General features: G+C 71.4%; 44 protein-coding genes, 2 rRNA genes, 4 pseudogenes and 1 riboswitch (1 of these 51 running past the window's edge). Of the genes and pseudogenes, 20 read left to right on the top strand and 30 right to left on the bottom strand.

Annotated elements, in window-relative coordinates; genetic code table 11:
- Positions 1-805, top strand: the 3' end of a protein-coding gene (locus BT364_RS31600) for a BTAD domain-containing putative transcriptional regulator (RefSeq protein WP_305729121.1). It extends 1,889 nt beyond the left edge of the window; 805 of the gene's 2,694 nt are visible here — the last part of the coding sequence; its start codon lies off the left edge, out of view; it ends in the stop codon at positions 803-805.
- A gap of 123 nt (positions 806-928) precedes the next feature.
- Here BT364_RS31600 and BT364_RS31595 read toward each other — a convergent pair whose 3' ends face one another.
- Positions 929-1,246: a hypothetical protein gene (locus BT364_RS31595; RefSeq protein WP_072488651.1), complete on the bottom strand. Its 318-nt coding sequence runs from the start codon at positions 1,244-1,246 to the stop codon at positions 929-931.
- Between the two features lie 139 nt (positions 1,247-1,385).
- Positions 1,386-1,772: an ATP-grasp domain-containing protein gene (locus tag BT364_RS31590; RefSeq protein ID WP_072488650.1), complete on the bottom strand. Its 387-nt coding sequence runs from the start codon at positions 1,770-1,772 to the stop codon at positions 1,386-1,388.
- 323 nt (positions 1,773-2,095) lie between these two features.
- On the opposite strand from BT364_RS31590, the gene BT364_RS31585 reads away from it, so the two are divergent.
- The 7 genes and pseudogenes from BT364_RS31585 (at position 2,096) to BT364_RS43465 (ending at position 21,953) form a co-directional block, all read left to right on the top strand.
- Positions 2,096-3,442: an MFS transporter gene (locus BT364_RS31585; protein WP_072488649.1), complete on the top strand. Its 1,347-nt coding sequence runs from the start codon at positions 2,096-2,098 to the stop codon at positions 3,440-3,442.
- Positions 3,426-6,950 carry a non-ribosomal peptide synthetase gene (locus BT364_RS31580; protein WP_079179716.1) on the top strand — a complete coding sequence of 1,175 codons (3,525 nt, stop codon included), beginning with the start codon at positions 3,426-3,428 and terminating at the stop codon, positions 6,948-6,950. Before BT364_RS31585 ends, BT364_RS31580 begins: the two co-directional genes overlap by 17 nt.
- Positions 6,935-7,987: a MupA/Atu3671 family FMN-dependent luciferase-like monooxygenase gene (locus tag BT364_RS31575; RefSeq protein WP_072488647.1), complete on the top strand. Its 1,053-nt coding sequence runs from the start codon at positions 6,935-6,937 to the stop codon at positions 7,985-7,987. Before BT364_RS31580 ends, BT364_RS31575 begins: the two co-directional genes overlap by 16 nt.
- 53 nt (positions 7,988-8,040) lie before the next feature.
- The gene (locus BT364_RS31570; RefSeq protein ID WP_072488646.1) at positions 8,041-12,675 is read left to right on the top strand and encodes a non-ribosomal peptide synthetase; all 4,635 of its coding nucleotides are present in this window, start codon (positions 8,041-8,043) and stop codon (positions 12,673-12,675) included.
- The gene (locus BT364_RS31565; RefSeq protein WP_072488645.1) at positions 12,672-16,631 is read left to right on the top strand and encodes a non-ribosomal peptide synthetase; all 3,960 of its coding nucleotides are present in this window, start codon (positions 12,672-12,674) and stop codon (positions 16,629-16,631) included. Before BT364_RS31570 ends, BT364_RS31565 begins: the two co-directional genes overlap by 4 nt.
- Positions 16,632-16,636: 5 nt before the next feature.
- Positions 16,637-19,699: pseudogene (locus tag BT364_RS31560) on the top strand (non-ribosomal peptide synthetase); the annotation flags it as partial.
- A gap of 214 nt (positions 19,700-19,913) precedes the next feature.
- Positions 19,914-21,953, top strand: coding sequence for a beta-ketoacyl synthase N-terminal-like domain-containing protein (locus BT364_RS43465; RefSeq protein ID WP_079179714.1), 2,040 nt, complete (start codon positions 19,914-19,916; stop codon positions 21,951-21,953).
- Positions 21,954-22,027: 74 nt separating this feature from the next.
- Here the strand turns inward: BT364_RS43465 and BT364_RS31550 are convergent, their stop codons facing one another.
- The 3 genes from BT364_RS31550 to BT364_RS31540 are packed head-to-tail and all read right to left on the bottom strand — an operon-like array spanning position 22,028 to position 23,581.
- A complete protein-coding gene (locus BT364_RS31550; protein ID WP_072488642.1) occupies positions 22,028-22,780 on the bottom strand; it encodes a thioesterase II family protein in 753 nt (250 codons plus the stop codon).
- A 59-nt stretch (positions 22,781-22,839) separates the two neighbouring features.
- Positions 22,840-23,328 (bottom strand): hypothetical protein, encoded by a 489-nt coding sequence (locus tag BT364_RS31545; protein ID WP_072488668.1) that lies wholly within the window; start codon positions 23,326-23,328, stop codon positions 22,840-22,842.
- A gap of 19 nt (positions 23,329-23,347) precedes the next feature.
- Complete coding sequence (locus BT364_RS31540; protein WP_072488641.1) at positions 23,348-23,581, bottom strand: hypothetical protein; 234 nt, start codon at positions 23,579-23,581, stop codon at positions 23,348-23,350.
- A gap of 52 nt (positions 23,582-23,633) precedes the next feature.
- Here BT364_RS31540 and BT364_RS31535 point away from each other — a divergent pair, with 52 nt between their 5' ends.
- Positions 23,634-24,146, top strand: coding sequence for a TetR family transcriptional regulator C-terminal domain-containing protein (locus BT364_RS31535; protein ID WP_371268670.1), 513 nt, complete (start codon positions 23,634-23,636; stop codon positions 24,144-24,146).
- A gap of 237 nt (positions 24,147-24,383) precedes the next feature.
- On the opposite strand, the gene BT364_RS31530 is transcribed toward BT364_RS31535, so the two are convergent.
- A complete protein-coding gene (locus BT364_RS31530) occupies positions 24,384-24,764 on the bottom strand; it encodes a YunG family protein (RefSeq protein ID WP_072488640.1) in 381 nt (126 codons plus the stop codon).
- A gap of 212 nt (positions 24,765-24,976) precedes the next feature.
- Here BT364_RS31530 and BT364_RS31525 point away from each other — a divergent pair, with 212 nt between their 5' ends.
- Positions 24,977-25,429 (top strand): Rieske (2Fe-2S) protein, encoded by a 453-nt coding sequence (locus BT364_RS31525; RefSeq protein ID WP_072488639.1) that lies wholly within the window; start codon positions 24,977-24,979, stop codon positions 25,427-25,429.
- A gap of 186 nt (positions 25,430-25,615) precedes the next feature.
- On the opposite strand, the gene BT364_RS31520 is transcribed toward BT364_RS31525, so the two are convergent.
- Positions 25,616-26,269: a cysteine hydrolase family protein gene (locus tag BT364_RS31520; protein ID WP_072488638.1), complete on the bottom strand. Its 654-nt coding sequence runs from the start codon at positions 26,267-26,269 to the stop codon at positions 25,616-25,618.
- 112 nt (positions 26,270-26,381) lie between these two features.
- On the opposite strand from BT364_RS31520, the gene BT364_RS31515 reads away from it, so the two are divergent.
- On the top strand, positions 26,382-26,858 hold the full coding sequence (locus BT364_RS31515; protein WP_072488637.1) for a pyridoxamine 5'-phosphate oxidase family protein: 477 nt from the start codon (positions 26,382-26,384) through the stop codon (positions 26,856-26,858).
- 79 nt (positions 26,859-26,937) lie between these two features.
- On the opposite strand, the pseudogene BT364_RS31510 reads toward BT364_RS31515, so the two are convergent.
- The 3 pseudogenes from BT364_RS31510 to BT364_RS31500 all read right to left on the bottom strand — a co-directional run.
- Positions 26,938-27,641 (bottom strand): annotated as a pseudogene (locus tag BT364_RS31510) (histidine kinase); the annotation flags it as partial.
- Between the two features lie 5 nt (positions 27,642-27,646).
- Positions 27,647-28,093, bottom strand: a pseudogene (locus BT364_RS31505) (MMPL family transporter); the annotation flags it as partial.
- Between the two features lie 194 nt (positions 28,094-28,287).
- Positions 28,288-29,194, bottom strand: a pseudogene (locus tag BT364_RS31500) (LysR family transcriptional regulator).
- A gap of 74 nt (positions 29,195-29,268) precedes the next feature.
- Here BT364_RS31500 and BT364_RS31495 point away from each other — a divergent pair.
- Positions 29,269-30,294 carry a DMT family transporter gene (locus BT364_RS31495; protein WP_072488667.1) on the top strand — a complete coding sequence of 342 codons (1,026 nt, stop codon included), beginning with the start codon at positions 29,269-29,271 and terminating at the stop codon, positions 30,292-30,294.
- Here BT364_RS31495 and BT364_RS31490 read toward each other — a convergent pair.
- Positions 30,285-31,616 (bottom strand): aminotransferase class I/II-fold pyridoxal phosphate-dependent enzyme, encoded by a 1,332-nt coding sequence (locus tag BT364_RS31490; RefSeq protein WP_072488636.1) that lies wholly within the window; start codon positions 31,614-31,616, stop codon positions 30,285-30,287. The two genes, BT364_RS31495 and BT364_RS31490, sit on opposite strands and share 10 nt — an antisense overlap.
- Positions 31,617-31,651: 35 nt before the next feature.
- Here BT364_RS31490 and BT364_RS31485 point away from each other — a divergent pair, with 35 nt between their 5' ends.
- Entirely contained in the window at positions 31,652-32,347 is a 696-nt protein-coding gene (locus BT364_RS31485) for a pyridoxamine 5'-phosphate oxidase family protein (RefSeq protein ID WP_072488635.1), read from the top strand.
- A gap of 166 nt (positions 32,348-32,513) precedes the next feature.
- On the opposite strand, the gene BT364_RS31480 is transcribed toward BT364_RS31485, so the two are convergent.
- On the bottom strand, positions 32,514-33,542 hold the full coding sequence (locus BT364_RS31480) for an EamA family transporter (protein WP_072488634.1): 1,029 nt from the start codon (positions 33,540-33,542) through the stop codon (positions 32,514-32,516).
- A gap of 134 nt (positions 33,543-33,676) precedes the next feature.
- Positions 33,677-34,240, bottom strand: coding sequence for a Clp protease N-terminal domain-containing protein (locus BT364_RS31475; protein WP_079179712.1), 564 nt, complete (start codon positions 34,238-34,240; stop codon positions 33,677-33,679).
- 243 nt (positions 34,241-34,483) lie between these two features.
- Between BT364_RS31475 and BT364_RS31470 the strand changes: the two genes are divergently transcribed.
- Positions 34,484-34,705, top strand: a complete 222-nt coding sequence (locus BT364_RS31470; RefSeq protein WP_072488633.1) for a hypothetical protein — start codon at positions 34,484-34,486, stop codon at positions 34,703-34,705.
- A 61-nt stretch (positions 34,706-34,766) separates the two neighbouring features.
- Positions 34,767-35,198, top strand: a complete 432-nt coding sequence (locus tag BT364_RS31465; protein ID WP_072488632.1) for a type II toxin-antitoxin system Rv0910 family toxin — start codon at positions 34,767-34,769, stop codon at positions 35,196-35,198.
- Positions 35,199-35,280: 82 nt separating this feature from the next.
- Here BT364_RS31465 and BT364_RS31460 read toward each other — a convergent pair whose 3' ends face one another.
- A complete protein-coding gene (locus BT364_RS31460; RefSeq protein WP_072488631.1) occupies positions 35,281-35,886 on the bottom strand; it encodes a PadR family transcriptional regulator in 606 nt (201 codons plus the stop codon).
- 198 nt (positions 35,887-36,084) lie between these two features.
- Positions 36,085-36,741, bottom strand: a complete 657-nt coding sequence (locus BT364_RS31455) for a maleylpyruvate isomerase N-terminal domain-containing protein (RefSeq protein WP_072488665.1) — start codon at positions 36,739-36,741, stop codon at positions 36,085-36,087.
- 146 nt (positions 36,742-36,887) lie between these two features.
- Here BT364_RS31455 and BT364_RS31450 point away from each other — a divergent pair, with 146 nt between their 5' ends.
- On the top strand, positions 36,888-37,709 hold the full coding sequence (locus BT364_RS31450) for a PhzF family phenazine biosynthesis protein (RefSeq protein ID WP_072488630.1): 822 nt from the start codon (positions 36,888-36,890) through the stop codon (positions 37,707-37,709).
- A 37-nt stretch (positions 37,710-37,746) separates the two neighbouring features.
- Here the strand turns inward: BT364_RS31450 and BT364_RS31445 are convergent, their stop codons facing one another.
- Positions 37,747-38,526 (bottom strand): CPBP family intramembrane glutamic endopeptidase, encoded by a 780-nt coding sequence (locus tag BT364_RS31445; protein ID WP_072488629.1) that lies wholly within the window; start codon positions 38,524-38,526, stop codon positions 37,747-37,749.
- 184 nt (positions 38,527-38,710) lie between these two features.
- Between BT364_RS31445 and BT364_RS31440 the strand changes: the two genes are divergently transcribed.
- A complete protein-coding gene (locus BT364_RS31440; RefSeq protein WP_107408348.1) occupies positions 38,711-40,501 on the top strand; it encodes a substrate-binding and VWA domain-containing protein in 1,791 nt (596 codons plus the stop codon).
- An 18-nt stretch (positions 40,502-40,519) separates the two neighbouring features.
- Here the strand turns inward: BT364_RS31440 and BT364_RS31435 are convergent, their stop codons facing one another.
- Positions 40,520-42,025, bottom strand: a complete 1,506-nt coding sequence (locus BT364_RS31435; protein WP_072488627.1) for a glutamate-cysteine ligase family protein — start codon at positions 42,023-42,025, stop codon at positions 40,520-40,522.
- Between the two features lie 481 nt (positions 42,026-42,506).
- Between BT364_RS31435 and BT364_RS31430 the strand changes: the two genes are divergently transcribed.
- Both BT364_RS31430 and BT364_RS31425 read left to right on the top strand, forming a co-directional pair.
- The gene (locus tag BT364_RS31430; RefSeq protein ID WP_072488626.1) at positions 42,507-43,100 is read left to right on the top strand and encodes a hypothetical protein; all 594 of its coding nucleotides are present in this window, start codon (positions 42,507-42,509) and stop codon (positions 43,098-43,100) included.
- Between the two features lie 316 nt (positions 43,101-43,416).
- Positions 43,417-43,623, top strand: a complete 207-nt coding sequence (locus BT364_RS31425; RefSeq protein WP_072488625.1) for a DUF5999 family protein — start codon at positions 43,417-43,419, stop codon at positions 43,621-43,623.
- Positions 43,624-43,710: 87 nt separating this feature from the next.
- On the opposite strand, the gene gcvP is transcribed toward BT364_RS31425, so the two are convergent.
- Positions 43,711-46,596 carry an aminomethyl-transferring glycine dehydrogenase gene (gene gcvP, locus BT364_RS31420; protein ID WP_072488624.1) on the bottom strand — a complete coding sequence of 962 codons (2,886 nt, stop codon included), beginning with the start codon at positions 46,594-46,596 and terminating at the stop codon, positions 43,711-43,713.
- A 194-nt stretch (positions 46,597-46,790) separates the two neighbouring features.
- A riboswitch (glycine riboswitch) is annotated at positions 46,791-46,887 on the bottom strand.
- 113 nt (positions 46,888-47,000) lie between these two features.
- On the opposite strand from gcvP, the gene BT364_RS31415 reads away from it, so the two are divergent.
- Entirely contained in the window at positions 47,001-47,369 is a 369-nt protein-coding gene (locus BT364_RS31415) for a PRC-barrel domain-containing protein (protein ID WP_072488623.1), read from the top strand.
- On the opposite strand, the gene BT364_RS31410 is transcribed toward BT364_RS31415, so the two are convergent.
- The 12 genes from BT364_RS31410 to BT364_RS31355 form a co-directional block, all read right to left on the bottom strand.
- Positions 47,294-48,754 carry a DNA polymerase IV gene (locus tag BT364_RS31410; RefSeq protein WP_072488622.1) on the bottom strand — a complete coding sequence of 487 codons (1,461 nt, stop codon included), beginning with the start codon at positions 48,752-48,754 and terminating at the stop codon, positions 47,294-47,296. The genes BT364_RS31415 and BT364_RS31410 overlap by 76 nt on opposite strands.
- A gap of 66 nt (positions 48,755-48,820) precedes the next feature.
- Complete coding sequence (locus tag BT364_RS31405; protein ID WP_371268671.1) at positions 48,821-49,366, bottom strand: MerR family transcriptional regulator; 546 nt, start codon at positions 49,364-49,366, stop codon at positions 48,821-48,823.
- Positions 49,367-49,606: 240 nt separating this feature from the next.
- Positions 49,607-50,080, bottom strand: a complete 474-nt coding sequence (locus tag BT364_RS31400) for a bifunctional nuclease family protein (RefSeq protein WP_006123076.1) — start codon at positions 50,078-50,080, stop codon at positions 49,607-49,609.
- A 53-nt stretch (positions 50,081-50,133) separates the two neighbouring features.
- Positions 50,134-50,877 (bottom strand): transcriptional regulator FtsR, encoded by a 744-nt coding sequence (gene ftsR, locus BT364_RS31395; RefSeq protein WP_072488620.1) that lies wholly within the window; start codon positions 50,875-50,877, stop codon positions 50,134-50,136.
- Positions 50,878-50,894: 17 nt separating this feature from the next.
- Positions 50,895-51,683 (bottom strand): FHA domain-containing protein, encoded by a 789-nt coding sequence (locus BT364_RS31390; RefSeq protein ID WP_072488619.1) that lies wholly within the window; start codon positions 51,681-51,683, stop codon positions 50,895-50,897.
- Positions 51,684-51,873: 190 nt separating this feature from the next.
- On the bottom strand, positions 51,874-52,662 hold the full coding sequence (locus BT364_RS31385) for a DUF881 domain-containing protein (protein ID WP_072488618.1): 789 nt from the start codon (positions 52,660-52,662) through the stop codon (positions 51,874-51,876).
- A 5-nt stretch (positions 52,663-52,667) separates the two neighbouring features.
- Positions 52,668-53,000, bottom strand: coding sequence for a small basic family protein (locus BT364_RS31380; protein WP_003970459.1), 333 nt, complete (start codon positions 52,998-53,000; stop codon positions 52,668-52,670).
- Entirely contained in the window at positions 52,997-53,920 is a 924-nt protein-coding gene (locus BT364_RS31375) for a DUF881 domain-containing protein (RefSeq protein WP_079179711.1), read from the bottom strand. Before BT364_RS31375 ends, BT364_RS31380 begins: the two co-directional genes overlap by 4 nt.
- A gap of 98 nt (positions 53,921-54,018) precedes the next feature.
- Positions 54,019-56,514: a mannose-1-phosphate guanyltransferase gene (locus tag BT364_RS31370; RefSeq protein WP_072488616.1), complete on the bottom strand. Its 2,496-nt coding sequence runs from the start codon at positions 56,512-56,514 to the stop codon at positions 54,019-54,021.
- 113 nt (positions 56,515-56,627) lie between these two features.
- On the bottom strand, positions 56,628-57,236 hold the full coding sequence (locus BT364_RS31365) for a cardiolipin synthase ClsA (protein WP_072488615.1): 609 nt from the start codon (positions 57,234-57,236) through the stop codon (positions 56,628-56,630).
- A gap of 148 nt (positions 57,237-57,384) precedes the next feature.
- Positions 57,385-57,501 (bottom strand): 5S ribosomal RNA (rrf, locus tag BT364_RS31360).
- A gap of 76 nt (positions 57,502-57,577) precedes the next feature.
- Positions 57,578-57,671: ribosomal RNA gene (locus BT364_RS31355) — 23S ribosomal RNA — on the bottom strand; the annotation flags it as partial.

The raw sequence follows: 57,671 nt of genomic DNA, 5'->3' as shown, positions 1-57,671 counted from the left end.
ACTCGGCCGCCTCTCCGAGGGCCTCGAAGCCGCCCGCAAGAGCCGGGACGTCGCGGTCCGGCTCGGCGACCTGCACACCCAGGCGCACAGCGAGAGCATCCTCGGCCAGTTCAACAGTCTGCTCGGCGACTTCTCCGCGGCCCTGGGCCACATGGAGACGGCGATCGCGCACGAGCGCGACCTGGACATGCCCCGCGCGGAGGCCGAGAGCCTCACCATCCTCAGTACGCTCTACGAACAGTGGGGGCGGTACGAGGAGGCACGGGACGCGGCCGAGAGGTCGGCCGAACTGAGCCGAAAGCTGGGGCAGCACGAGGGACTGCCCGGCGCCATCACCGATCTCGCCTTCGCCCACGTGGGCCTGGGAGCGTACGAAGAGGCAGACCGCTGCCTGGCGGAGGCCCGCGCACTGTACGGGGACGCCGGCAACGAGGTGAACCTCGCCCTGACCCTGGCGCTGTCCGCCGATGTGGAGAACCGGCTGGGGAAGCCACCCCGCGTACCGGACCCGGCGGAGCTCGCCCTCGACATGATGCGGACCAACTCCTCGCCACTGCGCCGGGCCAAGGTGGAGAACGTGGTGGGCCGGCTGCGCCGCCGGCAGGGTGACATGGCGGCGGCACTCGCGCTGCACACCCATGCCCACGAACTCGCCTCGTCCCTCAGCTACCGCATCGAGCAGGCCTACGCGCTCGCGGGCATGGCCGACGCCCTCGGGAACACGCCGGACGCGACCCGTTACCGGGCGGAGGCCGAGCAGCTCTTCACCGACATGGGCGTGCCGGCGGATCACCGGCGCAGCTGACGGCAGCCCGCCCTCGCCGTACGCCGGGACAGTGCGTGTGCACCTCAGCCACCGCATCGATGGACAGCAACGGGCCCCGCACCGTGACTCCGGTGCGGGGCTCGCGTGTCGAGGCGGTGGGGATCACATGACGGGGGACGTCGGGCCCTTGTCGTCGTCGGTGCCCTGCGTGCCGATCACCGTCGGACCCTTGCCGTCGGTGATCGTCCGGGCGACGACCGTCGGGCCCTTGTCGTCGGCGAGCACGTGGGTGCCGATCAACGTCGGGCCCTTGTCGTCGTCGGTGCCCTGCGTGCCGACGATCGTGGGGCCCTTGTCGTCGGCGACAACCTGCTGAATGCTCCGGAAGTCGTTCGACTGCCCCGCCTCGACCGCCGTGCCGATCCCGAAGGCCAGCGTCGCGGCGACGATCCCGAAGATTCCAGCAAGCTTGCGTCCCATGTCCCGCCCCTAAGTGGTGTTTGTGAGGTTCTGCGGTGTTCCGCTTCCCGACACCACTGATGTTGCTGATCGGCGTTCCCGGTCCGTTCCTGCCCCGATACCGCCGCCGGGAACTGCCGCGGGAACGGACCGGCACCGGCTATTCCACGTCGAACTGACAGGCGGCGACCCGCGGCCCGAGGGGGGTGAGCACCACGCGTGTACGGGCCGTTCCCGACTCATGACCGGCCAGGTCGAGGAGCGATCTCACGAGGGAACGGAGCACCGCGCGCTCCGTCTCGTCCAGGACCGCCAGGCCGGTGTCGGCACCGGGCGGCCACTCCACGATCCCGGCCACCGTGTGCATGCCGTTCTCGGTTCTGGTCTCGACGCTCAGCTGGGGCCCCTCCAAGGACTCCGGCGCGGTGTACGGATGGGACTGGACACCGGACGCCACACGCTCGGCCCACCGTTCCACGGTGGACAGGTCCTGGAAGGCCTGGCGGAGTTCCGTCCCGTCGGGCGAACGATCCCTGGGGTCCTTCACGTGAGTACTCCTTACTGCAGACAACTACGGAACGACCCTTGCCTCTCCGGCTCCCGGTTCCCTCCCGAATCGTTCCCGCTTTCTTCCCGTTCCCTCGTTCGCTATGGGAACGCAGCGGTAATCAATGGCCGCATGATGACCCCCGTTCGACTCAGACAGGGATCCGTGGTGATCCGCAGAGGATGCGACATCCTGGGGGATTGAGGCGTGGCAACGAATCGATTCGACGGCTCGGGCACGATGTGCCGGATGCCCGTGCACAAGGGATCCGGATCCTGATGGGCACCCGGATATCAACGGACATTCCCGGTCGCTTTTCGGGAATGGGGCCCTTCCTCCTCGTCTGGTCCGGCCAGGCGGTGTCCCTGGCGGGTAGCGCGGCGGTCCGGTTCGCCTTCATCGTCGAGGTGTGGGCGTCCGGGGGGAAGGCGACCGCCGTCACCGTCCTCTCGCTGTGCGCCATGCTGCCGCAGGCCGTGTTCAGTCCCATTGCGGGCGCAATCGTCGACCGGGTGCCCAAGCGCACCGCACTCCAGATAGCCGACGCCGGCGGGCTCCTCGTGGTGGGCACGCTGGCCCTGCTCCACTACCTCGGCGCATTCCACGCCTGGCAGGTCTACCCGGCCGCCGTACTGCTCGGCGTCTGTGCCGCCTTCCAGTTCCCGGCCCTGTCCTCGGCCGTTCCCCTCCTGGTCCGCAAGGACCAACTGGACCGCACCAACGGCCTGTTGGCAGGTGCGAAGAGTGCCGCCGGGATCGGCGGCCCCGCACTGGGCGGTCTGCTCGTCGCCCTCTTCGGGATCGGCCCGACGCTCCTGGTCGACGTGGCGAGCTACGCGTTCGCCCTCATCGGCATCCGGATCGTGCGCTTCAACGGCGACCGGGTGACGAAGGAAGCCGGCGCACCGCGCAAACGGATCACCGCCGATGCCGTCGAGGGGCTGCGCTATCTGTTCCGGGTGCCCGGCCTGCGCGACCTGATCGTCAACTTCTGCATCGTCAACCTCGTCATGGTCTTCGGTTTCGCCCTCATCTCGCCGATGGTGCTGATCCGGGCCGGCAACGGCGCGCTCGCCGCGGTCAACACCTCGGTCGGTATCGGCGGAGTGGCCGGCGCCCTGCTCATGGCGGCCTGGGGCGGGCCCGCGAACCGGGGCCGGGGCATGATGCTCGGCGTGGTCGGCATGTGCCTGTCCGCCCTGGTGGTGATGAGCCTGGTGGACGGGGTGACCGGCTGGTGCCTGGCCATCCTGGTCGGCGCCCTGCTCATGACGGTGGTCAACGCCTCGATGCAGACGATCGTGCAGACCAAGGTCCCCCACGAATGGCAGGGCCGGGTCTTCGGCGCGGTGATGTTCCTGTCGCAGATCTCCGTGCCCGTGGCCATGGCGGTCTCCGGACCGCTCGCCGACCACGTCTTCGAACCGCCGGCCTCCCGGGGCACCGGACTGTTCACCGTGCTCGGCCCCCTCGTCGGCGACGCTCCGGGCAGCGGCATGGCGGCCATGTTGTTGCTCGCCGGCATCGGCGGGACCGGGGTCGCCGTCTGGGGCCTCGCCAGCCGCTCCATCAGGAACATCGACGACCTGCTGCCCGACCTCGACGCCCCGCAGGAGCCGGCCGGGCAGAACGAGTGCCAAGGAGGTGAGCGCGATGAGGTGCGTGCATGAGCTGTTCGAGGAGCAGGTGGCAAGGACGCCCGGCGCGACGGCGCTGGTGCACGAGGACGAGCGGATCGACTACGCCGGACTCGACGAGCGGGCGGCCCGGCTGGCGGGTCTGCTGGCCGCGCGGGGCATCCGGGCCGGTGACACGGTCGGGGTGTACCTGGAGCGCTCCACCGCACTCGTCGTGACGGTGCTCGGCATCCTCAAGGCCGGAGCCGGATACGTGATCCTGAACCCCGGATTCCCCGCCGAACGACTGCGCGCGATGGCCGAGGACGCGCGGACGGCCGTGGTCGTCTCGGCCCGCGACGCCGCGCCCGGCATGCTCGACGTGGCGCGGGTGCACATCGAGGACGTCCACGGGGCGCAGCCGCTGCCGCGCGGCGCCGTCCGGGTCCGGCCAGACGACATCGCCTGCGTGATGTTCACCTCCGGGTCGACCGGGCGGCCGAAGGGCATCGCCTCGTCGCACCACGCGATCACGTCCACCCTCACCGGGCAGACCTTCGCCTCTTTCGGCCCCGGCGCGATCTGGCTCCAGTGCGCGCCGCTGTCCTGGGACGCGTTCGCCATGGAGCTGTGGGGGCCGCTCATGAACGGCGGGACCTGTGTCCTGCACCCCGGCGGGCGGCCCGACCCCTTCGTGATGGCGCGGCTCGTCGCCGAGCACGGCATCACCTCCATGTACCTTTCGGCGTCCCTGTTCAACGTCGTCGTGGACGAGTACCCGCAGGTGATGGACGGACTGCGGGAACTCGTGGTGGGCGGTGAGGCCCTGTCCGCGCCGCACGCGGCCCGCGCCCTGGAGCGCCGGCCGGAGCTGCGGCTGAGCAACGGCTACGGGCCCGTCGAGTGCATGGTCTTCCTGACCGTCCACCCGGTGAGCCTCGCCGAGCTCGGCGGGGGCCCGGTGCCGATCGGCCGTCCGCTGGCGGGCAAGCGGCTGTACGTCCTCGACGAGGAACTCCGTCCGGTACCGGATGGCCGCACCGGTGAGATCTACGCCGCCGGGGCGGGCCTCGCCCGCGAATACCGGGGACGGCCGGCGCTGACCGCGGAACGTTTCGTCGCCGCCCCGTCCGGTGAGCGTCTCTACCGCACCGGCGACCTCGGGCGGCGGCGTGCCGACGGGGTCCTCGAATACGCGGGCCGGGCCGACAGCCAGGTGAAGATCCGGGGCTTCAGGGTGGAGCCGGGCGAGGTCGAGAGCGTACTGGCCCGGCACCCCGGCATCGACCGGGCGGCGGTCGTCGCCCATGAGCACCCGGCGGGCGACCGGCAGCTGACCGCGTACGTCGTGCCGCGCGGCGGTGCCCGGGAGAACTTCCCCGAAGCGGAGTTGCGCTCCTACGCCCGCGGCGTGCTGGCCGACTACCTGGTCCCGGCGGTCTTCGTACCGCTGGACGAGCTGCCGCTCACTCCCAGCGGAAAGCTGGACCGGGCCGCCCTGCCGGAGCCCGGACCCATGACGGCCCTCCCCGGCAGGGCGGCGGCGAGCGGCACCGCGGCCGCGTTGTGCGAGCTCTTCTCGCAGGTGCTGAGCACCGGCCCGGTCGGCCCGGACGACGACTTCTTCTCCCTCGGCGGCCACTCCCTGCTGGCCGCCCGGCTGCTGGGCCGGATCCACACCGTACTCGGCGCCGAGATCGACATCCGCACGCTCTTCGAGGCGCCCACCCCGGCGCTCCTGGCCCCGCTCGTCGACACCGCTCCCCCGGCACTGCCCGCGGCCCCCGCCGCGCCCGGCACCGCCGCCGGCGCGCTCCCGGTCTCGCACGCGCAGCACCGGCTGTGGTTCCTGGACCGGATCGGGGCAGGCGCCGCGTACAACCTGCCGATGCTGGTCCGGCTGCGCGGCACGGTCGACGCGGCCGCGCTGGACGAGGCGCTGGCCGCGGTCGCCGGCCGCCACGAAGTGCTCCGCACCGTCTTCGAGGAGTCCGACGGCGCCCCCGTACGAAGGGTGCTGAGCGGGGCGGCCGCGCGGCCGCCCTTGCGCCACCTGCGGGTCGCCGGGGATTCGATGGAGCGGGAGATCGAGCGGGAGGCCCGGCGCCGCTTCGATCTGCGTGCCGAACTCCCGGTACGGGCAACACTGTTCACCCGCCGGGAGCGGCCGGACGAGCATGCGCTGCTGGTACTGGTCCATCACATCGCCGGGGACGGGTGGTCCCTGCGGCCGCTCTTCCGCGATCTGTCGCGCGCCTACGAAGCACAGGTCCGGGGAACGGACACGCCGGGGCTCGCCCCGCTCGCCGTCCCGTACGGGGAGCACGCCCGCCACCAGCTCGACCGGCTCGGCTCCGCGTCCGATCCGCACGCTCTCGCCGCCCGCCAGCTCAGGTACTGGCGCAAGGAGCTGGACGGACTGCCGCCCGGCGGTCCGCTGCTGCCCCGCCGCGCCGGGCGTCCCGCCGTACCCGGTCCGGCCGCGCAGGTCGTGGTCCGCCGGCTCGACGCGGCGGCCCACGCCCGGGTGGTCGACGCGGCCCGCGCCCAGGGCGCCACGCTCTTCATGGCCCTGCACGCCGCGCTGGCCACCGTGCTGGTACGGGCCGGGGCGGACGAGGACCTGGCGATCGGCGCCCCGGTGGCCGGGCGCGCCGGGGACGGCAGCGTCGAGGACGTCGTCGGGTTCTTCGTCAACATGCTGGTGCTGCGCACCGATCTGTCCGGCGACCCCACCGCGGCCGAAGTGCTCGCCCGGGTACGGGAGACGGACCTCGCCGCGTTCAGCCACCAGGACGTGCCGTTCGAGGACGTGGTCAGCAGCCTCAACCCTCCCCGCTCCCCCGGCCGTCAGCCGTTCACCGACGTGGTCCTGGCGCTCCAGAACAACGCACGGGCCGAGGTGACGCTGCCCGGTGCCGAGCACGGCGTCGAGATCGTGCGCACCGGCGCCGCCCGGTTCGAACTCCTGGTGGATGTCACGGACTCCACCTCCGAGCAGGGCGCACCGGACGGGCTGACGCTGACATTCGAGTACCGCGGGGAGGCGCTGGAGGCGGACTTCGTCCAGTGGCTCGCACACGCCCTCCCCGAGGCCCTGGGGGCGGCCGCGGCCGCCCCCGGCACGCCCCTGTCGCGGCTGGGCCTCACCGCGCCGCCCCGGCGGGCCCAAGAGAGCGACCGGATCGCGGCACCCATCCGGCACCGGGGCACCGCCGAGCGCCCGATGACCGCCCTGGAGCAGGAGATCGCCGCCATATGGGGCGAGGTCCTCGGCGTGCCGGTCGCCCGCCCGGACGACGACTTCTTCGCACTCGGCGGCAACTCCCTGCGCGCGGTGCGCGCCGTGGCCCGGCTCGGCGCGGGCCGGCCGGTGACGGTGGCCCAGCTGTTCGCCGCGCCCACGGTGGCCGCCTTCGCCGCCGAGCTCGAACGGGCGGTCGCCAGACCCGCGCCGCCCGCCGTGTCCCCCATCCCGCGCCGCCCCAGAGTGCCGCGCCGTCCGCATCCCCAGACCCAGACCGGCAGAAAGCAGGAGGAGTGGCAGTGGACCTCAGTGTGATGTTCTTCGGTGCGGACAGCACCACCGCCGGCGGGGCCCGGCACACCGAGACGTACGAGGACATCCTCGCCGTGGCCAGGACCGCCGACCGGCTCGGGTTCCACGCCGTCTGGACTCCCGAGCGCCACTTCCAGCAGGTGGGTCAGGTCTTCCCCAGCCCGCCGGTGCTCAGCGCGGCACTCGCCGTCGCCACCGAGCGGATCGGGATCCGCGCGGGCAGCGTCGTCCTGCCGCTCCACCACCCGCTGCGGGTGGCGGAGGACTGGGCCGTCGTGGACAACCTCTCGCACGGGCGGGTGGGCCTCTCCGTCGCCACCGGCTGGCACTCCAAGGACTTCACGCTGGCCCCCGAGCAGTACGAGGACCGCCGGCGGTCCGCCCTGGAGACGATCCCGCGGCTGCGGTCGCTGTGGGCGGGCGAGGCCGCCGAGTACCCCGACGGCACGGGCACCCCGGTCTCCGTGACGCCCCAGCCCCGGCCCGTGCAGGACACCCTGCCGCTGTGGATCACCACGTCCGGCAACCCGGAGACCTGGGAGGCGGCCGGACGGCTGCGCGCCGGGGTGCTCGGCGCGACCGTCGGGCAGAGCCGGGACGAGCTGGCCGAGAAGATCGCCCGCTACCGCACCGCCTGCGCCGCGGCCCCCGACCAGCGGGGCACCGACGCCCACGGCCGGGTCACGCTGATGGCCCACACCTACGTCGGCACCGACGACGCGGAGGTCCGCCGGATGGCGGGCGCGCCGCTCAAGACCTATCTCGCCTCGTACGTCCGCCAGACCGCGGCGAACCGGTCCGCGGACGCCACGACGGCGGCTCTCACCGAGGAACAGACCGCGATGCTCGCCGACTTCGCGTTCGAGCGCTATCTCAGCTGGGGCAGCCTGCTCGGCTCCCCCGGCCACTGCGCCAAGATGCTCGCCGATCTGGCCGAGCTGGGTGTCGACGAGGTCGCCTGCTTCATCGACTTCGGCATCGGACGCGACGACGTACTGGCCGGGCTGCACCGGTTGGCCGAACTGAAAGAGAACCTGTGATGAGCGCCCCCACCGTTTCGCGCCCCGTCCCGGGTGCCGCGTCCCCTTCTTCCATGGCCGACCGGTTCGGCGCACTCGGCAGGGAGCAGCGCATCCGTCTGATGCGCCGTCTGCTGGAGGCCGGGCGGGCCCGTGAGATACCCGCCGTCATACCGCCGCGCGACCCCGCCCGCCGGGTGCCGCTGAGCCCCGCGCAGCACGACCTGTGGGTGTACGACTCGCTGTATCCCGGCACCCCCGCGCTCAACCTGTGCGCCGCGTACCACTTCGAGCAGCCCGTCGACCCGGCGCATCTGGAGGCTGCGCTGACGCTGATCCAGCGTCACCACGACATCCTGCGGACCCGGATCGTGACGGACCCGTCGGGCGAACTGCACGTCGAGTTCCACGACGACGCGAGCTTCGATCTGGAGCGCGAGGATCTGCGGGGCACCACCAGGACGATCGACGAGGCCTTCGAGACCTTCCGCAGCCGCCCCTTCGACCTCGGCCGGGACAAGCTGATCCGGGCCCGGTTCGTCCGGGTCGGCGAACAGCGCTCCACCCTGATGCTGAGCCTGCACCACACCATCAGCGACTGGTGGTCGTTCGACGTACTGCAGAACGAGTTCGCGCAGGCGTACGGCGCCCTGCGCGACGGCCTGGAGCCGCCCCTCACCCGGCCCGCCGTCCAGTACGCCGACTTCTCGTCCTGGCAGAGCGAGCTGGAGGAGTCCGGGGTCTTCGCGAGCCGGCTCGACTTCTGGCGGCGCTATCTCGCCGACCCGCCCGGTCCGCTCACCGTGCCGGGCGGCGCCGCCGCCGTCACCGAGGGCGACGGCATCGCGCAGGTCCCCTTCCGCATCGACGGGCCGACCACCGCTGCCGTGCGGGCCCTGGCCCGGGAGCGCGGTGCCTCCGTCTACGTCGTCCTGATGGCCGCCTTCGCCGTCCTGGCGCACCGGGTCAGCGGCGCCGACGACCTGGTGCTCGGCACTCCCATCGCCAACCGCGCGGCCAAGGGCCTGGACCAGGTCATCGGGTACGTCATGAACGCCGTGCCGACCCGCTGGAAGGTGACGCCGGAGCGGTCCTTCGCCGATGTGCTCGCCGGGTTCGCCGTCGACTTCCCTGATCTGATGGCCAACTCGGACGTGCCCGTCGGCCGGATAGTGTCGGCCGCCGCGCCCGAGCGCAGCGCGGGCCGGGCCCCGCTGTACCAGTGGGTGTTCATGCACCTGACGCAGCAGCCGAGCGTCTCGGTGATGAAGGAGTTCGCGGAGCCGGAGCGCATCCACACCGGCGGCGAGCACGACCTCGTCGGCGTGGTGAAGGACAGCGGTGACGGCATGGAGGGCAGCTTCGGGCTGCGCACCGATGTCTTCAGCCCCGAGACGGTGGCCCGCTGGGCGCAGTGCTACGTCGAGCTCCTGCGGCAGATCACCGCCGACCCCACCGCGCTGACCGGGGACATCGATCTGGTGCCCCGCGCCATGCGCGGTGAGCTGCTCGCCGGATCCGCCGGGCCCGCCGCCCCCGCCCCCCTCTCGCTGCCCGAGCTGGTGGCACGGCAGGCGGCCCGCACACCGGACGCACCGGCCGTCGAGTCCCCGGGGCACACCCTGAGCTACGCCCGGCTGGACGACCGGGTGGCCCGGCTGGCGGGCAGGCTGGTCCGTCTCGGGGCCGGCCCGGGGCGGGTCGTGGCCCTCGCCCTCGCCCGCGGCAGCGACTGGCCGGTGGCGGCGCTGGCCGTCCAGCGGGCCGGCGCCGCCTATCTGCCCCTCGATCCCGCCCACCCGGCCGAGCGGCTCCGCCGGGTCCTGGCCGAGGCCGCGCCCGTGCTCCTCGTCACCGAACCCGGCGCCACGTCCCTGGAGACCGGGCTGCCGGCCCTGGTGCTCGACGAGGACGCCTGGTCCGGGGAGCCGCTGCCGCCCGGCGGCCCGGCGCCGCACGATGTCGCCCACGTCATCCACACCTCCGGCTCCACCGGCACCCCCAAGGGCGTCCTGGTCACCCACGCCGGTGTGGCCGCGCTCACCCGGAGCCTGGTGGACGGCATCGGACTGGACGCCGACAGCCGGGTGCTCCAGCTCGGGCCGCCCTCCTTCGACATCTCCGTCGGCGAGCTGTGCCTGGCCTTCGGCTCGGGCGGGACCCTGGTGCTGCCGCCCACGGGCCCGCTCGTGGGCGAGGCCCTCGGGACGGTGCTGACCGAGCGGCGGATCTCCTGCGCGTTCGTCCCGCCGTCCGTGCTCGCGACCGTACCGGCCGCAGCGCACCCGGATCTGCGTGCCCTGGTGGTCGGCGCGGAGGCCTGCCCGCCGGAGCTGGTGGCCCGGTGGGCCACCGCGGGGCGGCGCTTCCACAACGCCTACGGGCCCACCGAGTCGACCGTCGTCTCCACCGTCTCCGGACCGCTGGACGCCGACGGCACGGTGCCGTCCATCGGCACACCGTTGGCGGGCACCACCGCCTATGTCCTCGACGAGCGGCTCCGTCCGGTGCCGGCCGGGGCGGGCGGTGAGCTCTACCTGGCGGGTGCCGCGCTCGCCCGTGGCTACCTGGGCCGCGCCGCGCTCACTGCCGAGCGGTTCGTCGCCGACCCTTACGGTCCGCCCGGCAGCCGCATGTACCGCACCGGTGACCTCGCCCACCGCGACGACAACGGCCGCACGTACTTCCTCGGGCGCGGCGACGAGCAGGTGAAGCTGCGCGGCCTGCGGATCGAGCCGGGCGAGATCGCCGCCGCGCTCGCGGAACACCCCACCGTGGAGAGGGCGGTGGCCGTCGTACGCCACGACCGGGCCGGCAGCGACCGGCTCGTCGCGTACGCGGTGCCCGCGCCGGGAGCGGAGATCGACGAGGACGCGCTGCTGCTGCACGCCTCCGGGCGCCTGCCCGCGGCCATGGTCCCGGCCGCCGTGGTGGCTCTTGACGCGCTGCCGCTGTCGTCCCACGGCAAGCTCGACCGGGACGCCCTGCCCGCGCCCGCGCCACGGGCCACGGACACCGTCCGGCTCCCGGGATCGGCGCGGGAGAAGATCCTCTGCGGGCTCTTCGCCGAGCTCCTGGACCTCGAACAGGCCGGTGCAGACGACGACTTCTTCCGGCTCGGCGGCGACAGCATCATGGCGATCCAGCTCGCCGCCCGGGCGCGGGCGGCCGGGCTCGTGCTCTCGCCGCACGACGTGTTCACCGTACGCACCCCGGCCCGGCTGGCCGTGCTGGCCCGCACGCCCGACGGCGACGCCCCGGAACAGGAGGACACCGGAACCGGGCGGCTGCCCCTCACCCCGGTGATGCACTGGTGGCGCGAACAGGTCCGGGACACTGCGGCGTTCACCCAGTCCATGCTCTTCCCGCTGGCGCCCGGCACCGGACTCGCGGCGATCCGGGCGGCCGTCTCCTCGCTCGTCGAGCGGCATGCCGCGCTGCGAATGCGCCTGGTGCGCGGGGACGACACCGGCTGGGAGCTCCAGGTGCCCGAGGAGAGCGCGCCCGCCGACGCGATGGCCGTCCGGGTGGCCGTTCCGGCGGACACCGATCTCCATTCCCGGGCGACGGAGCTGGCGCGCACCATCGCCCTGCGGCCCGAGCACGGCGAGATGGTGCGGGCTCTCTGGCTCGACCCCGGCCCCGGCCGGCCCGGCGCCCTGCTGCTGACCGTGCACCACCTGGCGGTGGACGGCTTCTCCTGGCGGGTGATCGGCCAGGAGCTCGCCGCGGCGCTGGACCGCGGCGCCGAGGGCGAGGCCGCGCCCGCCAGGAGCGCCTCGTTCACCCGGTGGTCCCGGCTGCTCTCCCAGGAAGCCGGGCTGCGGCTCGGTGAACTCCCCTGGTGGGAGCGGCAGCTGGCGGACGACACGGCGAGCCTGGCCGGCGGCCTGGGGTCGGACGGACAGCGGGAGACCCTCACCTTCGAGCTGGACGCGGGGCTCACCCGCAGTGTGCTCGTCACCCTGCCGGGTGTCTTCAACTGCCGTCCCGACGCGGTGATGCTGACCGCCCTGACCGCTGCGGCCGGCCGGCGGCGGGGCACCGGCTCCGCGCTCGTCGTCCATCTGGAGGGCCATGGGCGCGAGGTCGTCTCCGCCCAGGTCGACGTGTCCGGCACCGTCGGCTGGTTCACCACGCAGTACCCGGTCCGCCTGGACCTCGGTGCCGCCTCGGTGACACCCGGCGGCCGGCCCGGGGAGGCCCTGAAGTGTGTCAAGGAGCAGCTGGCTTCGGTGCCCTCCGGCGGGCTCGGCTGGGGTCTGCTGCGCTACCTCGACCCCGAGACCGGCCCGGCGCTCGCCGCGCTCCCGGCCCCCGACGTCCGCTTCAACTATCTGGGCCGGTTCGCCGCGGGCGACGCGGCGGGCGGGCGGCTGCTGGAGCCGGGCCCGGACGCCGTGCCGCTGGCGCACACCCTGGAGGTGGACGTGCTGGCCCGTGAGGAGAACGGCGAGCCCATTCTGGAGGCGAGCTTCTCCTACCCGTCGGGGGTGCTCACCGAGGACGAGGTGCGCGCGCTGGCCGGGGCGTGGTCGGAGGCGCTCGGTGTCCTCGCGGACCACTGCGGGCCGGACGGCGGGGCCGTCCACACCCCGTCCGACTTCCCGCTCGTCGACCTCACCGGCGACCAGCTCGAACTGCTCGGGCAGGACATGGACTTCGACGACCTCGACGCCGGCTTCGACGGCGAGGGGGAGCGACGATGAACGCGCGCATCGCGGACGTGCTGCCGCTCTCCCCGCTCCAGGAGGGCCTGCTCTTCCAGGCCGCCCGGCAGACCGAGGGACCCGATCCCTATCTGGTGCAGGCCCGGTTCCTGACCGGCCCCTCGATCGCCGGGGAAACGGTCCGGGCCGCGGTCACCGCGCTCCTGGACCGGCACCCGAACCTGCGCGCCTGCTTCCGGCACGAGCGCCTGGACCGGCCGGTCCAGGTCGTGCCGAAGGCGGTCCGGGTGCCGTGGACCGAGGTGGACCTGACCGGTCTCGCCCCGGACGCGGTGGACGTGCGGACCGACGAGGTGCTGCGCGAGGACGCGGCGCTCCGATTCGACCTGGCCCGCCCGCCGCTGGTCCGTGCCACGTTCCTGCGGAACGACACCGGCGCCGAACTGATCGTGTCCTTCCACCACATCCTGCTGGACGGCTGGTCGATGCCGGTCGTCGAGCGGGACCTCGACGCCCTCGTGGCGGGCCGGCCGCTGCCGCCCGCCGCGCCCTACCGGGACTACCTGGTGTGGCTGGGCGGCCGGGACCGGCACAAGGCGGAGGCCGCGTGGTGCGAGTCGCTGGAGGGCCTGGAGCGGCCCGCGCTGCTGGCCCCCGCCGGACCGGACACCGCGCCCGACCGTTCACAGCTGTGGCTGACCACCGGCCTCACCGAGCTGCTGGTCCGGCGGGCCGCCGAGACGGGCGTCACCCTCAACACCCTGGTGCAGGTCTCCTGGGCGCTGGTCCTGGCCCGGCTGACCGGCGCCCGCGACCTGGTCTTCGGCGCGGTCGTCTCGGGGCGCCCGCACGACCTGCCGGGCGTCGAGTCCATGGTGGGCCTGTTCATCAACACCCTGCCGGTCCGGGTGCGGCTGCAAGACGGCGAGCGGGTGGAGGAGCTGCTCCTGCGGATCCAGGAGGAGCAGTCCCGGCTGCTGGAGCACCACCACGCCCGCACCGCCGAGGTGCAGCGCGCCGTGGGGGCCGGTGAACTCTTCGACTCGGTCGTCGCCTTCGAGAACTTCCCCCGGGGCGCCGGGGGCGACGACGGCCCCGGCGCCGTCCGCCTGGTGAAGGTGACCGATGCGACGCACTACCCGGTCACCGTCGCGACGGTCGCCGAGGACCGGCTGCTGCTGTCGGTGAGCTGCCGCCGGGGCATCCGCGCCGACGCGGTCACCGAGCGCCTGGCACACGTGCTGGAGCAGCTGGCCCGCTCCCCGCGGACACCGGTGGACGACATCGACGCCCTGCCCGCGGCGGAGCGGCAGCAGCAGCTGGCCCTGGCCGACGGACCGGCCCGGACGCCCGCCGAACCCGCCACCCCCGCCGGGCGGTTCGCCGCCCAGGCAGCCCGTACCCCGGACGCACCGGCCGTCGACACGGACGGCGAGCTGCTCAGCTACGCCGGGCTCGACGCCGCGTCCGACCGGCTGGCCGGCCGCCTCGTCCGGGCCGGTGTGGCACCCGGTCACACCGTGGCCCTGCTGCTCCCCCGTTCAAAGGCCGTGGTCGTGGCCCAGCTCGCGGTCCTCAAGGCGGGTGCCTGCTGGCTCCCCCTCGACCCGGCGCAGCCGCAGGAGCGGCTGGCCCGGCTGATGTCGGCGGCGGCCCCCTCGCTCGTCCTCACCGCGGGGACGGGTCCGGCTGCCGCCCGGCTGCCCGCCGGTACCCCGGTGCTGGACGTCACCGAGGAGTCCGGGACCGCACCCTTCGAGGGCGTACCCACCGATCCCGGCGCCGCCGCCTGCGTGATCTACACCTCCGGCTCCACCGGGGAACCCAAGGGGGTGGTGGTCCCGCAGCGGGCGATCACCGAACTGGCCGTCGACGCCCGCTTCGCCGGTGGTGCCCACGACCGGGTGCTGCTGCACAACCCGTACACCTTCGACGCCTCGACCTACGAGGTGTGGGTACCCCTCCTGAACGGCGGGACGGTGGTCGTCGCCCCGGCCGAGGCGGTCACCCCCGACCTGCTGGAGCGGGTGGTCCGGGAACGGCGGGTCACCGCGCTGATGCTCACACCCGAACTGCTGCGCACCGTCGCGGAGATCGCGCCCGCGGCACTGTCCGGGCTCCGCGAGGTGTGGTCCGGCGGCGACGTCCTCGCCCCCGACACCGTGCGCCGGATCCGGGAGCACTGCCCGGACACGGCGGTCGTCAACGGATACGGCCCCACCGAGACGACCGTCTTCGCCACCGCGCACACCGCGTCCCGGGATTCGGCGGGGCACCCTGGCACCGTCCCCATCGGGCGTCCCCTGGACAACACCCGCGCCCTTGTCCTGGACGCCCGGCTGCGCCCCGTCCCGGCGGGCGCCACCGGTGAGCTGTACATCGGCGGCAGCGGGCTCGCCCAGGGCTACCTCGGGCGGCCGGTCCCCACCGCGGAGCGGTTCGTCGCCGATCCGTACGGGCCGCCGGGCAGCCGCATGTACCGCACCGGGGACCTGGCCCGCTGGACGCCGGACGGCGTGCTGGAGTTCGCGGGCCGGGCCGACGACCAGGTCAAGGTGCGCGGTTTCCGCGTGGAGCCCGCCGAGGTCGAGGCCGCGCTGGCGGACTGCCCCGGCGTGGCGCGGGCCGTGGTCGGTGCCCGGCGGGACGCGGCGGGCGGCAAGCTGCTGGCCGCCTGGCTGCTGCCGGCCGGGGGCAGGGGCGGGGAGGAGCAGTGGCAACGGGCCCTCACCGGGGTGCGGGAGCATGCCGCCGAGCAGCTGCCGGCGCACCTGGTGCCTTCGCTGTGGGTCCGGATCGACGAGGTACCGCTCACCCGCCACGGGAAGGTCGACCGGGCCGCGCTCCCCGAACCCGGACCCACCGGGGAACCGGCGGCCCACCGGGCGCCGCGCACCACGCGCGAGCGGGAGCTGTGTGCGCTGTTCGGCACGGTGCTCGGGATGCCCGCGGTCGGGCCAGACACCGACTTCTTCCTGGCGGGCGGCCATTCACTGACCGCCCTGCGCCTGAAGTCGAAGATCGAGACGGTCCTCGGCGTACGGATCCCGGTCTCCGCCCTGTTCGACGCGCCGACTCCGGCCGCTCTCGCCGCCCGGCTCGACGCGCCGCCGGCCACGAACGGCCCTGCTCCCCGGACACCGCTGCGCGCCACCCGCGACCGCCACGAGCCCACGACGGCCTCCGGCGAGCCGCACCACAACAGCCTGGAGCCGGTGCTCACCCTGCGCACCGGCGGCCGCCGCACCCCGCTCATCTGCGTGCACCCGGGGCTCGGTCTCAGCTGGTCGTACGTGAACCTGCTGCCGCACCTCGATCCGGCCCGTCCCGTACACACCCTGCAGAGCCCGGCGCTGCTGAACGGTGTCGGCGAACTCCCGGCCACCATGGGCGAGATGGCGGACCAGTATCTGCGCCGGGTGCGCGAACTCCAGCCGCACGGACCGTACCTGCTGATCGGCCGGTCCTTCGGCGGTCCGCTCGCCCACGAACTGGCGGTACGGCTGCGCCGGGCCGGCGAGGAGGTCAGGATGCTCGCGGTCGTGGACGCCATGCCGATGCCGGAGGAGATCAGGCGCACCCCGCTGGACCCCGCCGCCGTCGAGGACGAGATGCTGCGCATCCTGCTCCACTCCCACGCACCTGAACTACCGTTCCAAACGGGGCAGTTGGAGCGTTCCGCGGTGTTCGCCATGGCGCGCGGCGGGGCCTTCGACGGCCTTTCCGCCGCGCGTCTGCACAACCTCGTCGACGCCGGGGCGCACCACACCAGGCTCGTACGGGAGTGGCGCCCGTCCCCCTACGGCGGCCGGACGACGCTCTTCTCCGCGACGCACGACGAGTGGCCGACCACGGCCGAGAAGACCGAGGCCTGGCAGCGCGTGACCGCCGCGCTCGATGTGCACGAACTGGACTGCGGTCACAGCGACGTACTCACCCCGGGCCCGGCGGCCGAGATCGCCGCGGTCCTCGAAACCGCCCTCCGAGGGGACTGAAACCCATGACCGTCGACGCCGTCGATCTCATCGACCTCTACGCCGCGGAGGGCGCGGGAAACGAGGAGTACGAGTTCCCCGCCTCCGACGCCCAGAGCCGCCTGCTCGTCCTCGACCAGCTGAATCCGGGCTCCCCCCAGTACAACGTCCCGGTCGCCTTCGCGGTGCACGGGCCTTTCGACACGGCTGCGTTCGGCCGCGCGCTGGACGCGCTCGTCGACCGCCACGAGGCGCTGCGCACCGTGTTCCGGACCGCCGAGGACGGCACCCCGGCGCAGCGCGTCTCGGCCGTCGGGCGGGTGCCGCTCACGGTCCGCCGGGACGTGCCCGCCGGCCGTGCGGACGACCTGGTGCGTGCCGAGGCCGCCCGTCCCTTCGACACCGCCGAGGGGCCGCTGCTGCGCTGCACCGTGTACGCCGTCGACGACGGCAGCCACCGGGTGCTGCTCGTCGCCCATCACCTGGTCTGCGACGGCTGGTCGCTCGGTCTCATGCTGGAGGGGCTGTCCGAGGGGTACCGGCACGAGGCCGGGGGCCGGGCGTACCGGCCTGCCGAACTCCCGCTCCAGTTCCCCGACTACGCGGCCTGGCAGCGGGAGCGCGCCGCGGACGGGGCGTTCGAGGTGTCGGTGGAGCACTGGGTCGGCCTGTTGCGCGGCGCGCCCACCACCATGGAGCTGCCGCTGGACCGTCCGCGCCCGCCGGTCCGCACGGCCGCCGGGGGCACCGAGCGCTTCCTGCTCGGCGCCGAGGTCAGGGAACGCCTGGCCGAGGTGGCCGCGGCCTCGGGCGCCACCCCGTTCATGACGATGTTCGCCGCGTACGCCGCGTTCCTCTCCCGCCTCTCGGGCGGCGAGGACCTGGTCATCGGCTATCCGGCGTCGGGGCGCGAGCGGCCCGAACTCCAGGAGATGGTCGGGATGCTGACCAACACCCTGGCGATGCGCGTGGACCTGTCCGGCGACCCCTCGCTCGACGAGCTGACCCGCCGGGTCCGGGCCTCGATGCTGGCGGCCCAGCCCTACCAGGACGCGCCGTTCGAGGCGGTGGTCGACACCCTCGCCCCGGTCCGTGAGACCAGCCACGACCCGGTGGTGCAGGTGGCGCTCAGCTACGAGGACGAGGCCGCGCCGGATCTGGCGCTGGCCGGCGCGAGGGCCGAACGGCTCCCCCTGACGCTGGACACCGCCAAGTTCGACTTCCATCTGTTCATGGAGCGGTGGGGCGCCGGACTCGCCGCCCAGTTCATCTACCGCAGCGACCTGTTCGAGGCCGTAACGGTCCACCGCTGGACGGAGAACTTCCGCACGCTGCTGGCCGGGCTCCTCGCGGACCCGTCCGCGCCGCTGTCCACCGTGGAGCTGGTGCCGGCCGACGAGCGCCGCCGGATCATCGCCGGTGCCGACCGCCTCGCACAGGCCGCGCCGCTGCACCGTCTGGTGCCCGATCTGATCGCCGACCGGGCGGCCGAACGCCCCGATGCCACGGCCCTGGTCTGCGGCGGCCTCCGCCTGAGCTACGCCGAACTGCTCGCCAGGGCCGACGCGCTGGCCGCCCGGCTGCGTGCCGCCGGGGTGCGGCCCGGCTTCCGGGTCGGTCTGCTGCTGCCCCGCTCGGCCGACCAGGGCATCGCGGCGCTCGCCGTCCTGCGCGCGGGCGGCGCGTACGTACCGCTGGACCAGGCCCACCCGGAGGCCAGGCTCCGCCACATGGTGGGGAGTTCGGGCACCGGGCTGCTCCTGACCTCCCGGGAGACCGCGGAGAAGGGCGAGAGCCTGGGGGTGCCGTGCATCCGGGTCGACCGCCCGGCCGTCACGGACCCCGTCGTGCCGGGGGCCGTCACGACCGGTGGGGCACCGGGCCCGGAGGATCTCGCCTACGTCCTGTTCACCTCGGGCTCCACCGGTGTCCCCAAGGGCGTCGCCATCGAGCACCGGGCGCTGATCAACCTCACCCGGGCGGTCCGGCACTCCTTCCCCGTCGACGCCGACGACCGGGTGCTGCAGTTCGTGTCGTTCGGCTTCGACGTCGCCGTGTCCGACCTCTTCTTCCCCTGGGTGGCCGGGGCGGAACTGCACATCCCGCAGGAGGACGAGCGGATCGGCGAGGCACTGCTGGAGCGGCTGCGGGACTCCCGCATCACCTATGTGTTCCTGCCGCCGTCCGCCGCGATGCTGCTGCCCGACCTGACCGGACAGCTGCCCGAGCTGCGGACCGTCGCGGTCGGCGGCGAGGCGTGCCCGGCCGAACTGGTCGAGCGGCTCAGCGCGCCCGGCCGGCGGATCGTGAACGCGTACGGCCCCAGCGAGGTCACCGTCTACGCGACCACCGGGGACCTCGCCCCCGGTGAGCCCGTGGTGCTCGGCGGCGCCGTGCCCGGGGCCCGGGTCTACGTCCTCGACGAGCGGCTCCGGCCGGTCCCCGCCGGGGTCGCCGGCGAGATCTACGTGGCCGGTGCCTCGCTGGGGCGGGGCTACATCGGCCGGCCCGCCCTGACCGCCGAACGGTTCGTCGCCGACCCGCACGGCGCACCGGGCACCCGGATGTACCGCACCGGCGACCTGGGCCGGATCGACGCGCACGGCCTCATCCACTACCTCGGGCGCTCCGACCTCCAGGTCAAGCTGCGCGGCGTACGCGTCGAACTCGGCGAGATCGAGACCCTGCTGGCGGGTGCGCCGGGCGTCGCCCTGGCGGCGGCCACCGTCCGCGGCACGGGCACCGCCCAGCGGCTCGTGGCGTATGTCGTGGGCCGGGACGGGGCGGCGCCCCCGGACGCGGAGCTGCGCGCCCATCTCGCCCGGCGGCTGCCGGGGTCCATGGTGCCCGAGGTGTTCGTGCGCCTGGACGAGATGCCGCTCAGCAGCAACGGCAAGATCGACCGGGCCCGGCTCCCGGAACCCGCCACCGTACGGTGCCGGCCGGACGGCTCGACCACCGTCGCGGGCACCGCGACCGAGCGGCTGGTGGCCGGTCTGTGGGCCCGGGTGCTCAACCTCGAACTCGTCGCCGTCACCGACCACTTCTTCGATCTGGGCGGCAATTCGATCCGGCTGCTGAGCGTCCTGTCCGCCCTGCGCGGCTGGGGACGTACGGCGAACTCAGTCTGGTCGACCTGTTCCGTCACCCCACCGTCAGCTCCCTCGCGGCCTTCCTCGACCGGGCTGCCGCCGGAACCGCCGCCGAACCTCCCGCCGCCACGGCCGCCGCGCGCGGCGGTGACCGGCACACACGACGCACTGCCGCAGCCCGTCGACTCAGCTACCGGAAAGGCTCCACACGATGACCGAGAACGCCAGCGCCGCCGAGCCCCTCGCAGCCGACTCCGCGATCGCGGTCGTCGGGATGAGCGGCCGTTTCCCCGGTGCCCCCGACCTGGACACCTACTGGGCGAATCTGCTCGGCGGGCTCTGCTCGGTGACCGATTTCACCGAGGAGGAACTGATCGCCGACGGCGCCGACCCGCAGGAGGTGCGCGGCCGCGACTACATACCGGCCAAGGGCCATCTCGCGGACGCGGACCGCTTCGACGCCGAGCTGTTCGGCTTCAACCGCACCGAGGCGGCGGCCCTCGACCCCCAGCACCGGCTGCTCCTGCAGACGGCCTGGTCCGCGCTGGAGAACGCCGGCCGCAGCCCGCTCGGCGGCACGGCACGTACCGGCGTGTACGTCGGCGGCGGCCCCACCGAGCACATGCTGGCCGCGCAGACCGACCCGCGCCTCGCCGCGTCCGTCGGGGCGCTCCAGGTGCGCATCCTCACCGACCGTGAGTTCCTCGCCCCGTGGATCTCCTACCGGCTGGGCCTGCAGGGCCCGAGCCTGACGGTGCAGACGGCCTGCTCGACCTCGCTGACGGCGGTGCACCTCGCGGTGCAGTCCCTGCTGCTCGGCGAGTGCGACACGGCACTGGCCGGAGGCGTCGCCGTGGACACGGTGCGCAAGCGGGGCTACGTCCACCAGCAGGGCGGCATCTACTCGCCGGACGGCCGCTGCCGGCCCTTCGACGAGCGGGCCGGCGGCACCGTGCCGGGCAACGGGGTGGGCGTGGTCGTACTGCGCCGGCTGTCCGACGCGCTCGCCGACAACGACCCGATCCGGGCGGTCATCCGGGGCAGCGCCGTCACCAACGACGGCGCGACCAAGGTCGGGTTCACCGCGCCCGGCGTCGACCAGCAGACCGCCGCGGTCGTGGAGGCCTGGGCCGCGGCCGGTCTCGACCCGGCCGACGCCCAGTACCTGGAGGCGCACGGCACGGCCACCGCGCTCGGCGACCGCATCGAGGCGGCGGCGGCGACCGCCGCGTTCAAGGGCGCGCTCGGCACCGGGCGGATCGGGATCGGCTCGGTGAAGTCGAACATCGGCCACCTGGACGCCGCGGCGGGCGTGGCCGCACTGATCAAGTCGGTGCTCATGCTGGAGCACGCCACCCTGGTGCCGAACGCCGGTGCCGGCCGCCCGCACCCGGAACTCGGCTTCGACGACTCGCCGTTCCACCTGATCGAGCGGCCGGCCGCCTGGCCGGAGCCCGAGCACGGTCCCCGGCGGTCCGGGGTGAGCTCGGTCGGCATCGGCGGCACGAATGTGCACGTGGTCCTGGAGGAGGCTCCCCGGCGCACCGGTGCCTGGGCACCGGACGCCGAGGGCGCGCCGGAGGTCCTGCTGCTGTCCGCCCGCACCCGGGAGGACCTCTCCGCGCTGGCCGGCCGGCTGGCCGGGGCGCTGCGGGCTCCAAAGGCCCCGTCCCTCGCCGACACCGCGTACACGCTGTGCCTGGGCCGTACGCCGATGGCCGTGCGCGGCTATGTGCGGGCCGGGGACCGGGCGGGGGCGGCGGAGCTGCTCGCCGAACTGGCCTCTGGCGGTGCGGTGGCACTCGGCGGGCCCGACCCGCTCGGCGAGGCCTGGCTGGCGGGTGAGCCGGTGGTACGGGAGGGCGGCGGCCGGCGGGTCGCGCTGCCGTCCTACCCCTTCGCCGGCGAGAGCCACGGCGCGTACCGCCTCGGCCCGGTCGCGCCGGCCGGTGAGCAGCCGGAGCAGGGCGGCGGCGGTGGCGATCTGGAGCAGGGCGTACGGGCGCTGCTCGCCGAGGCCCTGGGTCTGGCGGACGCCGACGACCCGGAGATGACGTACTTCGCGGCCGGCGGCGACTCCCTGACCGCCGTCCACCTGGTCGGCTGCCTCCGGGACGACTTCGATCTCGATGTCCCCATCACGCTGTTCCTGGAACAGCTGACGCTGCACGAGATGGCCCGCCGCATCGTGGCGACCGGAGAGGGCGACGACTCCCTCGACGCCCTGCTCTCGGAGTTCGAGGCTGAGTGAGTGGGGCCACCGCACAGGGCTTGGGCCCCGACCCGGAAGCGGGTCGGGGCCCAAGCCCTGTGCGGTGCGTGGTGTCAGGCGACCGTACGGGCCGCTCGGCCGGGCACGTGCGCGGCGACGAGATCCGCGACGTACGGCAGGTGGTCATTCAGGAAGAAGTGGCCACCTGGCAGTACATGCCGCTCGAAGGGACCTTTGGCCTCCCGCTCCCAGGCCTGTACGCCCTCGACGGAGACCCGGGGGTCACTGTCACCGGTCAGCGCGACGACCGGGCAGTGGAGCGGCGGCCCGGGAACGTGGCTGCGGGCGGACAGCATGGCGTAGTCGGCGCGCAGCGGCGGCAGCGCGAGCTGGAGGATCTCCGGATGGGTCAGCAGCGACTCGTCCGTGCCGGACAGCAGTCGCATCTCCCCGATCAGGTCGTCGTCGCTGGGCGGTTCGGGAAACCGCGAGCGGCGCGGCAGCGAGGGGCCCTCACTGCCCGAGACGAACAGCGCCGCGGGCTCCCGCCCCTGGGCTGCGAGCCGACGTGCCGTCTCGAACGCCAGGAGAGCGCCCATGCTGTGGCCGAACAGCAGAAGCGGCCGGCCCCCGCTCGGAGGGAGCGAGGCCAGCACCGCGTCCACGACGACGCCGAACCGTTCGGCGAACGGTTCGGCGAATCGGTCGTGGCGCCCGGGGTACTGCACGACCAGTGCCTCCACCGTCCCCGTGACCTCGGTCGCCAGCGGGATGTAACCACTGGCCGAACCACCTGCGTGCGGGAAGCACAGCAATTGCGCCCCGGCGTCGGGGTCCGGGCGGAAGCACCTTGTCCAGTTGTTCACGACATCCCTTCTCTCGTGTTCTCGGTCCGGTCCGTGACCGAATCCGTGAACGTCTCCGCTCACTGTTCGGCGGCGATCCAGCTCTCCAGCTGTTCACGGGTGGTCGCCGGGTCCGCGACGAGAACGGCGAGTTCGTCGTCGCGGGGTTCCAGTGTCGTCAGGGCCGGGCAGCGGTGGCAGGCCTCGACACCGACCTGGTTCCACCACTTGCAGTGCGGGCGGAGGTGGCACCGTGGCACGGCGGCCGGGCCGGGCTCGGCCGGTACGGTCGTGATCCGTTCGATCAGCCCGCAGGCCTCGCCGACCCGGTTCGCGCAGTCCGACACGCAGTGCGAGGCGAACCGGAGCACCCGGTTGGGGGCGATCCCCTCCGGGATGCTACCGAGAACATCGGCGGCGGGTACGGGTTCGGCCAGGTAGACCACCTGATCGTGCTCCCCGGACCGTACGCCGAGGACAACGGTCTCCGGGCGGCTCGCGTCACCGCTCGGACACCATCTGAGGGGGCTTTCCTGCCCGTCCCGGGCACGGTCCGCAGTGCTGTCCACGGTGCTCACCTCCGATTCGTCAGCAGGAACGCGGGGTTGTCGAGTTGACCACCATGCCGCCGATGACGCCGTCGGTGACGGCACCCTTCTGCTGCTCGGCGGCGACCGCCTGGGCGATGCTTCTGGCGAGCTGCTCCTGGTTGGTGATCCGCTCCGGACGCTCGGCGGCCGCGGCACCGGTGGTTCCGCCGACCGTGACGAGACCGGCAACGAGGGCTGCGGCAGCGGCCGCCGTACGCATGCTGTTGTTCATCCCTGTCCTCCATGGCGTCGGTCATTGCTTACAGGAGTCGACGGTAGAGTCCGTGTGCCGCCGCGATCGGCAGTTCCGGCGGCGGCTTGGGGGGCGGTTCCCGCCCGCACCATTACTTACTGGTCACACAGCCAATACCCTGCTGCCGGCGGACCGGGCGGCAGGAACGCCCACGGACCACCTCGCGCGCTTCTTCGCGCTCGCGACGGGCGCCGCGTACGACGACATCAGCCGGCTGTGGATCAACGCCCGGCACCTCAGCCGCTACCGCCCCGTCCTGCGCGACCGGGTCGGCCACCAGGAAGCCCTGTGGCGGGACCGCCTGGAGGATCTCGTCCGCGAGGGCGTCGAACGCGGCGAGTTCCGCAGCGACGACCCGCATGTGACGACGATTCAGATCCTCGTGGTCATCGACGGACTGGGCGCACATGCCAACACCGCGACGGAAGGCCGCCCCGAGGTCGTCACGCGCATGGCGGTCAGCACGGCCGAACGCGAACCCGGCCTGGAGCGCGGCACACTCACCAGGCGCGCGGCCGCGCTCGATGTCAGTGGTGGTTCCTAAGGGCTGTCCCGCCATGAGTGAACTGATGAACGAAGACGCCTCGGACCGGGCCGGATCCCGCGCGGTGGACGAGCGGCCGTTGCCCATCGGCATGGCGAAGGCCCGCCGGGTCGCCGGGGCGATGCGGGCCGCCGCGTCCGGGACCAGAGCCTGCTGTTCGGCCGGATGCGCGAGGGGCTGCCGGTCTTCCGCGCGAACGGCGCGCAGCGACGCGGCGGCCCCCTGCCCCGGTGCCGCCTACGAGCACAGCGCCGCCATGACTCGGCTGCGGAGCAGTTCGTACTCCTCGCGGAGCCGCACGATCTCCGCGGGCCGTTCGATCACGTCCCCGCCGACGACCATCTCCTCGGGGGCGAACTGCTCACGGGTCAGATCGACTTCGATCCCCATGCCCAGACGGTTCCACCAGTGGTAGTCCACTCGCTCGCCGTCGACATGGACCTCGCCGCGGATCAGATCACCGCCCAGCAGATCGTGCACCACCAGGGCGGTGACACCGCACTGGTCGCGCGCCGGATTGTCCGGGGTCCAGTCCGGACGGTGCTCCGGCGTCGTGGTGTCCGCGCCCCAGCCGTCGCGGATGGCCTGCTCCAGGTCGCTGAAGTTGCTCAGTGTCATACCGCTCAGCCTCGCAGACGCCTCTGACAGTCCTCCCGACCGCTCATGCCGGTGCCGGGATCTGCCGATGACGGGGTGGTCGTCGTTCATCCGCCGCGGTGCCGCCCACAGGTCCTCCCGGAGAAGTCCCCGGACGTTGAACACGGGGGTCCCGCCGCGCGTACCCCTGGACGACGACCGAAGTCGCGAACACTGCGGAAGGGAAAGCCAGTATGAGCACATCGCGGAACCATGAGGGACGTCCCGGGCGCCGGGCCGTCGTCGTCGCGGCCGGAGCCGCCTCGGTGGCCGCCGTACTCACCGCCTGCGGCAGTCAGAAGGACTCCGGTGGTTCGGATGTGGTCGAACCGGCCGACGACGGAATGGACACCGGCGGAACCTCACTGGCGAGGACCGCCGACATCCCCGAGGGCGGCGGGAAGGTCTTCGCGGACCAGGGCGTCGTGGTGACGCAGCCGAAGGCCGGCGAGTTCAAGGCGTTCTCGTCGAAGTGCACCCACCAGGGATGCACGGTGTCGAGCGTCTCGGGCGGCACCATCGACTGCCCTTGTCACGACAGCAAGTTCGACGCGTCGACGGGCGCCGTGGCACACGGCCCCGCCACCCGGCCGCTGCCCGCCAGGAAGATCACGGTCACGGGCGACTCGATCGCACTCACACCCTGACCACCTCGTCACCGGGCAGTGCCCGCGCTTCTTCCGCCGGGCCGTCGCCCGGCTCGGCCCGGGAAGCGGCCTTCGGCGGGTGCCCGGGGCGGACCCCTGGCAGGCGGTGCTCTTCCACCGGACCTTCGTCGACACCGCCTCCGGGGCAAGGGGGCTCCGGGGCAGGCGGGATCTCCGGATCACGCCTCAGGAGCCGCCTCTGCGGGACGTCCGGTTCAGCCAGCAGCCCAGTACACCGTCCGTGTCCGTGATGGTGGCGACGAGGGCGAGCGTGTTGCGGATCATCGCGGGGGTGTAGTCGGCCGGCACCCCGGCGATGGCGTCGGACGGCACCACGGCCGTGTAGCCGAGATTCACCGCGTCGAACACGGCGTTGGGAACGGCGACATTGGCCGAGACCCCGGTGACGACGAGCGTGCGGCAGCCGAGGTTGCGCAGCAGCGCGTCCACATCGGTGCCGGCGATGGGCGAGAGACCGTGCAGTCGGCGTACGACGAGGTCCTCGTCGGCCACTTCGATCGGCGGGGCGATCCGTACCGCGGTGGTGCCGGAGTGCTGCTGCACGGGCAACCGGCCGGCGGCCCGGAAGAGCCGGGCGTTGCTGTTGGCACCCCGGCCGTCGGGGCGGCGTTCGGCCACCGCGTGCAGCACCTGGACCCCGGCCTCGTGGGCGGCGGCGACCAGCCGGGCGACCCGGTGCAGGGCTCCGGACGATCTGGCCTCCTCGGCCAGTTCGGGCAGCGCGCTGCCGGGGCCGACGACCCCCTGCTGGCATTCGACCGTGAGAAGCACGGTGGTGGCCGGATCGAGCTGCTCGGCGAGCTGAATCCTCGGCGGCACGGCTGCCCCTTTCTGCGGCGGACCGGGCGCGAGAGGCTAACCGCCATTGCGCGATGAGGGAAGAGACCTCATGCTTTTTGACACACAGTCAGCAATCCGGAGGGGGCGCCCCATGACCGCCACTCAGCGACGGGGCCGTCGGATCATGATGACGGACGCCGAACGCGACGCCTATCTCACCGAGCAGCGCACCTGCCGGGTGGCCACCGTGGCCGAGGACGGCCGTCCGCACATCGGCGCCCTCTGGTTCGCCTGGGACGGAACCTCGCTCTGGCTCTACTCGATCACCCGCAGCCTGCGCTGGTCCCAGCTGCGCCACGACCCGAGGATCGCGGTGGTCGTGGACGACGGGGCGGAGTACGGGGAACTGCGCGGCATCGAGCTCTCCGGCGAGGCCGTCCCGGTCGGCGAGGCACCCCGCACCGGCGAGCCGTGTCCGGAACTCGTCGCGCCGGAAAGGATGTTCGCGGCGAAGTACTTCGACATGGACACCATGCCGCACGACGGCCGCCACGCCTGGCTGAGACTGGTGCCGCAGACCATCACCTCCTGGGACTTCCGGAAGCTCGCGGGGTCGTTCACCGCCTGAGAGCCGCCCTCCCGCGCCCGTGGTCCGCCGTGCCGCGACCGGCGTGTTCGGCAACAGCTTCAGGGGCGCCTCAGCAGCCGCTCCGGGCCGGCTCCGCGTCGAGTCCCGCCCGCGCCGCCTCCGCCAGTACGACGATCGACGCGAGCCCCTGCGCGAGGGTGTCGTGGATCTCCCGTGCCATCCGCTCCCGTTCGTCCGCGGCCCCCTGGCGCTGGTGCGCCTCGGACAGCTCCGCCTGGGTCCGTTCCAACTCGACGATCAGCCGGGCGCGTTCGGTGCTCTGCGCGACCACCGAGTGCGCCCACAGTCCGATCAGGACCCCCACGGCGACGACGATCACGGTGGACACCATGGTCTCGGCGAAGAACTGCAGCGACCAGCCCTCCCGGTACCAGCTCCCCGCCAGCGTCGCCGCCGTCGCCAGCCCCAGGAACCCCATCGAGATCCTGGGGGTCCGCCCGAACATCCAGTAGTGCGGCAGCGTCACCATGAACAGCGCCGCGTAGCTGCCGCCCAGACAGGCGAGCCCGCCGAGCGCGAGCACCAGCACGGAGAGGTAGACATGCGGCCGTACGACGGGGTTGTCGGGGAAGCGATCGAGGAGCGCGTAGCAGAGCACCACGCAGCCGAGCAGCGCGAGCGACGCGTACCGGCTCCTGACGGCCCGTCCATGGCGGCGAGCCCGGCGGCCATCGCGGCGAACAGCACCCAGCACACGGCGTTCCAGCGACGCAGCGATGTGGTCCAGAGGGCGTCGGCCGAGGGCTCGGCGATAGCGGTCATGCCGGTCAACGTACTTCGGCCAGTGGCTCGTCGCGGACGGTCCGGTCCGATGCGGCCGGGGCGGGACGCGACGGCCACCAGGTCACCTCGCCCAGCAGGAGCAGCGCCGCCGGCAGGATCATGACGCGGACGACGAAGGCGTCGAGCAGCACTGCAGCCGCGAGCACGAAACCGATCTGCTTCATCTCGATGATGTGCAGGAGGACGAAGCTCACGAAGACGGTCGTCATCACGACCGCGGCGCTGGTGACCACGCTCGCCGACGTGCGGATCCCGTCGAGGACCGCCTGCCGCGTGGGGACACCGGCGAGCACGGCCTCCCTGATCCGGCTCACCACGAACACCTGGTAGTCCATGGAGAGTCCGAAGAGGATCACGAAGAGGAAGAGCGGGACGCGCGACCCGATCGAGCCCGTGGAGTCGAAGCCCAGCAGTCCCTCACCACGAACACCAGCCAGCCGACGACCGCCCGCCAGGGGTGCAGCGCGCTCCGGCGCGCCATCCGCACAGTGAATGAATTCATGCCCGAAAGCCTTGCTGAAAAGGGCAGTTGACGGACAGGGGTGTCAGGTTGAACTTGCCGTCCACCGACCGGTGGACCCGGGTGCTGAGGAAAGCCCCCGCACGTCCCGCCGGTGCTCGTGGCTCACGGCGCGTCCAGCTCCCGGCCGGCATCGCGCAGCGCCGTCACCGCCGCCCTGATCGAGGGACGCCGGTCCGCGTCGGTACGCCACACGGCGTGGACGTGGCGGCGCATCTTCTGCCGTACGGGTACGAGCCGCACCCCGTCGGGCACGGGTCCGCGACCGAGCCTCGGCGCCACGCAGACCCCCATCCCGGCGGCGATCAGGGCGAGTTGGGTGTGGTGCTCGCCCGCCAGGTGTGCGATGCGCGGTTCGATGCCCTTCGAGCGGAGGGTGAACATCAGCCAGTCGTAGCAGAACTCCCCCTCGGGCCAGGACACCCAGTCGTCGTCGGCGAAATCCTCCAGGTCCACCTCGGCCCGGCCGGCGAGCCGATGACCGGCCGGCATCGCGATGTCCGGTGCGTCGTCCAGGAGTTCGGCCTTGGCCAGGCCACCGGGCACGGGCAGCCGTTTGTTGCTCCAGTCCAGCACCACCGCGAGGTCGGTGTCGCCTCTGAGCACGGCGCGGATTCCGTCCTCGGGCTCCAGTTCCCGGGTGCACGCGGAGTTCGGGGTGGTCCCTGCGCAGCGCGTGGAGCACCGCGGGGAAGAGTCCGCGCGCCGCGGTCGGAAAGGCGGAGAGCCGGATCTCGCCCACCACCTCACCGCGCTGCGCCTCGATGTCGGACTGGGCCAGCTCGACCTGGGACAGGATCCGCGCCGCATGGTCGGCGAGCAGCCGGCCGGCGTCGGTGAGCCGGACCCCGCGCCCGTTCTTGGCCAGGAGCTGTTGCCCCACCTCGCGCTCCAGCTTCGCCAGCTGCTGGGAGACCGCCGAGGTGGTCACATGCAGCCCTTCGGCGGCGCCGCTCACGGAACCGTGCCGGGCCAGTGCGTCCAGGGTGCGCAGGCGCTCCAGATTCAACATGTAAGCAATGCTACGCAGACCCTCGCACAAAATCTCGCTTGTTCTAAGTGGTCCGCTTCGTCATCGTTGAGCCCATGAGCGTCGCCGCCACACCGAAGTCCGCACCTCCCGCCCGGCCCTCCTCCCCGGCTCCGACGGCTGTCCCGGCAGCCGTCCCGGCTCCGGCCCCCGCCGCCCGCCCGGCGCCGGACTGGCGGATCCGGTTCGGCGCGCTCTCACTCATCTGGGGCTTCAGCTTTCTCCTGATCAAGGTCGGCACGGAGGGGTACGCCCCGTTCCAGGTCACCCTCGGCCGCCTGCTGTCCGGCACGGCGGTCCTGGCCGTCGCGATGGCGGTGCGGCGTGAGCGGCTGCCGCGCGGCGCCCGCACCTGGGGGCACCTGGCCGTCGCGGCGTTCTTCCTGAACGCGCTGCCGTTCTCGCTCTTCGCCTATGCCGAGCTGACCATCCCCTCGACGCTGGCCGGCATCTGCAACGCGACCTCGCCCCTGTGGGGCATGGCGCTGTCGCTCGTCGCGCTCTCCGAGGACCGGCCGACCCGGCGCCGTGTCGCCGGACTCGGGCTGGGCTTTCTCGGCGTACTGACTGTGCTGGGCGCCTGGCAGGGCTTCTCCGGGCTGGACCTCAGCGGCACGGCCATGGCCCTGCTCGCCTCCCTCAGCTATCCGGTCGGCTGGATCTACGTCCGCAGGACGCTGGCGGGCAGCGGCTCCTCGACGCTGGCGCTCACCGGCAGCCAGCTCTTCCTCGGCACGGCGCAGATCGCCCTGGTGACCCCGCTGTTCACCTCGGCTCCCGACGGCTTCCCGCTGCTCCCGACCCTGGCCGTGGTGGCCCTCGGAGCGCTCGGTACCGGCCTCGCGGTCCTGGTTCAGTACGGCCTGGTGGAGGAGGTCGGACCGACGACCGCGCAGATGGTCACCTACTTCATCCCGGTCATCGCCACCGCCGCCGGGGTGGTCGTGCTCGGCGAGCAGCTGAGCTGGAACACCCCGGTGGGGGCCCTCGTGGTGCTGGCGGGCGCCGCGCTCACCCAGAGCAGGCCCCGGCGGGGCGGCCGGGTCTCCGGCGGCCGGGCCGGGGCCGGGGCTCACCCGTAGTTCAGCGGCTTCACCGGTCCCGCCGCTGCCGCCACCGCATCCGCCAGCGGCCCGATGTCGGCCTCGGCGAGCGACGAGACGGTGAGCCGGATCCCCTGGGGCGCGGTCATCCGGAACCGCGCTCCGGGCGCCACGGCCCAGCCGGAGTGCAGCAGCCTCGCCACCGCACCGGTCTCGTCCCCGACCGGCACCCACACATTCATCCCGCTGCGCCCGTGGGCCTCCACGCCCCGCTCCGCCAGCGCCCGCACGAGACCGTCCCGCCGCTTCGCGTACGCCCGCGCCACCCGGCCCGGATCGACGGCGCCGGAGGCCCACAGGTGCACCACGGCCCGTTGCAGCAGTCTGCTGACCCAGCCGGGGCCCAGCCGCTGCCGCCCCGCGACCCGGTCGACCGTGACCGGGTCGCCGGTCAGCACGGCGACCCGCAGGTCCGGCCCGTACGCCTTGGCGACGGACCGCACGAAGGCCCAGCGGTCCGTGGCGCCCGCCAGCGGATGGAGCGGCAGGTCCACGATGCCGTGCCCGTGGTCGTCCTCGATCAGCAGGACACCTCGGTGCCCGGCGAGGACTCCCCGCAACTCGAAGGCGCGCCCGGCACCGATCGCCGCGCCGGTCGGGTTCTGCGCGCGGTCGGTGACCACCAGCGCGCGGGCACCGGCGTTCAGCGCGTGCTCGACGGCGTCGGGCACAGGCCCTTCGTCGTCGACCGCGACGGGCACGGGGCGCAGCCCCAGCGCCGGTACGAGATCCAGCAGGCTGCCCCAGCCGGGGTCCTCGATCGCCACCGCGTCACCGGGTCTGAGGTGCGCGACCAGCACGCGCTCGATCGCGTCCAGCGATCCGGAGGTCGCGGCCACGGGCCCGGACGGCACCCCGTCGGCGTCCAGCGCGGCGCGGGCGAGCGCGGCGAACTCCGGGTCCACCGGCGCCTGCCCGTACATTCCCGGCTGCCGCGCGTACTCCCCCGCGACCGTCGCGAAGACTTCCCCCAGCGCGGGCAGCAGACCCGGATCAGGATTGCCCGCCCCCAGATCCCGGACGCCCGCGGGCGCCTCGACCCGGAGCGAACCACGCGCCGTACTCGCGGGGCGCGGCCGTACCCTGCTGCCCCGGCGCCCGGCCGTCTCGATCACACCGCGCTCGCGGAGCGTGCGGTAGGCGGCCGCCACCGTATTCGGATTGACCCCCAGCTGCTCAGCCAATTCCCGCATGGGGGGCAACACTTGACCGGGTTCGAGCTCACCGGAGCCGACCCCACTCTCCACACTGGCGGCAATCTCCGATGCGCGCCGCCCGACAATCCGATACTCTCCTAGCACAAACAAGATTATGCACTAGTGCAATGGAGCGCGCAATGCCGGACACCGCATCGCAGCAGCCCACGGCCCCGGAAGCCGCAGCCGGATACGAGCCGACCGAGCGCACCGTCCCGACCCGTTCCCGTGAACGGGCGGCATACGACCGGGAGGTGGTCCACTCGATACTCGACGAGGCGTACGTCTGCCACCTCGGCTTCGTCCGTGACGGCGCGCCCGTCGTCCTGCCGACGCTCTTCGGCCGGGTCGGCGACCGGCTCTACGTACACGGCTCGACGGGCTCCCGGCCGCTTCGCGAGGCCGGCCGCACCGACCCCGGGCTGCCCGTGTGCCTGACGGTGACGCATGTCGACGGGCTGGTGCTGGCCCGCTCCGCCTTCCACCACTCGATCAACTACCGCTCCGTGGTGGTCCACGGCATCGCGCACACGGTCACCGACCCGCAGGAGCGGCGGGCCGCGCTCGACGCCATCGTCGACCACGTGGTGCCGGGCCGCTCCGCCGATTCCCGGCCCGCCGACGAGAAGGAACTGGCCGCGACCGCGGTGGTCCGGCTGGACCTGCGGGAGGTGTCCGCCAAGATCCGCACGGGCGGCCCCGACGACGACCCCCGTGACCTCGCACTGCCCCACTGGGCGGGCGTCGTCCCGCTCGCCCGCGGCTACGTGGCGCCGCTCCCCGCGGACAACCTCGACCCCGCGATCGGGGTGCCGGACTACATCACCGAGCTCTGACGCACCCCGGGCGCGGACGGACCCGCCACCGGGCAACGGGTCGTCCGCCCGCCCCGGCGGTCAGGCCCCCGGCGCGCCCACGACCGCGACGGACCGCCCGGGACCGGTCTCCGCCGTCGCGTCGAGGCCGCTCTCCGCCGTCATTCGCATCCGGTCCTTGTCGTCGTCACGTCGCGGCACGCCCGGCGGACAGTTCCCCCTCGGCGTCCGCACCGCCGCCGTCCGGCCCTTCGGCAACCCCCGTTCCCGGCCCCGAAGCGACGGGGCCCGACGGCGTCCGCGGCGTCGACGACTGGGCGATGAAGGCACCGGTCAGCACCATGGCACCGCCGATGAGCTGGGGCGCCGACAGGTGCTCGCCGAGCATCACCCAGGCGAGCACGGTGGCGATGACCGCCTCCAGACAGGCGACCACGCCCGCGACCGCGGGAGAGAGCAGCCGCACCGAGATCACCCCGGTGACGTAGGCGATCACGGTCGCCAGCAACACGATCCAGACGAGCAGCAGCCAGGCCGGAACATCCGTGCCGTCCATACCGGCAGTGCCGCCCAGGACCGACCAGTCCATGCCCCAGGGGCGTGCGACCGCGGTGAGCACGACCGCCCCGATCAGCAGCCCGTAGGCGATGACCCCGACAGGATTCGGCGGTTCGACGCCGTCCGCCCCGTCCGCACTCCCCTGGTCCGACAGGACGAAGTAGCCGACCTGGCAGCAGGCGGCACCGAGCGCGAGCAGCAGTCCGACCGCGTCGAAGCTCAGCCCCGACCACACCTCGACCACGCACGTCAGTCCGCCCACGGCGAGCACCACACCGGCCGCGGCCCGCCGGGTGACCGGTCTGCGCTGGACGAACCGGACCCAGCCGAGGACGAGCGCGGGCGCCAGGTATTCGACGAGCAGTGCGACGCCGACGGGGATGCGGGAGATCGCGGCGAAGTAGAAGGCCTGCACACCCGCGACGGCGAGCAGCCCGAAGCCGAGCAGCAGGACCGGCCGGCTGCGCACCAGGTCCCGGTGGCGCCAGGCCACCGGCAGCATGACCAGGGCCGCGCCCGCCACCCGCAGCCACACGACATGGAGCGGATCGAGCCCTGCCTCGATCAGCGGCTTGGCCGCCACCCCTGAACCACCGAATGCGAACGCCGAGGCCAGGGCTAGTCCCAGGCTGGCGCTTCTCCCCTGAGACGCGTGCATCGGCCCATCATGACAGCTGCGGTCAGCAGCGTCACCCCAGTCACCCCTGACACACTCACCCCTGGATACATGGCTCCACCACGGCCTTCCCCGTCAGCCCGGGGAGCCGGTCCGGCCGCCCGTACGCCGGTCGGTCAGCCCCCGGCCTCCCACGCACCCTGGCCGGCAGCGTCCGTGATCCGGGCGGCGAGCCGGTCCGCGTCGATCCCGCCCCGTACCAGCACCTCCATGGCCCGGCACTCGTGGTCCACGGCCAGCGCCGCGAGCAGATCGAGCCCTCCGGCCCGTACGTCGCCGCGCTTCTGTGCCCGGTCGAGCGCCCCGGCCATCGCCGAGGCGGCCGAGGGCGACCAGCCCTCCGCGTCCCGCACGGCGGAATGCGGGTCCGGGACGACCGGGACCGCGCCGGAGTCCTCCACCGAGCCCTGCCAGCGGAGCCCGTATCCGATACTGCGCTGGACGAGGTAGCCGAGCACCCTGGCCAGTTGGGGTCCGCCCTCGAAGGCCGCCCGCACCGCGGGATCCGATTCGATGAGGGAGTGCAGCAGATGCGCGGTGTCGATCTGCCGGTCGCCGTCGCGCAGCGCACGCCTGCGGGCGCCCGTCACCACGGCGGCCAGCTCCACCGTGAGTCTGGCGTCGAGCTCGGCGCGGTTCGGTACGGGCTGCTGAGGAATCCGCGGCATCCGGTTGTGCACGCCTCTCACCCCATCAGTTCCGCAGCGCCGGTACATCCCCGGAAGGACTCATCCAGGCATCCCACGCAAGTTGGGCACACCCGAACGGTTTCTCCTCCTTGCGGATGAGATCTCGCCACTTCCGGATCCGATCGGAGAAAAGGGCGCGCGCCGCCTTGCCACGCGCCCCCTGAGCAACCGGAAGCGATTCCCTTACGTCCCACAGGCCATACCCATGCGACAGCCGGAAGGGGGACCACGGACGTGTCCTGGTTGGTCGCCCTGCCGGCACTCGACGGGCGGGAGTACGTGTACCGGGTCCACGCACCGGCCGACGCACTGCGCGCCGACGTCTTCTGGGCCGCATTCCACTGCCACGACGACGGCCCGCACCCGCGCGCCTTCGACCGGTTCGACGCCGCCCTGATCTGGCGCGCGGAAGCGGAAGGAACCGGCCATATGAATCTGACAGTTCATCAGTATTGAATGTTCCGGCCACTGCGGCTACGTTCCGCGACACCGTAACCCGCCGAGAAGGGGTGGTCGCATGGCCGAAGTCAGTGCAGAGGCACGCATCGAAGCACCGGCCGAGAAGGTGTGGGCCCAGCTGACGGACTTCACCGCGTACGGTCAGTGGAACACCACCCACACCAGCTTCCCCAAAGGCTGCCCGGAGACACTCGAACTCGCGGCCACCTACGAGGAGAACATGAAGCTCATGGGCTTCCCGGCCGAGGTGACCTGGACGGTGGCGGAGCTGGAGACCTCACGCCTGCTGGCCACCAAGGGCAAGGGCCCGATGGGCGTCAACCTGGCCATGCGCTACTCACTGACCCCCGACGGGGACGCCACCACGGTCCGCATCGACGGGGAGTTCACCGGCGCCGCGGTCTCCCTGATGGCGGGAAAGCTCAAGGATTCGGCGACGGCCGCGCTCGTCGAATCACTGCGCAAGCTGGGCGGCCTCATCACCGCCTGACGCCACCCGCCCGGCGGAAAGGGCCTCGCGGCTCGGCCGCGAGGCCCTTGTCACCACACCCACGAACACCGCGCCCACCGGCTCAGTGTTCGTCGGCAAGGATCAGGTACAGCTTCTTGCGGGCCTCGTTGATGACCGTGAGCGCCTTCTGGCGCTGATCGGCCGAGCCGGTCTTCCAGACCTGGCCGAACGCCTCCATCAGGCCGAAGCCGGCTTGCCGGATCTCGTTGACGCTCTCCCAGTCGACGCCGCGCCCGGCTTCCTCCCACGGCGCCTCGGGCCCCGACTCCGCCTCGGTGCGGCCGGTGCCGGTGAGCGTGAACAGCTTCTTGCCACCCTCGCTCGCACTGACGATCAGGCCCTCGTCCTCCAGCAGTTGAAGGGTCGGGTAGACCGAGCCCGGACTGGGCCGCCAGGCCCCTCCGCTGCGCTCCCCGATCTCCTGGATCATCTCGTAGCCGTGCATCGACCGGTCCTTGAGCAGCGCCAGGATCGACGTGCGTACGTCACCACGCCGCGCCCTCCCCCGGCCGCCACCCCGGCCCCGCCCGCCACCGAAGGGTCCACCCCCGAAGGGCGGCCCGAACTGCCCGAAGGCCGCCCGCCGCCCCTCGAAGTCGCCACGCCCCTGATGACCGGGCCCGCAGTGCCCATGTCCGAACTCATGCTCGTGTCCATGTGAACGCATCGCTACGCTCCTTCCATCATTGATCTGTCGCGATGCGTCAACGATATATCGGAACCGATCGCATGGCAATGCCTTGCTCGATTGCCGGACAGTCCGCCGGCGGATGGCGATGCCGGTGTGCAAGTCGGCGGCCGCATCGGTCGGCTACGCCCGCTCCACACCGCCTGCCCGCGCCGGAGGCACGTCCGGCGCGGACGATCACCCGAGGAAGAGCGGGAGCCTCGCGGCCAGTTCGCCCAGCTCGGCCTTCTCCTCGTCGGTCGCGGCACGCCGTCCGGTGCCGACGAGCAGGGCGGCCTTGTCGGAGAACGACGCGGGGAAGGCGGCCCCGGCGATCCTCTGCAGCATCTCGCGGGTCCGGGCGAGCCCCTCCGCGGGCGGTCCGGCCGCGTCCGGGAGGTGCGCGATCAGGTCGAGGTGGTGCAGCGTCCACTCCAGGACGTACGCACGGAGGTAGTCGCCCGCGGTGAGGACCTCGTCGCGGGTGCCGACCCGGAGGCCGGGGTCGGCGAGCCCGGCGGCGCGACCGGCGGCGGAGCCGACGTCGTCGAGGTGGAACTTGAGCAGCCTGGGCTCCTCGTACGCGGCGGCCAGCCGGACGGTCAGCGCGTCCAGCGGATCGTCACCGGTCGGCTGCGTCGCGGCGACGTCCCAGTAGGTCACCGCGTCGCGGGTCGGTTCCGCCTCGGTGGGGGTCACGAGGGTGATCAGGACGTCCTGGGCGTCGATGACCAGATGACACACCAGGTCCCGTACGAGCCAGCCGGCGCAGCCGGACGGCTTCGCGAAGTCCTCGTCCGAAAGCCCGGCGACCGCCGTGCGCAAGGCCGTCCAGGAGCGTGAGAAGAGATCCACACCGGCAACGTAGTTCGGTGCCCGGAGGCGGACAAGGACATCGGCACGGCCGGTTCCGGAGGCACCGTTCGCCCATCGGCATTCCAGGTCCAGTGACACCGGATTGGCCTTGGTCCCCGGCTCCGCACCATACGTATGGTCGCGCCATGAGGATTCACATCGTCGACACGTTCACCGACCGCCCCTTCACCGGCAACCCGGCGGGAGTCCTGGTCCTGGATTCCGGCACCTTTCCCGACGCCGACCGGCTCCAGCGGATCGCCATGGAACTGAACCTCTCCGAGACCGCCTTCGCCCACCCGCTGCCGCCGGGCGGCGAGGCCGACTGGGCGCTTCGCTGGTTCACCCCGACCACAGAGGTCGACATGTGCGGGCATGCCACCCTCGCCACCGCGCACATCCTGCACACCACCGGGACGGCGAGCGGCACGGTGCGCTTCGCGGCGCGGTGCGGGATCCTCACCGCGACCGCCCGCCCGGACAGCGCCATCACCCTCGACTTCCCCACCGCCCCGCTGACACCGGAGGCCGCCCCGGCCGGGCTGGCCGCCGCCCTGGGCACGGAGCCGCTCTCCGTGCACGACACCGGCCCGCACATCGGCGACCTGGTCGTCGAACTGTCCGACGAGGCGACCGTGCGAGGGCTGATCCCCGATCTCGTCGCCCTGGCCGAGGTCTCCCGGCGGGGCGTCGTCGCCACGGCCGCCGCGGAGGACCCCTCCCGCGGCTACGACTTCGTCTCCCGCGGCTTCTTCCCGCGCGTCGGGATCGACGAGGACCCGGTGACCGGCAGCGCCCACACCGCGCTGGCGCCCTTCTGGTCGGCCCGGTTCGGCCGGGACGAGCTGACCGGGCTGCAGGCCTCCGCCCGTTCCGGCCTGGTCCGGACCTCGCTGCGCGGCGACCGCACCCTGCTGACCGGCGACGCGGTGACGGTCATCGACGGCGAACTGCTCACGACGCTCTGAAGCCCGCGCGCGGGAGGCCGTACAGGGCTGCTCACCCTCACGGTGTGGGCAGCCAGCCCACCTTCCCCGCCAGCAGGGCATATCCGATGAACGCCCCGATGTCCAGCAGCGCATGCGCCGCGACCAGCGGCCCGACCCGCCCCCAGCGCCGGTACAGCAGCACGAAGACGACGCCCATCACCATGTTGCCGATGAAGCCGCCGATCCCCTGATACAAGTGGTACGAACCGCGCAGCACCGAACTGGCGACCAGGGCGGCCGTCGGCGTCCACCCCAACTGTCCCAGTCTGCGCAGCAGATACCCGACAACGACCACTTCCTCCACCACGGAGTTCTGGATCGCTGACAGGATCAGGACCGGGAATTTCCACCACACGTCGGGCAGCGACTCCGGGACCACTGTCAGGTTGAATCCGGCTGCCCGGGCCACCAGATAGAAGGCGAGACCGGCGCTTCCGATGCCCGCCGCGATCAACGTGCCGCGCCCCAGGTCCGGCCACGGCCTGGTGCGATCGAAACCGATGGACCTGAGGCCCGCGCCTTCCCTTGTCAGCAGATGCGCGACCAGGGCGACAGGCACCAGAGCGGTCGCGATACCGAAGAGTTGCCAGGCGAGATCCAGCCATGGACGCCCTGGGGCATACGAACTGTTCAGGGTCGCGGCCTGATCCTTCAAACCCCCTGGTTTCGTCAGCGATCCGACAAAACTGATCAGGGCAGACACCCCGCTGGCGCCCAGCGAGAGAGCCAGTACGAGGACCGTTTCGGACCGAAGAATCCGTCGCGGAACAGCCTCCCGAGGGAAAGAATCAGCCACAAGCCCCGCCTCCACCTGTACACCTGCCTTCAGTTGTGCATTCACACCCCACCCTGCTCCCCGTCCGGCTAGGGTCTCGAATGCAGGTACGAAGATCATGCGCGACAGGCCGGGGGACAACCACCATTGCCGATGGTGTGGTCCCCCTTTTCCTTGTTCATCCTCAAGGAGGGGCACCACCGACATGGGACGTCACAGCTTGCCCGACGAGTACGCCGGAGAAGGAAGCGGGGACGGATCACCGCCGCGGCGCCGGCGCACCGTCGCGATCGCGACCACGCTCGTACTCGCGGTGGCGGCGGGGACGGCTGTCGCGGCACAGGGCGGCCTGCTGTCGTTCTCCAAGAACTGCGAGGACTCGGCCGTGCATCTGTCCATGATGGCGTCGCCGGACATCGCGCCCTCCATTCGCGCCGTCGCCGACAAGGCGCGCAAGGACGAGGTGCGTTCCGACGGTCGCTGCCTGTACGTGACAGTGGTCGCCCGCGACTCCTACAAGGTCGCCGACACCCTCTCCAGCGACGCCCGCACCCCGGACTTCCAGGTCTGGCTGCCCGACTCCGACCTCTGGGTCGACCGGGCCAAGGGCTCCGGTGACGGCGTCCCGATCACACCGGGCGATTCCGTCGCGTCCTCCCCCGTGACCCTGGCCATGGTGCCGTCCGCAGCCAGGAGCCTCGGCTGGCCGAAGAAGAAGTACTCCTGGGCGGAGCTGACGGCCGCGGCCATGAAGTCGGACAAGGTCCGCCTCGGCGCGGCCGACCCGGCACGCAGCGCCACCGGCCTGCTGGCGCTCACCAGCATCGGCGCGTCCTCCGAGAAGCAGGGCGGAGACAGCGACACCAGGGTCGCGGCGACCGCCAAGCTGCTCGCGCAGCGCATGTCGGACGGTGACAACCAGGTGCTGGAGACACTGGCGCAGAGCGATTCGGGCGCCGAACAGGGCAATCCGGAGCGCAACCAGGCGGTACTCCTCTCCGAGCAGGCCGCGTTCGCCCACAACGCGGAGGCGACCGGCGGCGGAAAGCTCGACCTCTTCTACCCCAAGGACGGCACCCCGCTCCTCAACTATCCGTACACCCTGGTCGACGAGAGCCGGATGAACACGTCCGAGAGCCGGGCAGCGCTGCGGTTCATGACGCTGCTGAACGAACCCGGTGCGCAGGACGTCCTGGCGAAGAGCGGCTTCCGGGACGTCGACGGCACGGCCGGGGAGTCGGTGGTCGCACCGGCGGGCGGCAGGAAGCCCCAGCCGTACGCCACCTCGGCCGCCGCCGCACCGACCGCCGAGGCGCTCCAGCAGACGCTCGGCCTGTGGACGATCACGGTGCAGAGCGCCCGGCTGACCACGGTCGTCGACGCGTCGGGGTCCATGGCCACGATCGTCCCCGGGCGCAACCAGTCCCGGATGGACGTCACCAAGGCGTCCCTGATCCAGGCCCTCAACCAGTTCACCCCGAACGACGAGATCGGGCTCTGGGAGTTCGCCACCACGCTCGACGGCGACAAGGACTACCGCAAACTGGTGCCGGCCACCCGGCTGGGCGACCCGGCGAAGGGCGGCAGCACCCATCGCGAGAAGCTGGCCGCGGCCTTCGCGGCGCTGAAGCCCGTGCCGGGCGGTGCGACCGGTCTGTACGACACCATGCTGGCCGCCTACAAGGACGCGCAGGCGACCTATGTGAAGGGCAAGTTCAACGCGGTCGTGATCCTCACCGACGGATCGAACCAGGACAGTCTCTCCATCTCCCGCAGTGCCCTGATCGCGGAACTGAAGCGGATCGCCGACCCGGAGCGCCCGGTGCCGCTGCTGGCCATCGCGGTCGGTCCCGAGGCGGACCGCGAGGAGGTGAACGAGATAGCGGAGGTGACCGGCGGTGGCGGCTACCAGGTCATCGACCCGGCCGAGATCCAGACGGTGATCCTGCAGGCCATCATGACGGCCGGTCAGAGCAGTCACGCCGCCCAGGAGTAGCCCGGACGAGCGCCGGGGTCACGGCTTCGGGGCACCGGCCGGCCAGCTGTGCACGGGCTCCCCGCTGTGCATCAGTTCGGCGTACCGCCGGGTGGTCGCGGCCAGCGCCGTGTGCCTCCCCAGCCCGGCCTCCCGTGCCCGGTGGTAGGTGTCCGCCTGCCAGGACGCCCCGTTCACCCGGCGCTTGCAGCGCTCCTCGATGACCCCGAGATACCGGTCGCGGTCCGCGGGCTCGATGTTCCAGGCATCGAGCCCCGCGGCAGCCAGCGGCAGCAGTTCGTCCCGTACGAGCTTGACGACCGGCACCCGGGTCAGCCCGCCCGCACGGCCGGGACGCGGCCAGGTCAACTCCGCGTCGATGCCCAGACGGCACGCGGTGTCGAAGTTCTCCTCCGCCGCGGCGAACGGCAGCCTGCTCCACACCGGACGGGACTCCTCGGCGAGTGCCCGCACGAGCCCGTAGTACAGCGCCGCGTTGGCGATCAGATCGGTGACGGTGGGCCCGGCGGGCAGGACCCGGTTCTCCACCCGCAGATGGGGTACGCCGTCCACCAGGCCGTACACCGGCCGGTTCCAGCGGTAGACCGTCCCGTTGTGGAGCACCAGTTCCTGCAGCCGCGGCACCCCGCCCTCGTCGAGGACCCGCAGCGGTTCCTCCTCGTCGCAGATCGGGAGCAGCGGCGGGAAGTAGCGCAGGTTCTCCTCGAAGAGTTCGTACGCCGAGCCGATCCACCGCTCACCGAACCAGGTCCTGGGCCGCACTCCCTGGTTCTGGAGTTCGGGCGGCCGGGTGTCGGTGGCCTGTTGGAAGAGCGGCGGCCGCGATTCCCGCCAGAGCTCCTTGCCGAACAGGAAGGGCGAGTTGGCACCGAGTGCGATCTGGACACCGGCGACGGCCTGGGCCGCGTTCCACACGGCCGCGAATCGCCCCGGCGTCACCTGCAGATGGAGCTGGACCGAGGTGCAGGCGGCCTCGGGGGTGATCGAGGCGGAGGTGGAGACCAGTCGCTCCACGCCCTGGATATCGAGGGAGAAATCCTCGCCCCGTGCGGCCACCATTTGATCGTTCAGCAGTGTGTAGCGGTCCACGTCCGAGAGGTTCGCCAGGACGAGGTCATCGTGGCGCAGGGTGGGCAGAATACCGATCATCATGATCCCGGCATCGACCTCGCCCGCCTTCCGGTGGGCATATCCGAGCCCGGCCCTGAGCTCCTCGGCCAGCTGATCGAAAACACGCCCGCCCAGACGGTGCGGGACTATGTTCACCTCCAAATTGAACATCCCGAGTTCGGTCTGGAAATCACGGCTCGCGATGCGTGGGAGAACCTCCGCATTCATCATCTTCGGCATGCCGTCGGCGCCCGCGAGATTCAGCTCGATCTCCACGCCCATGAGGTTGCGCGGCCGGTCGAACCTCCGCTCCGCAAGAAGCCTCTCCAGTCCCTCCAGGCACTGGTGGAGCTTCTTCCGGTACCCCTGCCGATCGGACAGGTCAAAGGCGCCCGCCACGACCTTCTCCCCCATCGGAGCGTCCCTCCCTCAAGTGGGCGGCCCGCGGCCCAGACCGCTCGCGTCACGATCGATAATGCCCAGGCGGGGTGATCCATAACGCCCACGAGAACGCGGTGGACCCAGTAATCTGAGGGCGAAGCCCGGGGCACATTCCATGGGCATGATGCGGCCTACGGTTTCCCCGCCAGGCGCCGGTGAAAACGCCGACGCGTTTCGGCCGTCCGCGCCCAGGGAAAAATCCCTGGCGGTGGCTGCGCCGCTGACACAGAATCAGCAGATTCTCCGCATAATAAAGTCTTGATACCGCCTTGTCGGCAATGCCTGCGACGGCTAGTGGAATCACCGCGTGAACACGTGTCGTATAAACTCCGCGGACGAGGCAGAGAGTTGACGCACCGGCCCAGTCACCGGCCTCCTCTGGCCCCGCATGCCGACAGCGCCGTCTGCACCCGCCCACGCACCACCGTGTCTCCGAAGTGAGAGGCGACCCACTATGCCGCTGCATGTTCCCCCGGCTCCCGTGCCCGCTCTGCGCAGCGTTCTCACGGCACTCGGTTCACCCACCGCGGTCCGTGAAGCCCGCACACCCGCCCTCCGGTCCGCCCAGGGGCCACTGAGCCCCGAACTCCCGCTCCCCGTCCACGTACTGGAGCGGATCGGCCCGAACGGACTCGCTCCCGCCACCCGGCTCGCCGGGTGGCGGTTCCTGATCCGCACCCCGGAACAGGCCGTCGCCGCGGCGGACACCATGCTCACTCCGGACGGCTGGGCCTTCTCGCACTTCTTCGAAGGCCCCTACATCGCCTCGACCGAACTCGCCCTGCGCCAGGCCGAGACAGTGACAGCGTCCTACCAGCCGCGACTGCTGTCCATCCCGGAGCTCTACATGCTGGCGCTGTGGCTGCACGGCGACATCGAGGCCGACGCCTCCGGTGGCGTGCTCGCCCCCGCCGACCTACTGGTTCCGCTGGCTCCCGCCCCACCGGGTATCGCGGCACACCGCCCGCACCGGGTCGCCGATCTGCTCCGCGTGATGACGCTGCGCATCACCCCCGGCCCCGGCCCCCTGCTCGGATCACCGGCCTGAGACCCGGACCCCGCACCTGCCCTGTGCCCCGCCGCCGTACCCGGTCGCGGGGCACAGTGCTGGAGGGGCGCACTCCGTGCCCGTCCGGACTAGCCCGTACTGACCACCCCGAACCACCCGAAGGGACAGTGCAATTACGGTGAACCGTCCGCGCGGGTGATGCGTCCTGCGGGTAAGGAGAAGTGCTGCTGCGAAATCCCTGCGGATTGACGCCCGTGGGGCAACACTGGGACCGGACCGATCGATACGGGGGGCGGCCATGAACACCTCATCCAGCCGCAGGACATTCACTACAACGCAGCGAAAGAACCCAGCCATGTGCCAGCACCAGCCACCATGCCCGACCGCCGACTCAGCCGACCGGGAAGCCGCCCGCCTGACGGCGCACCACCCGGAACAGGGCTGGAGCCTGCTGTGCAACGGAGTCCTGCTCTTCGAGGACACCGGTGAGCTGCTCCCGGACGGTCAGATCATCGCTCCGCACCGGCCCCTGGGGACCGACCGGGTGATGAAGGCCGCCTGACCGCGGCCGGTACGAGCAGGGGCCGGCCCGGAGAAATCTCCGAACCGGCCCCGACGCATGTCCGCGTCACGCGGTCACGCTCATCGCTCAGTTGTCGTACTCGTCCAGCGGCGGGCAGGAGCAGACGAGGTTGCGGTCGCCGAAGGCGCCGTCGATCCGGCGCACCGGCGGCCAGTACTTGTCGGCGGCCGAGACCCCGGCCGGGAAGACCGCCACCTCACGGCTGTACCCGTGCTTCCACTCCCCGCCCAGCATCGCCGCGGTGTGCGGAGCGTTGTGCAGCGGGTTGTCGTCCGCGCTCCACTCGCCGGAGTCCACCTTCTCGACCTCGCCGCGAATGGCGATCATCGTGTCGCAGAACCGGTCGAGCTCCGCGAGGTTCTCGCTCTCGGTCGGCTCGATCATCAGCGTCCCGGCGACCGGGAACGACATGGTCGGCGAGTGGAAGCCGTAGTCGATCAGTCGCTTGGCGATGTCGTCGACGCTGACGCCGGTGGCCTTGGAGATCGGCCGCAGGTCCACGATGCACTCGTGCGCGACCAGACCGGCCGGGCCGTTGTACAGGATCGGGTAGTGCGGTTCCAGACGCTTGGCGATGTAGTTCGCGGCGAGGACGGCGACCTGCGTCGCGCGCTTCAGGCCCTCCCCGCCCATCAGGCGTACGTACGCCCAGGAGATGGGCAGAATGCCGGCCGAGCCCCACGGGGCGGCCGAGATCGGTCCGACGCCGGTCTCGGGGCCCGCCGAGGGCTGGAGCGGGTGGTTCGGCAGGTACGGCGCCAGGTGCGCACGCACGCCGACCGGGCCGACGCCGGGGCCGCCGCCGCCGTGCGGGATGCAGAAGGTCTTGTGCAGGTTCAGGTGCGAGACGTCGCCGCCGAACCGGCCCGGCCTGGCGAGGCCCACCAGCGCGTTGAGGTTGGCACCGTCGACGTACACCTGACCGCCGGCGTCGTGCACCTCGGCACAGATGTCGGCGACGTGCTCCTCGAACACACCGTGCGTCGAAGGGTACGTGATCATGAGCACGGCGAGCTCGTCGCGGTGCTTCTCGATCTTGGCGCGGAGGTCCTCTATGTCGACCTCGCCGTCGTCGGCGGTCTTGACCACGACGACCTTCATGCCGGCCATCACGGCGCTGGCCGCGTTGGTGCCGTGCGCGGAGGACGGGATGAGGCAGACGGTGCGCTGCTCGTCACCGTTGGCCCGGTGGTACGCCCGTACGGCCAGCAGGCCCGCGAACTCGCCCTGCGAGCCCGCGTTCGGCTGGATGGAGACCGCGTCGTACCCGGTGACCTCGGCGAGGCGCTCCTCCAGCTCGCGGATGAGGGTGAGGAAGCCCTCCGCCTGCTCGGCCGGGGCGAAGGGGTGCAGCGCGCCGAACTCGGGCCAGGTGATCGACTCCATCTCGGTGGTCGCGTTCAGCTTCATGGTGCACGAGCCGAGCGGGATCATGCCGCGGTCCAGCGCGTAGTCGCGGTCGGCGAGCTTGCGCAGATAGCGCAGCATCGCGGTCTCGGAGCGGTGCTGGTGGAAGACCGGGTGGGTGAGGATCTCGTCGGAGCGCAGCAGGCCCTCGGGCAGCGCGTCGGCGACGGTGGCATCCAGCTCCTCGATGTCCCCGTCGGCGCCGAAGGCGGCCCAGACGGCGGCGATCTGCGTACGCGTGGTGGTCTCGTCGCAGGCCAGGGAGACCAGGTCTGCGTCGACGAGCCGCAGGTTGACCCCGCGCTCGCGGGCGTCCGCGACGACATCGGCGGCCTTCCCCGGGACGCGCACGGTGAGGGTGTCGAAGTGGGCGCCGGTCACGACGTCGGTGCCGGAGGCACGCAGGCCCTCGGCCAGGATCGTCGCGTAGCGGTGAGTGCGCCGGGCGATCGTCCGCAGCCCGTCCGGGCCGTGGTAGACCGCGTACATTCCGGCCATGACGGCGAGCAGCACCTGGGCGGTACAGATGTTGCTGGTGGCCTTCTCGCGGCGGATGTGCTGCTCGCGGGTCTGCAGGGCCAGCCGGTAGGCCTTGTTGCCGTCCGCGTCGACGGAGACACCGACGAGGCGGCCCGGAAGGCTGCGGGCGAACTTCTCGCGTACGGCCATGAACCCGGCGTGCGGTCCGCCGAAGCCCATCGGCACACCGAAGCGCTGCGTGGTGCCGACCGCGATGTCCGCGCCCAGGTCACCGGGCGAGGCGAGCAGGGCCAGGGCCAGCAGGTCGGCGGCGACCGTGACGATCGCGCCCAGCTCGTGGGCCTGCTCGATGACGGGCGCGATGTTCCGCACTTCCCCGGACGCGCCCGGGTACTGCACCAGGACGCCGAAGACACCGCGCTCGGCGATCTCCGCCGGGATGCCGTCGGAGAGGTCGGCGACGACGACCTCGACACCGGTCGGCTCGGCGCGGGTCTCGATGACCGCGACCGTCTGCGGCAGGGCGTCGGCGTCGACCAGGAAGACGCCGCCCTTCACCTTGCCGACGCGCCGGGAGAGCGCCATGGCCTCGGCGGCCGCGGTGCCCTCGTCCAGCAGGGAGGCGCCCGAGGTGGGCAACCCGGTCAGCTCGGCGACCATCGTCTGGAAGTTGAGCAGAGCCTCCAGGCGGCCCTGCGAGATCTCCGGCTGATACGGCGTGTAGGCCGTGTACCAGGCAGGGTTCTCCATGACGTTGCGCAGGATCACCGGCGGGGTGAAGGTGCCGTAGTAGCCGAGCCCGATCATCGGGGCCAGCACCTGGTTGCGGTCCGCGAGCGCGCGCAGCTCGGCCAGTACCTCGGCCTCGGTACGGGCGGACGGCAGTCCGAGTGCCTCCGTGCTCTTGATGACATCGGGCACCGCGGCTGCGGTCAGCTCGTCCAGCGAGCCGTAACCGACCTGGGCGAGCATCTTCGACTGCGCCTCGGCATCGGGGCCGATATGGCGCTGCTCGAACGGAATGCCCTGCTCCAGCTGGGAGAGCGGAGTGCGACGGGGGGTCATGGTGGAGGCCTCCTGGTCTGTCACGACCTGCGAGGGGCACCACGGCGCGGGTGCCCGAACGGCCTCCCCCTCTGTCATCTCGACCTGAGAGCTTCACCGGCGCGCCCTGCGGCGTACCGGCTTTCACCGTCGGTGAGGAAGGGACTCGCACCGGCACTCGGCCGCACGTGACCCGCCCTGCTTTCCAGAGTGACCTCGTCCGTGCGGTACGGGGGCCTGAGAGATTCCGGGGAGGATTTGCTCCTTCGGCGCCTTCGGATCAGCTCCGGAGGACTCTCCCGCACGGGGTCAGCGGCCATCACCAGCCTACCAGCGGGGTTCATGGCTGATTTCTCGAGTGGCCAACCACTCGGATCTGCCCTTTTGTAGTGCTTGTGGAGTAGCCGCGACCAGTGGGAGGGACCGTGCAGACCGACATCGATCCGCGCAGCCTGATCGGCCGCAAGGCGTTCGACCGCAAGGGCACCAAGATCGGGACCGTGGACGAGGTGTATCTCGACGACGCGACCGGAGTGCCCGAGTGGGCTGCCGTACGTACCGGACTCTTCAGCCGGGACGCGTTCGTCCCGCTGGAACCCAGCGAATTCGTGGAGGATTCGCTCCGCATCCCCTTCGACCGCGCGCTGATCAAGGACGCGCCCGACTTCGGCGTAGGCCGCCATCTCTCACCGGAACAGGAGCTCCAGCTCTACCGGCACTACGGTCTGGACTCCCGGTCCGAGCCGGCCGGCTCGGACCGGGAGTTCGGCAGACTGGCCGGCCAGGACGAGTAGTCCGCCGGGTCCCGCACAAGGGGCAGCGGATCGGCGGTCCGGAGCTCCGGGTCGTCGATCCGGAACGTACGCACCCGTCCGGGCGCCGACTCGGGCTCCTCGAACCGCACCGTCACCCGGCCGACGCCGCTGCCCTGCACCCAACCGTGGCCGTATGTGTCATGGCGTACGTCGTGCCCGGCGGGCCAGCGCCGGGCGGCGCGCTGCACGGCGGTCTCCCGGTCCTCCGCCCCGAGATCGCCCGGCGGCCCGGACGTGTCGTCCCCGGCCGGTGCCCCATCCTCGGCCGCTTCCTCGGTCGCGGCCTGTTCACCGGCGGCCTGGGCGAAGAGGTCCTCCTGCGTGTAGTCGGCGAGCCCCGTCACGCCCACTCCCAGGAGCCGGACGCCTCCGGTGGTGTCCACGGCCTCCAGGAGGCGTGCGGCGGCCTCACGGACCACCGTGGGGTCGTCCGTGGGCCCACGGAGCGTCTCGGACCTCGTGAGCGTCGAGAAGTCGTACCGGCGCACCTTCAGCACCACCGTCCGCCCGGACCGCCCCGCGCCCCGCAGCCGCTGTACGCACCGGTCGGCCAGCCGCTCGACCTCCGTCCGGATCCGCACCCGGTCGTGCAGGTCGGCGTCGAAGGTGTCCTCGACCGACACCGACTTCGCGTCCCGCTCCGCGACCACCGGCCGGTCGTCGTGGCCGAACGCCATCCGGTGGAGCGAGCCGCCGTGCGCCTTCCCCAGCAGGCGTACGAGCTCGTCCTCGCCGGCCTCGACCAGGTCGTCGACCGTGGTCATCCCGGCACGGCGCAGATGGTCCGCCGTCGCCGGCCCGACACCGGGCAGGATCCGCACCGACATGGGAGCGAGCAGGGCCCGTTCCGTACCCGGCTCTATCAGCAGCAGACCGTTCGGCTTCGCCTCCTCCGAAGCGATCTTGGCCAGCATCTTGGAACCGGCGAGCCCGACCGAGCCGGTGAGCCCGGTGACCGCCCTGATGGCCGTACGCAACTGCTCACCGATCTCCAGAGCCGAAGCCGCGTCGTCGGCCGTCCCACCGGCCTCCAGGTCGACGAACGCCTCGTCCAGGCTGAGCGGCTCCACCAGCGGGGAGAGCCGCGCGAGGAGCTCCATCACCTGGTCGCTCACCGATCGGTACAGCTGGAAGCGGGGCACCAGATACGCCGCGTTGGGCGCGAGCCGCCGGGCCTGCGCCATGGGCATCGCCGAATGCACCCCGAAGCGTCGCGCCTCGTACGACGCGGTGGCGACGACTCCGCGCGGCCCCAGCCCGCCCACCACGACCGGCTTGCCGCGCAGGCTCGGCTTCGCCGCCTGCTCGGCAGAGGCGTAGAAGGCATCCATGTCCAGATGCAGGATGGTGGGCGCGGCTCTCACATCAACCGATGCTGCCCTACGGCACTGACAATCGCCGCGACCCGGGGCCTGTCCGGCGGATCGGGGTCAGCCGGCGCGGTTGCGCCGCCGTGCCAGCTCATCGGTCGGGTTGTTCCCGATGAGGGTCTCCCCGGTGTCCACCCGCTCGCCGTGCAGCTGCGAGAGAGCAACGTCGACGTCCTGCCACACCACGCCCACCGCGATACCGAAGACTCCCTGACCGCCCTGGAGCAGGCTGACGACCTCGTCGGGCGAGGAGCACTCGTAGACCGTCGCCCCATCGCTCATCAGCGTCATCCGCTCCAGGTCCTGGAATCCCCGGGCCCGCAGATGCTGAACCGTGGTGCGGATGTTCTGGAGTGCCACACCCGTGTCCAGGAAGCGCTTCACGATCTTCAGCAGGACGACGTCCCGGAAGCTGTAGAGCCGCTGCGTGCCGGAGCCGTACGCGGGACGCACGCTCGGTTCCACCAGCCCCGTGCGCGCCCAGTAGTCGAGCTGCCGGTAGGTGATCCCGGCAGCCGCGCAGGCGGTCGGCCCGCGGTAGCCGATGTCGTTGGCCGATGCCACTCCGCCCCCCACCACCGCCGCCGGTTGAACCGGTTGCACGATGGTGTGGTCGGCTGTACTCCCCTGCTGCGGATACGGCCCACCCGCTGCCGTACCGTCGCCGCTGCTTCTCACGCCGACCTCCGTCCTTGACCTGCCATCTCGAAGGTAGGCAGTCACTCGGGGTGCGTCAACGATCGCCACACTCGGCACGCCGAGTGATAATCACCCTGAGGGTGGTTTCCCGTGCCTCACGAGCGGGAAAGGCTTGCCGGATGCGCTGACGGCGACCCCGAAGAACGGTCACTGACTGTTGGTACCGAAATCCTCCGGAGAGATCTGATCGAGGAACTCGCGGAACTTCTCCACCTCATCCTCCTGCTCGTCCGGGATGGCGATGCCTGCATCGTCGAGCACCCCGTCACTGCCGTAGATCGGCGTTCCGGTGCGCAGCGCGAGCGCTATGGCGTCGGACGGCCGCGCGCTCACCTCGACTCCGCTGGCGAAGACCAGCTCCGCGTAGAAGACCCCTTCCCGGAGGTCCGTGATGCGGACCTCGGTGAGCTCCTGGCCGACGGCCTCGAGCACGTCTTTGAAGAGGTCATGGGTCAGCGGCCTGGCCGGAGCCATGCCCTGCTGGGCGAAGGCGATCGCGGTCGCCTCACCAGGACCGATCCAAATGGGGAGGTACCGGTCGCCTCCCACTTCACGCAGGAGCACGATCGGTTGGTTGGAGGGCATTTCCACCCGGACACCCACAACGTCGAGCTCGTTCACACAGCAACCCTAGGACGTGCCCGGCAGGTTTGGGTAGTCGGGCACCGGGCTGATCAGTGGAGCCGGATGTGCAGAGCGCTCTGCACAAGGGCCGAATGAAGCCTCACGGACAGCTCCGCGAGCTCTTTCGCAGTGGCCTCCGCATGGGCTCTGGTCTGCGGATTCCGGTGTCGGCGCAGGGGCGCGACCACCTGCTCGATGAGCCCGACCTCGCGATCCGCGGCCGCCCGCATGGCACGCAGGTGACGCGGCTCCAGACCGAACCTGCCCAGATCCGCCACAAGCCTGGCAACGGTCACCGTCTCGGCGTCGTAGCCGCCCTCGGCGGTCGGAGTGACCAGGCCGTACGACTCCCACTCGTCGAGGTCGCTCTCGGTGACCTCGGCGGCCGCCAGCAGCTCGGCGCGGCCGATCCGGGCCGCGGTGGCCCGTCCGGACTCCGCGTCCCAGCCGCCGTCGGTCAGGTCCCGCGGGCCGCCCCCGGACGGCAGGGCGGCCTGTTCACCACGGGCGAGGGCATCCAGATGCTCACGGATGACCTTCAGCGGGAGGTAGTGGTCCCGCTGCATGCGCAGCACCTGAGCCAGCCGCTCCACGTCGGCGCCACGGAACTTGCGGTAACCGGAAGGGGTCCGCTGCGGCTCGACGAGCCCTTCGGCCTCCAGGAATCGAATCTTGGAGATCGTGACCTCGGGGAACTCGTCCCGCAGCCGCAGAAGCACCGTGCCGATGCTCATCGGGCGGTCGTCGGCGGTGGCGGTGCCGACCACGGCACCGCCCGTCGGTGTTCTCAGCATGGACCTTCCCTGACGGGTCAGATACCGCGCTGGCTCGCGTAGAAGACCAGCCGGTACTTGCCGATCTGCACTTCGTCGCCGTTGGACAGGGCGACGGAGTCGATGCGCTCCCGGTTGACGTAGGTGCCGTTCAGGCTTCCCACGTCCCCGACCGTGAAGCTGCCGTCGGGTCCCCTGCGGAACTCCACATGCCGCCGCGACACCGTCACGTCATCGAGGAAGATGTCGCTCTGCGGGTGACGGCCGGCCGTGGTCAGCTCACCGTCCAGCAGGAAGCGACTGCCGGAGTTCGGACCGCGGCGCACCACCAGGAGCGCGGAGCCGAGCGGAAGGGCATCGACGGCGGCCTGAGCCTCGGGCGAGAGCGACGGAACGGCCGTCTGCCCGGTCGCCTCCGCCTCGTATGCCTCAAGACCGGAGATGGAGATGGTGGAGGTCGTCTCCGAGGCACGCTCGGGTACCCCGCCCCTCAGCGGCGCACCGCAGTTGGAGCAGAAACGACTGGCCTCGGCGTTGCGATGACCGCACCTCGTACAGACCGGCATGGACGAACCCTCCTGCCTGGGGGCGAACTCTCCACCCGTATTCGAGGTCGACGATTCTCCGAAACCTATGCGGCCGGGACCGGCAGGGTCAACAGACGACGCGCCGGAAGCTCCCGAATTGTCACTGCCCGTACCCGACACCTGATCCCGGAAGAGCGGGCGCTCCGTGCCCTGCTCGTCTCCCTGGCCATGGCGCGGTGCGCGATGGCGGGCAGCCTCGTCGCGAGCGCTCTTGCCGAACAACTTCCCAAACAACTTCACGGGCGATTCCCCTTGACCGAAATAGACCCGCCCGTGGGGCAGGACGAACCCTGAATGAACACACCTGCCGACCCGGACATCTTCACAACGTCCGTATCCACTCGACAGTTTCCACCACGCGCCACCAATACGATGCGGCGACCCCCCGCAACCTCGTACCCGTGTCCTTCGTCCCGTTCGTGCCGCGGCTTCACGGGGACGACGACCGAGCGTAGTCAGGCTGCTTCGCCGGTCGCAAGGCGTCCACGACGATGTCGTCGACCTGCTCGACCTGCACGGTGGCCTGCTCCTTCTCCAGTGTCTGGACCACACCGCCCGGGATGTTCAGCGCCGGCTCCAGATCCTGGGGCTTGCCGATCACCTTGAAGACGTACGGCGCGGTGATCTTACGGTCGTCGACCCTGACATTGCCGCCGTCACCGGAGAAGTACGTATTGGCCACCACACGCACTCCATTGACCTCGATCGCCTCGGCACCCGCCGCCCGCAGCTCCTGGAGTGCGTCGAGCAGCATGTCCGCCTTCACCCCGTCCCCGGGGTCGTTGACGGTGAGCGTGATCCCGGGGCCGTGTGCCGCCACGGTGCCCGCGAGCACACCGAGTTGCCGCTCCTTCTCCACCGTCTGCTTACGTGCCTCCTCGGCCTGGTCGGAGCTGTTCTCCAGCTCGGTGCGCTGGGCGGCCAGCCGCTGCTTCTCGTCCTCCAGGCGCTGTGTCCGGTCGTCCAGCTCGTCGAGGATCCGGACCAGGTCCTCCTGCCGGGCACCCCGCAGCGCGCTGTTGTCACTGTTGGACCGCACCTGAATGGCCAGTCCGAGACCGAGCACGAACAGCAGGAGCGCGACGACGAGTTGGGCCCGCGTCACCCGCGGCGGCCACAGCCCGGCGATCAGCCGCTGACGACCGGTGAGTTCCTTGGTGGAGCCGGGCGTCTGCTCGTCGGCGCGCTCCGGCTCGCCGGGAAGTTCTTGGTTGCTCATCGGCGTCAGGCCCGGAAGACGTGCCGGCGGATGGCCGCGGCGTTGGAGAAGATCCGGATCCCGAGCACGACCACCACACCGGTGGACAGCTGCGCTCCGACACCCAGCTTGTCGCCCAGGAACACGATCAGTGCGGCCACCACGACGTTCGAGAGGAACGACACGACGAACACCTTGTCGACAAAGATCCCGTCGAGCATGGCCCGCAGACCACCGAAGACTGCGTCGAGGGCGGCCACGACGGCGATCGGGAGATACGGCTCGACCACGGCCGGCACCTCGGGCCGGACCAACAGTCCGACCACGACTCCCACGACGAGGCCCAGTACGGCGATCACGATGTGCCCTTCCCTGAGTCTGCCGCACCACTGCCGGTGTCTGCGGCCTGATAAGGCTCTGCTGTACGTACGATCAGGCTCGGCGCGACCGGGAGGCTCACCTTCTGCTGCACGGACATGCTCGTCCGGATGTCGAAGGTGTCCTTGAGCGCCTGCAGATACTGACCGTCGGCACTGTCCTGGAACGCGGTGCCGAGTTGCTTCCCGTTCCCCACCGCCAGCACCGTGTACGGCGGCACGAGCGGCCTGTTGTCGACCAGTATGGCGTCGCCCGCCGCTCGGATCGCCGACAGGGCCGTCAGCCGCTGCCCGTTGATCGCGATCGCCTCCGCGCCGGACTGCCACAGCCCGTTGACGACCCGCTGGAGGTCCCGGTCACGGACCCGACCGGTGTCGGCGAATCCGCTGGTCTCCCTGGGGCCGCCACCCCCCTGGTCGGTGTTCTTGGCGTCGTCGACCACGAGCTTCACGCCAGGTCCCTCCACCGGGGTCGCCCCGGCAAGCAGCGCCACTCGCTCCCCCTGGTCCCCGCCGTGCTTCTCCAACGCCTTGCGCTGACGCCGGCCCACATCGTCCCGGAGCTTGTCGACCTGGGACTCAAGGGTGTCGGCTGCCGACGTCTCGTCGTCGATGCGATCGATCAGCTCCTGGCGCTCCTTGGCGAGGACCGGCGCGGAGACGCGTGCCTGCGCGGCCCCGAGCGTGACCACGAGGGCGGCGAGCACCAGACATGCGGCGAGGCCGAGCCTCGACTTGAGCGTACGGGGCAGACCCGCACTCCCGTCGGCCTTGCGACGCGCCGACGCCTCGGCGTATCCGTCGTCCAGGCTGTGGTCCATCACATTGGTCAGCAGCGACATGGACGCGTCGGGACGCGCTGGCGGCGAGGCGGTACTCCGATCGGGGGGCTGCTGCGACATGCCGCACATCGTCGCACGTCGCCGCCGCTACCGCCGAATGGCCCCACCGGTGTGCCCGCGGGCACCTACGGACGCCTTCGGGCACACCGGAAGAACCGTCACTGACCTGCGCTGTCCACAACCGCCGCCCATTCGTCCAGCAGCGCCTGCGCGGAGGCGTCGTCCGGTCCCTCGGCCCACAGATGGGTGACCGCCTCGGCCCGGTCCGGCAGCACCATCACCCACCGCCCGTCGGCTTCGACCACCCGTACACCGTCCGTCGTGTCGACGTTGCGGTCACCGGCGGCCTCCACGACCCGGCGCATGACCAGTCCCTTGACGGCCCAGGGGGTGGCGAGGTCACGGCGCAGGACATGGGCATGGGGGATGCGGGCGTCGATCTGGCTGAGGGTGAGCTGGGTCCTGGCCACCAGCCCGAGGAGCCGCACGAATGCGGCCGATCCGTCGAAGACACTGCTGAATTCGGGAACGATGAAGCCCCCGCGCCCGTCTCCACCGAAGATGGTGCCTTCCTCACGTCCCACGCGCGTCAGATCGTCGGGCGATGTCGTCGTCCATTCGACCTGCGTGCCGTGGTAAGCCGCGACCTGCTCGGCGACCCGTGTCGTGGTGACCGGCAACGCCACCCGCCCGCTGCGCCGCTCGGCCGCCACGAGATCGAGCATCACGAGGAGCGCCCGGTCGTCTTCGACGATCCGGCCCCGCTCGTCGACCAGGGAGAGCCGCTCACCGACCGGGTCGAACCGGACGCCGAACGCGGCCCGTGCCGACGAGACGATCTCGCCCAGCCGCACCAGTCCGGAGCGCCGGGTCTCGGCGGTTTCGGTGGGGCGTGATTCGTCGAGGCCGGGATTGATGGTCAGTGAATCGACACCGAGTCGCCCCAGCAGGCTGGGCAGTACGAGCCCGGCACTCCCGTTGGAGGCGTCGACGACCACCTTGAGACCCGCGTCGGCGATCCCCGCCGTGTCCACGTTCCGCAGCAGCGATCCGGTGTACGAGTCGAAGACGCTGGACGGGAAGTGCAGATCCCCGATCTCGCCCGGGAAGGCACGGCGGTATTCCTGACGTGCGTAGACCCGGTCCAGCTTCCGCTGCCGCGCCTGCGACAGGTCCGCTCCCCGCTCGTCGAAGAACATGATGTCGACCGAGTCGGGCACGCCGGGGGACGTACGGATCATGATCCCGCCGTCGCTGCCCCGTGCGGTCTGCTGACGTGCGACGGGCAGCGGGACGTTCTCCAGGTCCCGGACGTCGATGGCGCTGGCCTGGAGGGCCGAGATCACCGCTCGCTTCAGGGCACGGGCACCACGGGAGTGGTCACGTGCGGTGGTGACCGTCGAGCCCTTCTTCAGAGTCGTGGCATAGGCGCCGGCCAGCCGGACCGCCAGTTCCGGGGTGATCTCGACGTTCAGGATCCCGGACACGCCCCGTGCGCCGAAGAGATGGGCCTGCCCGCGCGATTCCCAGATCACCGAGGTGTTGACGAAGGCGCCGGCCTCGATGGTCTTGAACGGGTAGACGCGGACATTGCCCTGAATGATCGACTCCTCACCGATCAGGCACTCGTCCCCGATGACCGCGCCGTCCTCGATACGGGCCGCCCGCATGACATCGGTGTTCTTTCCGATTACGCAGCCGCGCAGATTGCTGTGCTGACCGATATAGACGTTGTCGTGCACCACGGCCTTGTGCAGGAACGCACCACTCTTGACGACGACGTTCGACCCGATGACCGTGTGCTCGCGAATCTCTGCACCGGCTTCGACCTTTGCGTAATCCCCGATGTAGAGCGGCCCGCGCAGCACCGCGTCGGGATGCACTTCCGCGCCTTCGGCGACCCATACGCCGGGTGAGATCTCGAAGCCGTCGATGTCGACGTCGACCTTGCGTTCAAGGACGTCGGCCTGCGCCTTCACATAGCTTTCGTGGGTGCCGACGTCCTCCCAGTAGCCCTCGGCGATGTAGCCGTAGATGGGTTTGCCTTCCTTCATGAGCTGAGGGAAGACATCACCGGACCAGTCCACCGAGACATCGGCTTCGACATAGTCGAATACCTCGGGCTCCATGACGTAGATGCCGGTGTTCACGGTGTCCGAGAAGACCTGACCCCAGGTGGGCTTCTCCAGGAAACGCTCGACCTGGCCGCCCTCGTCCACAATTGTGATGCCGAATTCCAGCGGGTTCGGCACGCGGGTCAGGCACACCGTGACCAGACCGCCTTTTTCCTTGTGGAAGGCGATGAGATCGGTGAGATCGAAGTCGGTGAGTGCATCACCGGAAATGACGAGGAAGGTGTCGTCCTTCAGCGCTTCCTCGGCATTCTTCACGCTCCCCGCGGTGCCGAGCGGCTTCTCCTCGTTGGCGTAGCTGAGCTCCATCCCGAGCTCTTCGCCGTCCCCGAAGTAATTCTTGACCAGCGAGGCAAGAAACTGGACCGTTACGACGGTCTCATTCAGCCCGTGTCGCTTGAGCAGCCGAAGCACATGCTCCATGATCGGCCGATTGGCGACGGGCAGAAGCGGCTTGGGCATGCTTGAGGTCATGGGACGAAGGCGAGTGCCTTCGCCGCCAGCCATCACGACGGCCTTCATGTCGGAAACGTCCTCCTTGAAGAGACGACGGTCTAGCCGACTTCGCCCGTCGGGGCACCATCCGGGTCATCCGCGGCGGGCCGGCCACACTGCGCGGCACCGCGTCAACGAGCTCAATCGGCTGCTACATCCGCCTTGACGAGCCGGCGGACCTGAACCACGTAGAGGATCCCTGCCCACCAATAGAGCGTTGTACCCCAACCTGCGAACGCCCATCCGAAAATAGCGGCCAGCGATGCAAGCCAACCACTTCCGTCGCTGAGCAGCAACAAGGGGAACGCGTACATCAGGTTGAACGTGGCCGCCTTCCCCAGGAAGTTCACCTGGGGCGGCGGATAGCCGTGACGCCGCAGGATTCCAACCATCACGAGGAGCATCAGCTCACGGGCGAGAAGTGCCACGGTGAGCCACAGCGGCAGGATCTCCCGCCAGGTCAGGCCAACCAGGGTCGAAAGGATGTAGAGGCGGTCCGCAGCAGGATCCAGGAGCCGGCCGAGGCTGCTGATCTGGTTCCACCGACGGGCGAGCTTTCCATCGAGGTAGTCGCTGATGCCGCTGAGCATCAGCACCAACAGGGCCCAGCTGTCGCTCTGGGGGCCGCCGAACACGGGGCGAAGAATCAGCCACAGGAAGAGCGGAACCCCTACAAGGCGAGCCATGCTGAGGATGTTGGGGATGGTGAGTACCCGGTCCGTCTGAACCCGAGTCTCCTGGACCTCCACCCGGGGGCCTCCTGTGAAGAACGTGCCAATGATGCCCCCTGACCCTACCCTCAGCCACTGCTGCCGGTTGCACAGGGGTGACGGGAAGCATCCCGTGAACGCAGAAAAGCCCCGTGCCACAAGGGCACGGGGCTTTCCCGTAAAAGGAGTTCGGCGGCGTCCTACTCTCCCACAGGGTCCCCCCTGCAGTACCATCGGCGCTGAAAGGCTTAGCTTCCGGGTTCGGAATGTAACCGGGCGTTTCCCTAACGCAATGACCACCGAAACACTATGAAATAAACAACACCGGAACAACACGGCCGTTCGTTATTTCAGAACTAACACAGTGGACGCGAGCAACTGAGGACAAGCCCTCGGCCTATTAGTACCAGTCAGCTCCACCCGTTACCGGGCTTCCACATCTGGCCTATCAACCCAGTCGTCTACTGGGAGCCT

The organism is Streptomyces atratus (assembly GCF_900119365.1).
In the GTDB taxonomy this organism is placed as follows: Bacteria; Actinomycetota; Actinomycetes; order Streptomycetales; family Streptomycetaceae; genus Streptomyces; species Streptomyces atratus_B.
The sequence above is the reverse complement of the archived record's forward strand: the minus strand, read 5'-3'. Positions and strand labels throughout refer to the sequence as shown.

What these genes read in the sequence shown, in the direction of transcription:
- BT364_RS31595 (WP_072488651.1), bottom strand. Translation starts at nt 1,246, where the DNA reads ATGGGACGCAAGCTTGCTGGAATCTTCGGGATCGTCGCCGCGACGCTG.
- BT364_RS31585 (WP_072488649.1), top strand. Translation starts at nt 2,096, where the DNA reads ATGGGGCCCTTCCTCCTCGTCTGGTCCGGCCAGGCGGTGTCCCTGGCG.
- BT364_RS31580 (WP_079179716.1), top strand. Translation starts at nt 3,426, where the DNA reads ATGAGGTGCGTGCATGAGCTGTTCGAGGAGCAGGTGGCAAGGACGCCC.
- BT364_RS31570 (WP_072488646.1), top strand. Translation starts at nt 8,041, where the DNA reads ATGGCCGACCGGTTCGGCGCACTCGGCAGGGAGCAGCGCATCCGTCTG.
- BT364_RS31565 (WP_072488645.1), top strand. Translation starts at nt 12,672, where the DNA reads ATGAACGCGCGCATCGCGGACGTGCTGCCGCTCTCCCCGCTCCAGGAG.
- BT364_RS43465 (WP_079179714.1), top strand. Translation starts at nt 19,914, where the DNA reads ATGACCGAGAACGCCAGCGCCGCCGAGCCCCTCGCAGCCGACTCCGCG.
- BT364_RS31540 (WP_072488641.1), bottom strand. Translation starts at nt 23,581, where the DNA reads ATGAACAACAGCATGCGTACGGCGGCCGCTGCCGCAGCCCTCGTTGCC.
- BT364_RS31530 (WP_072488640.1), bottom strand. Translation starts at nt 24,764, where the DNA reads ATGACACTGAGCAACTTCAGCGACCTGGAGCAGGCCATCCGCGACGGC.
- BT364_RS31525 (WP_072488639.1), top strand. Translation starts at nt 24,977, where the DNA reads ATGAGCACATCGCGGAACCATGAGGGACGTCCCGGGCGCCGGGCCGTC.
- BT364_RS31515 (WP_072488637.1), top strand. Translation starts at nt 26,382, where the DNA reads ATGACCGCCACTCAGCGACGGGGCCGTCGGATCATGATGACGGACGCC.
- BT364_RS31495 (WP_072488667.1), top strand. Translation starts at nt 29,269, where the DNA reads ATGAGCGTCGCCGCCACACCGAAGTCCGCACCTCCCGCCCGGCCCTCC.
- BT364_RS31485 (WP_072488635.1), top strand. Translation starts at nt 31,652, where the DNA reads ATGCCGGACACCGCATCGCAGCAGCCCACGGCCCCGGAAGCCGCAGCC.
- BT364_RS31480 (WP_072488634.1), bottom strand. Translation starts at nt 33,542, where the DNA reads ATGCACGCGTCTCAGGGGAGAAGCGCCAGCCTGGGACTAGCCCTGGCC.
- BT364_RS31465 (WP_072488632.1), top strand. Translation starts at nt 34,767, where the DNA reads ATGGCCGAAGTCAGTGCAGAGGCACGCATCGAAGCACCGGCCGAGAAG.
- BT364_RS31460 (WP_072488631.1), bottom strand. Translation starts at nt 35,886, where the DNA reads ATGCGTTCACATGGACACGAGCATGAGTTCGGACATGGGCACTGCGGG.
- BT364_RS31450 (WP_072488630.1), top strand. Translation starts at nt 36,888, where the DNA reads ATGAGGATTCACATCGTCGACACGTTCACCGACCGCCCCTTCACCGGC.
- BT364_RS31440 (WP_107408348.1), top strand. Translation starts at nt 38,711, where the DNA reads ATGGGACGTCACAGCTTGCCCGACGAGTACGCCGGAGAAGGAAGCGGG.
- BT364_RS31435 (WP_072488627.1), bottom strand. Translation starts at nt 42,025, where the DNA reads ATGGGGGAGAAGGTCGTGGCGGGCGCCTTTGACCTGTCCGATCGGCAG.
- BT364_RS31430 (WP_072488626.1), top strand. Translation starts at nt 42,507, where the DNA reads ATGCCGCTGCATGTTCCCCCGGCTCCCGTGCCCGCTCTGCGCAGCGTT.
- BT364_RS31425 (WP_072488625.1), top strand. Translation starts at nt 43,417, where the DNA reads ATGTGCCAGCACCAGCCACCATGCCCGACCGCCGACTCAGCCGACCGG.
- gcvP (WP_072488624.1), bottom strand. Translation starts at nt 46,596, where the DNA reads ATGACCCCCCGTCGCACTCCGCTCTCCCAGCTGGAGCAGGGCATTCCG.
- ftsR (WP_072488620.1), bottom strand. Translation starts at nt 50,877, where the DNA reads ATGCTGAGAACACCGACGGGCGGTGCCGTGGTCGGCACCGCCACCGCC.
- BT364_RS31385 (WP_072488618.1), bottom strand. Translation starts at nt 52,662, where the DNA reads ATGAGCAACCAAGAACTTCCCGGCGAGCCGGAGCGCGCCGACGAGCAG.
- BT364_RS31375 (WP_079179711.1), bottom strand. Translation starts at nt 53,920, where the DNA reads ATGTCGCAGCAGCCCCCCGATCGGAGTACCGCCTCGCCGCCAGCGCGT.
- BT364_RS31370 (WP_072488616.1), bottom strand. Translation starts at nt 56,514, where the DNA reads ATGAAGGCCGTCGTGATGGCTGGCGGCGAAGGCACTCGCCTTCGTCCC.